39 protein-coding genes and 1 tRNA gene are annotated in these 47,379 nt (G+C 53.6%); 17 read left to right on the top strand and 23 right to left on the bottom strand.

Annotated features, from left to right (window positions below; translation table 11 throughout):
• The first annotated feature begins 692 nt into the window (after positions 1–692).
• From QZ170_RS04520 to trxB, 4 genes are all read left to right on the top strand, one after another.
• Positions 693–768 (top strand) — tRNA-His (locus QZ170_RS04520).
• Positions 769–891: 123 nt separating this feature from the next.
• A complete protein-coding gene (gene ung, locus QZ170_RS04515) occupies positions 892–1,557 on the top strand; it encodes a uracil-DNA glycosylase (protein WP_297177776.1) in 666 nt (221 codons plus the stop codon).
• 119 nt (positions 1,558–1,676) lie between these two features.
• A complete protein-coding gene (locus QZ170_RS04510; RefSeq protein WP_297177773.1) occupies positions 1,677–2,180 on the top strand; it encodes an RNA polymerase sigma factor in 504 nt (167 codons plus the stop codon).
• Between the two features lie 47 nt (positions 2,181–2,227).
• Positions 2,228–3,172 carry a thioredoxin-disulfide reductase gene (gene trxB / locus QZ170_RS04505; RefSeq protein WP_297177771.1) on the top strand — a complete coding sequence of 315 codons (945 nt, stop codon included), beginning with the start codon at positions 2,228–2,230 and terminating at the stop codon, positions 3,170–3,172.
• 146 nt (positions 3,173–3,318) lie between these two features.
• Here trxB and QZ170_RS04500 read toward each other — a convergent pair whose 3' ends face one another.
• The 9 genes from QZ170_RS04500 to rsmI form a co-directional block, all read right to left on the bottom strand.
• A complete protein-coding gene (locus QZ170_RS04500; RefSeq protein WP_297177768.1) occupies positions 3,319–3,969 on the bottom strand; it encodes an O-methyltransferase in 651 nt (216 codons plus the stop codon).
• Complete coding sequence (locus tag QZ170_RS04495) at positions 3,966–4,862, bottom strand: 4-hydroxy-3-methylbut-2-enyl diphosphate reductase (protein WP_297177765.1); 897 nt, start codon at positions 4,860–4,862, stop codon at positions 3,966–3,968. Before QZ170_RS04495 ends, QZ170_RS04500 begins: the two co-directional genes overlap by 4 nt.
• Before the next feature lie 40 nt (positions 4,863–4,902).
• On the bottom strand, positions 4,903–5,625 hold the full coding sequence (gene cmk / locus QZ170_RS04490; RefSeq protein WP_297177762.1) for a (d)CMP kinase: 723 nt from the start codon (positions 5,623–5,625) through the stop codon (positions 4,903–4,905).
• Positions 5,626–5,852: 227 nt separating this feature from the next.
• Positions 5,853–7,196, bottom strand: coding sequence for a signal recognition particle protein (gene ffh, locus QZ170_RS04485; RefSeq protein WP_297177759.1), 1,344 nt, complete (start codon positions 7,194–7,196; stop codon positions 5,853–5,855).
• Positions 7,197–7,201: 5 nt separating this feature from the next.
• Positions 7,202–7,555, bottom strand: coding sequence for an aspartate 1-decarboxylase (gene panD / locus QZ170_RS04480; RefSeq protein WP_297177756.1), 354 nt, complete (start codon positions 7,553–7,555; stop codon positions 7,202–7,204).
• A 2-nt stretch (positions 7,556–7,557) separates the two neighbouring features.
• On the bottom strand, positions 7,558–8,685 hold the full coding sequence (locus QZ170_RS04475) for a GNAT family N-acetyltransferase (protein WP_297177753.1): 1,128 nt from the start codon (positions 8,683–8,685) through the stop codon (positions 7,558–7,560).
• 138 nt (positions 8,686–8,823) lie between these two features.
• Complete coding sequence (locus tag QZ170_RS04470) at positions 8,824–9,567, bottom strand: DNA repair protein RecO C-terminal domain-containing protein (protein ID WP_297177750.1); 744 nt, start codon at positions 9,565–9,567, stop codon at positions 8,824–8,826.
• A 94-nt stretch (positions 9,568–9,661) separates the two neighbouring features.
• A complete protein-coding gene (locus QZ170_RS04465; RefSeq protein WP_297177747.1) occupies positions 9,662–10,516 on the bottom strand; it encodes a hypothetical protein in 855 nt (284 codons plus the stop codon).
• 12 nt (positions 10,517–10,528) lie between these two features.
• A complete protein-coding gene (rsmI, locus tag QZ170_RS04460) occupies positions 10,529–11,293 on the bottom strand; it encodes a 16S rRNA (cytidine(1402)-2'-O)-methyltransferase (protein ID WP_297177744.1) in 765 nt (254 codons plus the stop codon).
• An 865-nt stretch (positions 11,294–12,158) separates the two neighbouring features.
• Between rsmI and QZ170_RS04455 the strand changes: the two genes are divergently transcribed.
• The 3 genes from QZ170_RS04455 to QZ170_RS04445 are packed head-to-tail and all read left to right on the top strand — an operon-like array spanning position 12,159 to position 17,456.
• Entirely contained in the window at positions 12,159–14,417 is a 2,259-nt protein-coding gene (locus QZ170_RS04455; RefSeq protein ID WP_297177741.1) for a cation:proton antiporter, read from the top strand.
• 44 nt (positions 14,418–14,461) lie between these two features.
• Positions 14,462–16,465 (top strand): alpha amylase C-terminal domain-containing protein, encoded by a 2,004-nt coding sequence (locus tag QZ170_RS04450; protein ID WP_297177739.1) that lies wholly within the window; start codon positions 14,462–14,464, stop codon positions 16,463–16,465.
• Between the two features lie 46 nt (positions 16,466–16,511).
• Positions 16,512–17,456 carry a ribose-phosphate pyrophosphokinase gene (locus QZ170_RS04445; RefSeq protein WP_297177736.1) on the top strand — a complete coding sequence of 315 codons (945 nt, stop codon included), beginning with the start codon at positions 16,512–16,514 and terminating at the stop codon, positions 17,454–17,456.
• 247 nt (positions 17,457–17,703) lie between these two features.
• Here QZ170_RS04445 and QZ170_RS04440 read toward each other — a convergent pair whose 3' ends face one another.
• Genes QZ170_RS04440 through QZ170_RS04430 form a run of 3 tightly spaced genes read right to left on the bottom strand, consistent with a single transcriptional unit; the run spans position 17,704 to position 19,434 of the window.
• The gene (locus QZ170_RS04440; protein ID WP_297177733.1) at positions 17,704–18,018 is read right to left on the bottom strand and encodes a DUF4834 family protein; all 315 of its coding nucleotides are present in this window, start codon (positions 18,016–18,018) and stop codon (positions 17,704–17,706) included.
• A 54-nt stretch (positions 18,019–18,072) separates the two neighbouring features.
• Positions 18,073–18,762: a CDP-diacylglycerol--serine O-phosphatidyltransferase gene (gene pssA / locus QZ170_RS04435; protein WP_297177730.1), complete on the bottom strand. Its 690-nt coding sequence runs from the start codon at positions 18,760–18,762 to the stop codon at positions 18,073–18,075.
• Between the two features lie 18 nt (positions 18,763–18,780).
• On the bottom strand, positions 18,781–19,434 hold the full coding sequence (locus tag QZ170_RS04430; protein ID WP_297177728.1) for a phosphatidylserine decarboxylase family protein: 654 nt from the start codon (positions 19,432–19,434) through the stop codon (positions 18,781–18,783).
• A 1,313-nt stretch (positions 19,435–20,747) separates the two neighbouring features.
• Here QZ170_RS04430 and QZ170_RS04425 point away from each other — a divergent pair.
• Both QZ170_RS04425 and QZ170_RS04420 read left to right on the top strand, forming a co-directional pair.
• The gene (locus QZ170_RS04425) at positions 20,748–21,668 is read left to right on the top strand and encodes an ABC transporter ATP-binding protein (RefSeq protein ID WP_297177725.1); all 921 of its coding nucleotides are present in this window, start codon (positions 20,748–20,750) and stop codon (positions 21,666–21,668) included.
• Positions 21,661–22,944: an ABC transporter permease gene (locus QZ170_RS04420; RefSeq protein ID WP_297177722.1), complete on the top strand. Its 1,284-nt coding sequence runs from the start codon at positions 21,661–21,663 to the stop codon at positions 22,942–22,944. The genes QZ170_RS04425 and QZ170_RS04420 overlap by 8 nt, the downstream gene beginning before the upstream one ends.
• Positions 22,945–23,067: 123 nt before the next feature.
• Here QZ170_RS04420 and QZ170_RS04415 read toward each other — a convergent pair whose 3' ends face one another.
• Genes QZ170_RS04415 through QZ170_RS04400 form a run of 4 tightly spaced genes read right to left on the bottom strand, consistent with a single transcriptional unit; the run spans position 23,068 to position 27,942 of the window.
• A complete protein-coding gene (locus tag QZ170_RS04415; RefSeq protein WP_297177719.1) occupies positions 23,068–24,486 on the bottom strand; it encodes a Gfo/Idh/MocA family oxidoreductase in 1,419 nt (472 codons plus the stop codon).
• 55 nt (positions 24,487–24,541) lie between these two features.
• A complete protein-coding gene (locus tag QZ170_RS04410) occupies positions 24,542–26,128 on the bottom strand; it encodes a peptide chain release factor 3 (protein WP_297177716.1) in 1,587 nt (528 codons plus the stop codon).
• Complete coding sequence (locus QZ170_RS04405) at positions 26,125–26,679, bottom strand: DUF4924 family protein (protein WP_297177714.1); 555 nt, start codon at positions 26,677–26,679, stop codon at positions 26,125–26,127. The genes QZ170_RS04410 and QZ170_RS04405 overlap by 4 nt, the downstream gene beginning before the upstream one ends.
• 12 nt (positions 26,680–26,691) lie before the next feature.
• On the bottom strand, positions 26,692–27,942 hold the full coding sequence (locus QZ170_RS04400) for an ectonucleotide pyrophosphatase/phosphodiesterase (protein ID WP_297177709.1): 1,251 nt from the start codon (positions 27,940–27,942) through the stop codon (positions 26,692–26,694).
• Between the two features lie 826 nt (positions 27,943–28,768).
• On the opposite strand from QZ170_RS04400, the gene QZ170_RS04395 reads away from it, so the two are divergent.
• On the top strand, positions 28,769–30,448 hold the full coding sequence (locus QZ170_RS04395) for an AMP-binding protein (protein ID WP_297177706.1): 1,680 nt from the start codon (positions 28,769–28,771) through the stop codon (positions 30,446–30,448).
• Positions 30,449–30,532: 84 nt separating this feature from the next.
• On the opposite strand, the gene bioB is transcribed toward QZ170_RS04395, so the two are convergent.
• From bioB to QZ170_RS04375, 4 genes are read right to left on the bottom strand one after another with little or no spacing between them, the layout of a single operon-like run.
• On the bottom strand, positions 30,533–31,525 hold the full coding sequence (gene bioB, locus QZ170_RS04390; protein ID WP_297177703.1) for a biotin synthase BioB: 993 nt from the start codon (positions 31,523–31,525) through the stop codon (positions 30,533–30,535).
• A gap of 55 nt (positions 31,526–31,580) precedes the next feature.
• Positions 31,581–31,967: a hypothetical protein gene (locus QZ170_RS04385; RefSeq protein ID WP_297177700.1), complete on the bottom strand. Its 387-nt coding sequence runs from the start codon at positions 31,965–31,967 to the stop codon at positions 31,581–31,583.
• Positions 31,968–31,987: 20 nt separating this feature from the next.
• Entirely contained in the window at positions 31,988–33,547 is a 1,560-nt protein-coding gene (locus QZ170_RS04380) for a peptide MFS transporter (protein WP_297177697.1), read from the bottom strand.
• A 58-nt stretch (positions 33,548–33,605) separates the two neighbouring features.
• Positions 33,606–34,706 carry a DUF4831 family protein gene (locus QZ170_RS04375; protein ID WP_297177695.1) on the bottom strand — a complete coding sequence of 367 codons (1,101 nt, stop codon included), beginning with the start codon at positions 34,704–34,706 and terminating at the stop codon, positions 33,606–33,608.
• Between the two features lie 1,187 nt (positions 34,707–35,893).
• Here QZ170_RS04375 and pflB point away from each other — a divergent pair.
• The 7 genes from pflB (at position 35,894) to QZ170_RS04340 (ending at position 42,929) form a co-directional block, all read left to right on the top strand.
• Complete coding sequence (pflB, locus tag QZ170_RS04370; RefSeq protein ID WP_297177692.1) at positions 35,894–38,125, top strand: formate C-acetyltransferase; 2,232 nt, start codon at positions 35,894–35,896, stop codon at positions 38,123–38,125.
• 84 nt (positions 38,126–38,209) lie between these two features.
• Complete coding sequence (pflA, locus tag QZ170_RS04365; RefSeq protein WP_297177689.1) at positions 38,210–38,938, top strand: pyruvate formate-lyase-activating protein; 729 nt, start codon at positions 38,210–38,212, stop codon at positions 38,936–38,938.
• A gap of 140 nt (positions 38,939–39,078) precedes the next feature.
• Positions 39,079–39,333: a YtxH domain-containing protein gene (locus tag QZ170_RS04360; protein WP_297177686.1), complete on the top strand. Its 255-nt coding sequence runs from the start codon at positions 39,079–39,081 to the stop codon at positions 39,331–39,333.
• 129 nt (positions 39,334–39,462) lie between these two features.
• Positions 39,463–40,311 (top strand): hypothetical protein, encoded by an 849-nt coding sequence (locus tag QZ170_RS04355; RefSeq protein WP_297177683.1) that lies wholly within the window; start codon positions 39,463–39,465, stop codon positions 40,309–40,311.
• Between the two features lie 30 nt (positions 40,312–40,341).
• Positions 40,342–41,223 carry a carbohydrate kinase gene (locus tag QZ170_RS04350; RefSeq protein WP_297177681.1) on the top strand — a complete coding sequence of 294 codons (882 nt, stop codon included), beginning with the start codon at positions 40,342–40,344 and terminating at the stop codon, positions 41,221–41,223.
• Between the two features lie 338 nt (positions 41,224–41,561).
• Entirely contained in the window at positions 41,562–42,281 is a 720-nt protein-coding gene (locus QZ170_RS04345; protein WP_297177678.1) for a hemerythrin domain-containing protein, read from the top strand.
• A gap of 36 nt (positions 42,282–42,317) precedes the next feature.
• The gene (locus tag QZ170_RS04340) at positions 42,318–42,929 is read left to right on the top strand and encodes a LuxR C-terminal-related transcriptional regulator (RefSeq protein WP_297177675.1); all 612 of its coding nucleotides are present in this window, start codon (positions 42,318–42,320) and stop codon (positions 42,927–42,929) included.
• Between the two features lie 466 nt (positions 42,930–43,395).
• Here the strand turns inward: QZ170_RS04340 and QZ170_RS04335 are convergent, their stop codons facing one another.
• From QZ170_RS04335 to QZ170_RS04325, 3 genes are read right to left on the bottom strand one after another with little or no spacing between them, the layout of a single operon-like run.
• Complete coding sequence (locus tag QZ170_RS04335; RefSeq protein ID WP_297177672.1) at positions 43,396–44,913, bottom strand: oligosaccharide flippase family protein; 1,518 nt, start codon at positions 44,911–44,913, stop codon at positions 43,396–43,398.
• A gap of 12 nt (positions 44,914–44,925) precedes the next feature.
• Positions 44,926–45,969: a Holliday junction branch migration DNA helicase RuvB gene (gene ruvB / locus QZ170_RS04330; RefSeq protein WP_297177668.1), complete on the bottom strand. Its 1,044-nt coding sequence runs from the start codon at positions 45,967–45,969 to the stop codon at positions 44,926–44,928.
• Positions 45,970–45,977: 8 nt separating this feature from the next.
• Positions 45,978–47,030: an alpha/beta hydrolase gene (locus QZ170_RS04325; RefSeq protein WP_297177664.1), complete on the bottom strand. Its 1,053-nt coding sequence runs from the start codon at positions 47,028–47,030 to the stop codon at positions 45,978–45,980.
• Between the last annotated feature and the right edge of the window lie 349 nt (positions 47,031–47,379).

The following is a 47,379-nucleotide window of genomic DNA, read 5'->3' as shown; positions in this document are numbered from 1 at the left end:
TCTATCTTCGGCGTATACTCCCCCACGACCTTGCCCTCGCACTATAGTGATTTCAGGCGTCAGCCCTCCTCCTAAGAAGAGCCCAATCTATAGCCCCTCGTAGAGTAGAGAAGAGGGACTCCGAGGAGTCAAGCCTAGAGAGGCATATCTATATCAGGGAGAGCCATCTCTCAGATGAGACTCACTACGCTCTTAGTCGCTCTCTCCTTCTATAGGGCTGGAGCGAATGGATAGGACGGGTTGAGCGAACAGCTCCGAGCATGGAGTCGGGGGCGCCCCCCTAATATCAGGCATACTTAAAGGGGTGAGACGAACATACCGAGAGCGTCCCTGCGCTCCTATAAAGAACGTCTCCATCACCTATGTAAGGTGATGAGGGCGCTCTTACCGAGAGCCCAATCGGGTACCTTATAACAACCTAAGGGTGGGTATCCCAAGGCCACTATATACCCACCGCCTCCCTAGGAGGATATGTTTCAAGCAAGCCTCCTAACCCCTAGTAGCGACAAACTTTCACCACGAAAGAGCACATTTCCCTCAGGACACACTCACTCCTTACACACAGATGGTTAGCTATCCGAGGAGACTCTGAGGTGGGGGAACTTTGTGGGGACAAGCATGTAGAGATTTTGCTATATAAGAAAGTCTTTCTATCTTTGCAGTGCTTTTGACAAAGAGATCAGAGCACATATGGTGGTTGTAGCTCAGTTGGTTAGAGCACTGGATTGTGGTTCCAGGTGTCGTGGGTTCGAATCCCATCTTCCACCCAAGTTTTGTGGATAGCACGATGCTTCCCATTCAATAAAAGGTTACTAGAGGGCGTTTAATCATTGATTAGACGTCCTCTATTCGTTAGAGAGGCCGTCCACAGACTACATCACGAAGAGAAAGATGAATGTACGATTAGAGGAAAGCTGGCGGGAGGCTTTAGCCCCCGAGTTTGAAAAGCTCTACTTCGCCCTACTGACCGACCGTATCCGCACGGAGTACCAGACAGGCACCATCTACCCACCTGCTGGACAGATATTCCGGGCACTGGATCTCTGTCCGCTACCACAGGTACGGGTCGTACTCTTGGGGCAAGACCCTTATCATGGGGCGGGACAAGCAGAGGGGCTCTCCTTCTCCGTCCCAGACGGGATACCAGTGCCCCCGAGCCTGAGGAATATCAAGCAAGAGATCGCCTCTGACCTCGGCCGTCCCTCCATCATCTCTGGGGGAAACCTCCTACCCTGGGTACAGCAGGGTGTCCTCCTGCTCAACACGACCCTCACTGTACGATCGGGGCAGGCGGCCTCACATCAGGGATTAGGCTGGGAGACCTTCACCGACGAGGTGATCATGGCGGTCAACCGCCAGCGGGAGCACGTAGTCTTCCTCCTCTGGGGGACACCCGCTCGGCGTAAGGCTTCGATGATCGACCACACTCGTCATCTCATCCTCGAGGCACCCCATCCGTCTCCGCTCTCTGCCAGCCGAGGCTTCTTTGGCTGCCGGCACTTCTCCGCTTGCAATACCTACCTACAGCAGCGCGGCCTTACACCTATAGAATGGTAAGCCGGCTTACCATAGATAGCCTCTATCCCTCCATAAACAGAGAAGGAGGTAATAGCCAAGAAATAGTTTTATCTTTGTAAAAATATTAGACAAGGGAAACTTCAGAAACAACATAAGCTATGGACGTACTCCAGATACAAAAGGACCTGATCGGGATGCAGGACTATATGAAGAACTTCGCCCGCACACTCACCAAGGATGAGGCCGACGCCGAAGATCTCACGCAGGATACCACGCTCCGCGTACTCAATAACTATGATAAGTTCGTCGACAATGTGAACTTCAAGGGTTGGGTGCTAAAGATCATGCGTAACATCTTCATCAACAACTATCACAAGCTCGTCCGCACGCAGGGGATCATCGACTCCAACGTAGATGCGTACAACGTACCCCTGCTGAGCGAAGGTGGAGAGAATACTCCCGAGGGATCCATGGATATCAAGGAGATCACCCAGGCTATCGCAGGTCTACAGCCTAGCCTCAAGGAGCCCTTCTCCATGTTCGTCTCTGGCTATAAGTACAACGAGATCGCTGAAACCCTAGGCATCCCCCTCGGCACAGTCAAAAGCAGGATATTCTTCGCTCGTCAGGAGCTACAGAAGAAGCTCCACGACATGCGCTAGCCCAAGGGGGGTCACCATCACACATCATTATCGTCACACCGTCTATTATGAGTAGAGAACATCGTCGCACCCTGATCATCGGATCAGGCCCTGCTGGCTACACAGCCGCAATCTATGCCTCACGAGCCAACCTCTCCCCCCTCCTCTATGAGGGACTACAGCCTGGAGGACAACTCACACAGACCACCGAGGTCGAGAACTTCCCTGGATACCCCGAGGGTGTCACGGGTACCGCACTCATCCAAGACCTCCGCAAGCAGGCTGAGCGCTTCGGCACGGAGATCCGTAGTGGCCTCGCTACAGCCGTCGATCTGTCGAAGGCTCCGTACCTAGTCACCTTCAGCGATGGCAAGGAGGTGGAGGCTGACACCATCATTATCTCCACGGGAGCCTCGGCCAAGTACCTCGGTCTCCCAGACGAAGAGAAGTACGCCGGTATGGGGGTCTCGGCCTGTGCTACCTGTGATGGTTTCTTCTACCGTGGGAAGAAGGTCGCCGTCGTCGGAGGCGGAGACACAGCTTGCGAAGAGGCTATCTACCTAGCAGGCCTCGCCTCGCACGTCTACATGATCGTACGAAAGGACTATCTCAGAGCATCCAAGATCATGCGCCAGCGTGTGGAGGACAATCCCAAGATCACGATCCTCTATGAGCACAACACGCTCAGACTATACGGTGAGGACGGCGTCGAGGGTGCTCACCTAGTCAAGCGCAAGGGTCAGCCAGATGAGGAGCGTGTAGATCTACCGATAGACGGCTTCTTCCTCGCTATCGGACATCACCCGAATTCAGAGCTATTCGCCCCATGGGTTGATTGTGACGCAGTCGGCTACATCCAGACAGAGGGAGCTACGCCACGCACCAAGGTCCCAGGTGTCTTCGCCGCTGGGGACGTCGCGGATCCGCTCTATCGTCAGGCTATCACGGCCGCTGGATCTGGCTGTAAGGCTGCCATCGAAGCTGAGCGTTACCTCAGCGAACACGGCCTCTAGCCGTCCAATACAAACTAGCCATAACGAACAAAGGTCGCAGATGAGATCCATTCTCATTTGCGACCTTTGTCCTTTTATCGGCGGGTACTTACACCCTTTCCATCCCGAAGCCTTCTGGGGGCTAGAGTGTCTCTAGCTGAGTCCCCTCACAGCTTACGAATGATACTTAGCCCATCACGCAGGGGGAGGATAAGGTTCTCCACCCGAGGATCACGCTGCACCCAGTCATTAAAGGCTAGGATAGCCTGCGTCTGGCTGTCTGTAGGCAAAGGATCCTCAATGACCTTCCCATCCCACAGCGTATTATCAGCTAGTACTATGGCACCAGTAGGTAGGTATGGTATGAGGAGTTCGTAGTAGTCTATGTATTGTCGCTTATTGGCATCCATATAGACTAGATCGAAGCTATGCTGCTGTACGAGCCTAGGTATAAGCTCTAGAGCATCTCCTAGGTGTAGGTGTATACGACCTCTATAAGGAGCATCGGCAAGGAACTCCCGAATGAAGTCCTCCATCTCATCGTCCGACTCGATCGTATGCACCTCACCATCCCCCTCGAGAGCCTCGGCGAGACAATGGGCAGCATACCCCGTATAAGTCCCTATCTCGAGCACCTGCTGAGCTCTGAGCATTCGGCATATCATCTGTAGGAGGTTGCCCTGTAGATGCCCCGAGAGCATCCGGGCACGTAGGAGACGTACATGAGCCTCTCGGCTCAGGTGGGATCTCTGGGGGCTCTCTGGGGTGGTGTGCGCGAGGATATATTCCTCTAGGCGCTCAGGATCTATCGAGTTCATTCAGCTGAGGGCTGGGGCATCCCCAGGAGCTCACGTACCCGAGTAGCGACCTCCTCCATCTGCCACATGGGTGTAGAGGTAGCCCCACAGATCCCGATCGATCGGGGTATCGGGGTGAGCATCTCCATCTGTACATCATCGGGAGAGGAGACGAAGTAGCTACGGGCATTCCCCTTCTGACAGTAGCCGAAGAGGACTTTGCCATTGGAGCTCTTAGAGCCTGCGACGAAAAAGGTCAGTTCGTGCTGCGAAGAGAAGTCTTGGATGTGGGGCATCCGATTGGAGACCTGGCGACAGATAGAGTCTTGGTAATCAAAGCGTGCTCCTTCCTGCATACGCTCCCTAAGGGTCTGGATGAGCTCATTGAATCCCGTCAGGGATTGAGTCGTCTGCGAGAAGAGAGCCACGGGACGAGAGAAGTCTATGAGCTCTATATCCTCGGGGGCCTGGACGACGATAGCCTTACCATCCGTCTGTCCTACTAGTCCGTTGACCTCAGCATGTCCCTTCTTACCGTAGATGACGATCTGCCCTCCGAGGGGCTCTAGTTCGGAGAACTTGCGGCGCACTTTCTTCTGAAGGGCGAGCACGACAGGACAGGTAGCATCCACGAGCTCTATGTTGCGCTCGCGTGCAAGCTTGTAGATAGCAGGAGCCTCTCCATGCGCTCTGAAGAGGACGCGCTTCCCCTCCAGGGTCTTAAAGGTCTCGTAGTCGATGGTCTGCATCCCCTTGGACTCCAGTCGTTCTACCTCCTGATTGTTATGGACGATGTCACCGAGGCAGTAGAGCTCTCGACTATCCTTTGCCAGCTCCTGCTCGGCATGCTTGACGGCATTGATCACACCGAAGCAGAAGCCGGACTGCTGGTCTATTTCTATAGTTGGATACATTGGCTATAAAAAGAATGAATAGGTGAGCCAAGCGGAGGGTCTACCCTCTCTGGCTACCACGAAGATGGGCGAGGACAGCCTCAAAGGCAAAGCGTAGCATCAGATCCTGCTCGGCGATACTCACGTGAGAGTTATCTAGCACGACAGCATCCTCGGCCTGCCGTAGAGGTGCGACGGGGCGATGAGTATCGATGTAATCACGCTCCTGGAGGTTCTGGAGGACGTCCTCGAGGCTAATCTCCCCATCCCCCTTGGCACGTAGCTCGGCGAGCCTACGCTCAGCACGTACCCGAGGATCAGCGGTCACGAAGACCTTCATCTCAGCCTCTGGGAAGACAGCGGTACCGATGTCCCTCCCATCCATCACGATACCCTTTGCCCGCCCTAGAGCCTGCTGCTGACGAGTGAGGAACTCACGGACGAAGGGGAGGGCCGCGATAGGACTCACATGTGAAGCGACCTGCATGGAGCGAATATCCTGCTCTACACACACTCCGTCTAGGTGGAGGACGGGCACATCATATCCCTCCTGTGTTGCGAAGGTGAGCGAGAGGCTACTGAGCCTAGACTCTAGCTCGGCCTCTAGGATCTCCCCCGCAGCAGTGATCAGTCCCTCTCTCAGAGCAAAGAGCGTGACGCCACGATACATAGCTCCCGTATCGACGTAGATGTAACCAATATTCTTTGCCAAGGCACGAGCCATAGAGCTCTTTCCACAGGAGCTGTAGCCATCTACGGCTACGATGATCTTCTTATCTGTCATGATCGCTAGAGTATTCTGATGCGAGGATTAGGGTGGGTCGACTTAGATCCACCGATTAAACAAACAGCTAGTAACAAGTGAAGGTTGCAAGGCCCTCATCATCCACAGGGTAGGATGCTACGAAGGGAAGAGAATGTCTCCCCCAATAAGACAAGAGATAGCCCCACCTAGACCTCCAGAGGAGGGATCCAGATGGGGCTATGTGTTAGATCAAGGCTAGGCAAAGCCTAGAAACGAGACTTTCCAAAGGGCATCTTGGGCATCTTGGGCATTTTTCCACCTTTGAAGCCTTGGAGAGACTTCATCATCTTGCGTGTCTGGGTGAACTGTGTCAGGAGCTTATTTACCTCCTGAATGCTCGTACCGCTACCTAGAGCGATGCGCTTACGACGATGACCGTCTAGGATATGGGGCTTAGCACGCTCCTCAGGGGTCATGGAGTAGATAATCGCCTCGACGCTCTTGAAAGCATCGTCCTTGATGTCTATGTCCTTGATTGCCTTACCGACACCAGGGATCATCGCAGCGAGATCCTTGATGTTCCCCATCTTCTTGATCTGCTGGATCTGGGCAAGGAAGTCATTGAAGTCAAACTGATCCTTGGCGATACGCTCCTCTAGTCGACGTGCTTCACGCTCGTCATAGAGCTGCTGTGCACGCTCCACGAGTGATACGATATCACCCATACCGAGGATACGGTCAGCCATACGCTCTGGATGGAAGACGTCTAGTGCATCCATCTTCTCTCCCATCCCGACGAACTTGATGGGCTTATCTACGACGGTACGAATAGAGAGGGCAGCTCCACCACGAGTATCCCCATCGAGCTTGGTGAGGACGACCCCGTCGAAGTTGAGTCGGTCATTGAACTCCTTAGCCGTATTCACCGCATCCTGCCCTGTCATGGAGTCCACGACGAAGAGCGTCTCACTAGGGCGAATAGCATCCTTGATCGACTGGATCTCACGCATCATCTCTTCGTCTACGGCGAGTCGTCCAGCGGTGTCGATGATGACCACATCACAGCCCTTGGCCATAGCCTCTGCTACACCACGGCGGGCGATGCTGACAGGATCCTTGCTCTCTAGGTCTAGATAGACAGGCACCTGTATCTGCTCTGCTAGGACACGTAGCTGCTCGATAGCTGCGGGACGATACACGTCACCGGCTACGAGGAGGGGCTTCTTCCCTTGCTTGGTCTTCAGTAGGTGTGCGAGCTTGCCAGAGAAAGTGGTCTTACCCGATCCCTGAAGCCCCGACATGAGGATAATAGCAGGAGAGCCCTTGAGGTTAAGCTCACTGGCCTTGCTTCCCATGAGCTGGGCTAGCTCATCATGTACGATCTTGACCATCAGCTCCCCTGGGCGGACAGCCGTCAGGACGTCTTGGCCTAGAGCCTTGGCCTTGACCTCCTCGGTGAACTTCTTGGCTACATTGTAGTTTACGTCAGCCTCTAGCAGGGCACGGCGTACATCCTTTAGGGTCTCGGCTACGTTGAGCTCGGAGATCTTACCCTCACCCTTTAGGAGCTTGAATGATCGCTCGAGGCGTTCACTTAGGTTTTCGAACATATCAGTTATGGGATAAGTCTATTTGTATCTGAATCGGGGAAGACCACGGCAGGCTTGAAGCCCTGAGCCTCCTCATAGGTCATCCAGGCATAGGCCATGATGATGACGACGTCTCCAGGCTGGACAAGGCGCGCTGCAGCGCCATTGAGGCAGACGACCCCTGAGCCACGCTCACCTGCGATGACATAGGTCTCTAGGCGGGCTCCGTTGTTATTATCGACGATCTGCACCTTCTCTCCCGGGAGGATGTTGGCAGCATCGATGAGGTCTTGGTCGATGGTGATACTCCCCACATAGGAGAGGTTAGCCTCAGTGACTGTTACTCGGTGAATCTTGGATTTAAGTAGTTCGATGAGCATCTTTATATTTCTTTGATCCAGGCACGACGTGTCTTGTGGTGCTTGCGCTCGAAGTAGTTCCACTGCATCTGTACTGCAGCGTTGGTCTCCAGCTCCGGATTGCTCTCCGCATATCGGATACCATTCTTATGGAAGATAGGGATAAGGTCATCGAAGAGGAGGGCATTGACCCCCTTATTCTGGTATTCAGGGATCACACCGATGAGGTAGAGGTCTACCACAGGATTTCTCATCTTCAGTGCCTTCAGCAGATATGCCCATCCGAAGGGGAAGAGACGCCCCTTAGCCTTCTGTAGGGCACGACTGAGGTTAGGCAACGTGATCCCAAAGCCGATCACCTTATCATCCTCCTCACGCACGATCACCGTGACATAGTCGTAGCGAAGGAGCGGTATATACATACGTACATAGTAGTCGATCTGCTCTCGTGAGAGCTCCGACACGCCATAGAGCACCGAATATGCCTGGTTAAGCGTATCGAAGATACGATGAGCATAGGGGAGGATCTCCTGCTGGTTGCGGAACTTTAGGGTCTTCAGTCCATACTTCTTGCGGACGATCTCCGCGATACGGCGATGCTTCTCTGGCATCTCATCAGGGACGTAGATCTTGTATTCCTTCCAGTCATGATCCTTGACGAAGCCCATACGCTCCATCTGCTTAGGATAGTAGGCATAGTTATAAATCGTAGCCATGGTACCTAGCTGATCGAAGCCCTCGATGAGCATTCCCTCGTGATCCAGATCGGTGAGTCCCATAGGCCCCTGGAGCATCTCCTTACCCCGCTTCCTTGCCCAGTCAATGACGGCATCGAAGAGTGCATCTACGACCTCATTGTCGTTGATAAAGTCTACGAAGCCAAAGCGAGCATTATTCTGGTTCCAAGTCTCATTCGCCCGGTGATTGATAATACCGGCTATACGTCCTACGATACGCCCATCCTTATAGGCGAGGAAGTATGCAGCTTCGCAGAACTTAAATGCAGGGTTACGTGCTGGGTCTAGTGTCAGCAGCTCGTCTTCGATGAGCCCTGGCACATGATACGGATTACGACGATAGAGGCGGAGATTGAAGCGTACAAACTTCCGCATATCTGCCTTTTCCGTGATCTGTCTTATTTCGACTGCCATTTACTGTCTATTCTTGGGTCTCTACAAAGAGAGACTCGTTAATTGCTCTACAAAGATACTTTAAAAAGTCAATATGCCTGATTTAGACCTCACTGGCTCGCTCCTATGCCTACTCACATATGCTCCGACGGGTATACCCTACCCTCTTAGCAATCCCTCCTGTCCGAGCTGACGAAGGATCGGTAGGCTCCGAAGAGCGGGGAAGGCATGTAGATGCAGCCTATAGTAGTCGAGGAGATGATCTAGGATCACCCCCCGATCGACACGGCTGTAGCGATAGCAATGCATGTTTGCGTAAGTCATCCTCAGAAAGGCTGGGAGATGCAGTGCCTCCTCAGCGGAGAGTGAAGCCCCCCGAGGGGTAGAGGTGTAGACTAGATCAAGGAGACAGAAGGGCAAGCCTCTACCCTCTCCCTCCTGGGGTAGCTGGGGTGCAATCCCGAGGACATGGAGCAGGTGCAGTAGGAAGCATAGATGGAAGTTTGCCACCCCTCGCTCCAGTTCTCCCCAGAGCTCAAGCGAATGACTAATATAGTGGTAGACCTCGGGGTCAGCCTCTGGGAGGGTACAGACACGATAGAGGAACTCGGAGAGGAACATCGCCTGAGCACTCTTCACTGGATCGAGGTGCATCTGATGATGTAGGTCTATGGGGCGTACCTCCTTGATATGCAGGAGATCTTTCCGCTTATTATCCTCCAGCATGACCTCGAGCTCTGCTAGGGGCTGAAAGTGTACCCTCAGGGGACTACGTCGGTGCGTCGACTCAGGGACAAGCACCCCTACCCGGCCACGCTCTAGTGTGTAGAGGTGGTAGATAGAGTAGCGGTCGTTGTAGCGGATACGAGAGAGGACGATAGCTGAGGCCGGGGAGAAGATCATCAGGAGGCAAAAGAGAATAGATGAGTGTAGCCCATACCCTCCACCCTAAGACTAGGGGTGAGAGCATGGGCTACAGTGAGTGTTTGGGTAGGGGTTAGTCTACCTGTACGATGAGGATCTTGGAGTTGCTCCAGAAGGCCTGTGGGTTCTTGATGTAGAGCACCAGTTGCTTGTCGGCACCGGCTGTCAGCTCGTAGGAACTAGCGGGGTGCACCGTCAGGAGCTTAGCCTTACGGCTCAGCAGAGGTAGCTGCGAGAGGTCTCGTAGGTCGATCTTAGTGAAGTAGCTGAGGTTAGCGTTCTCGGTCACGACACGGCCACTCTTCAGCAGGTTCATCTCCTTGAGGTCAGAGGAGGTACCGATGCAGTAGCGTACGGTATTCATCTCCTTGTCCTGAGCTGCCAGAGCCTCGGCCTGCTGTGCGGTAGCGGCTGCTAGACGATCCACGTCGCTATTGCGTCGTGTGAGCATGGAGTCTAGGGCACCGATGGCGATGTTCTTACGCTCGAGCTCCTGGGTGAGGGCGACGACACGCTCCTTCTGAGCCTCGAGCTCCTTGCGCAGGGCAGCGACGGTATTCGCCAGACGCTTGTTTCCCTTCTCACTCGCAGCGAGCTTCTTGGTCAGCTCATCGATAGCTGCACTGCTAGCACGTAGCTTATCGTTGATCAAGAGCATATTGTCCTTGATGCGATCCTGCTCTGAGCGCTTGATATCCCCATTCATTGGATTGACATTGATCATACCTTCGACTGAGGAGATCTCCTGGAAGTTGGTCAGGACGCTTGCTACGAGGGAGTCGGTCTCGTGTAGCTCAGCCTCGTAGTTCTGATTGATTACGGCCAAGGAGTCGTACTGAGCCTTCAGCTCCTTATAGTCGCTTGAGTTCTTGCCGCAGGAGGCAAGGACTAGGAGCAAAGCTCCGCATAGGATGAGTCTCTTTGTCATAATAGTCTCTATTTATTGGTTCCATTTCTTTGACCTCTTCGTCCTCTGAGGCTCCTCTCTTGGGGGTGCATCAGGGGATGAGGGGTCTTCTGATGATAGGTCAAATGTAGTATTTCTTCCGATAACGATCACAAACTCACCCCGAGGCTCGTGCTCCGTAAAGTGCTGGAGCACCTCTAGGATGGTACCACGGACAGCCTCCTCGTAGAGCTTCGTGAGCTCACGCACGACGACCACTGGGGTCGATGGATGGAGGTGCTCTGAGAGTTGCCCTAGCGTCTTCACCAGCCTATGGGGGGACTCATAGAGGATCGTCGTGTAGCTAGAGCGAGCGATCTCTTGGAGCTTGGTCTGTCGTCCCTTCTTTACGGGGAGAAATCCCTCGAAGGTAAAACGATCTGAGGGCAAGCCTGAGGCCACTAGAGCCGGGACAAATGCAGTAGCCCCTGGCAGGCACTCGACCTCTATACCCCGATCAATACATGCTCTCGTGAGCAGGTAGCCAGGATCAGAGATCCCGGGTGTACCCGCATCAGAGACCAGAGCCACCTCCCCCTCGGCCTCGATACGATCGCAGAGGCGATCGAGTGCCGCGTGTTCGTTGAACTTGTGGTAGCTCTGCATCGGGCAACGGATCTCGTAGTGCTGTAGTAGTAGTCCTGTGGTACGGGTATCCTCAGCTAGTATCAGGGACACTCGTCGGAGGACGTGTAGTGCACGCAGGGTAATATCCTCTAGGTTACCGATCGGTGTCGGTACAAGGATGAGCTTTGCCATTGAGCCAGTTTATACCTCTGACAGGGACGCTATGGGATGGATACCGCTGTACCCTGTCCCTCTATGAAGGCAAGTCCTCCACATGTCCCTTATCAATTCATTTCATTTATTACAAAGATACAGTATTCTCCTCAGAGAAGCACAAGCCCAAAGCAGCATCATGGAGACACCTCAGAGCTAGTGGGGGGATCTCCCCCTATGTAGGGGCTTATCAATTAGAGCCCTCCACTCCATTAGAATTAGGGGAATTAGAGGAATTAGGGGAAATCTGAATGCTGGGAGTCTTCATCAATACCACTTGGAATAGTATATAGGTATTCCACGCTAGGATATAGCCCCCCCACGTGGGTCACGGACGAGATAAAGCGAATAGATATTGTCGTAGGCACAGTACTACCATTGGAAACAAGTCAGGTGCACTAGGCTCTCGGAGTTAGTCTAGTCTTCCTGGAGTAGTTTGATACTTATCACCCCTTTTGAGCTCTCAACGAGGGGTGGAGCGTATACACACGTGTACACTGTTGTATACACGTGAGTACACTTCTGTATACACGCGTGTACACTGATGGGCTCTCGATAAGAGCCTCTGGGGCGATAGGGTACCTCCACTGTGACCACTATAAATAGTAGATGAGAGAGATCCAACAGGGGAGACTATGAGGGGAGGATGAAGAGCCGTCCCTCTTCCCCCTATATATTATTGTAGGCAATACATCTTGGGATAGGTTATATGATTGGGGGAAGGCTTGACACGTGGGTATCCCCTAATTTGTAGGGAATTAGTATCTTTGAGGCTAGGAATGTGCTCATTGTGCCCTAGCTAGACTAGAGGTCACCGAGCCAAAGGAAAAGAATAGAATACTTTATGTCCAAGCAACGTGGCTCTTGGCCCTTTGTCTTTTATATCAGTATCCTGCTGATCGCAGTGGCTGCTCTCTGGGGTACGCTTCAGTCAGGGGAGCACCTAGTACCAGGGGGCTCTAATCCCCAAAGCCAAGAGACGCTCTCTCTCACTACAGCCTTCTCCGACTTTCAGTCCTCTGTCTCAGAGCATGTGCAGTCCACGATAGGGCTTCTCCTGCTCCAGATCTTGATCATCCTCGTCATAGCACGTCTGATGGGCTGGCTCTTTCGTAAGATGCATCAGCCTGCGGTCATCGGAGAGATCGTAGCGGGGATTATCTTAGGGCCATCCCTGCTTGGACGTTTCTTCCCCGACCTCTTCCATGCCATATTCCCTCCCTCTAGTCTACCCAACATCCAGCTGCTAAGTAACTTTGGGTTGATCCTCTTCATGTTCGCCATCGGGATGGAGCTCCGTCTGGGAGATATCCGTCGCCAGTTCAAGCAGAGTATCATCATCAGCCATATCGGGATCTTCATTCCCTTTGGGCTCTCCCTGCCCTTAAGCTACGGCATCTATACACAGTATGCAGCGGGATACACGAGCTTCACCCCCTTTGCGCTCTTCATCGGGATCGCGATGAGCATTACCGCCTTCCCCGTGCTCGCTCGCATTATACAGGAGAATAAGCTCTCCCGCACACACCTCGGCAAGCTCTCACTATCGACAGCAGCGGCAGGAGATATCACGGCATGGCTCATGCTAGCAGCGATCATCGCTATCTCCCAAAGTGGGAGTATCCTGAGTACGGGGTACAACCTCGTCTTCCTAGTTGCCTACCTGCTGATCATGTTTGGGGTCATACGCCCTCTATTCCGCACGGCAGGGAAGGTATATAACAACACCGAGGTCATCACACACGGCTTGGTCGGGGTGATCTTCATCCTCCTCCTACTCTCTTCATATGTGACGGAGCTCCTGAGCATGCATGCTCTCTTCGGTGCATTCATCTTCGGGCTAGTAATGCCAGAGGATCTCTCCTTCCGAAAAATCATCACGGACAAGGTGGAGGATGTATCACTCCTCCTATTCCTCCCGCTCTTCTTCGTCTCTAGCGGGCTACAGACAGAGCTGGGGCTAATCAGTGGTGTGGGGATGTGGGGGCTCTTAGGGCTCTTCACCCTAGTCGCTGTCGTTGGGAAGGTTGGGGGGACCTATATCTCCGCTCGTGCCTGTGGGGAGACCTCTCTCAATAGTATCTACCTCGGGGCCTTCATGAACACCCGAGGTCTCATGGAGCTCGTCGTACTGGGTATCGGGTATGAGATGAAGATCCTCCCACCAGCGATCTATGCAGTACTCGTACTGATGACAGTAATCACCACCGTGATGACTATGCCGATGGTACACCTGATCAATTGGATCAAGCGGCTCCTAGAGCGTAGAGAGGAGCGGCTAGAGACCATCAACAAGCAGATAGGAGTCAAGGTACTCCTATCCTTTGGGCGCCCCTCTACAGGGGCAACGCTCCTTCGCCTGACTAATCAGCTCCTCTGCCGGGGTGACGCTCACCTCAATGTCACTGCCCTGCACATCACGACCGATGAGGATATCAACTCTATCGACGCAGATAAGTACTTCGAGGACAACTTCCGCCCCATCCTCACCGAAGCTACTAAGCTCGCACTTCCCCTAGAGACAGACCATCAGGTATCACGTGACGTAGAGGGGACTATCCTCACCAAGCTCGTCGAGGAGAAGTATACGCTACTCATCGTCGGGGCTGGTATCCGTCTCTCCTCTGATGAAGATGATCGGGAGGCGACGACCATGCGCGAGCAGATGAGCCGGCGTATGGGCTCCTTCTCGGTACGTACGACCGAGGCACTCCTCTCTATCCACGGGATGCTACGTGATAAGATGACGGTCTTCATCGAGAAAGCCCCCTGCTCGGTAGGTGTACTGCTAAGCAGAGCCTTCGATACGCCGAGGACCATCGTTCTCTTCCTCTCCAGCGAGGATGATATCCGGATGATCCCCTACGCTCGCACCATTACTACGAATAATCGTGGGACTCTACAGATCATCGCTACTCCAGGGCTGGATACCAAGAAGGCCATCCTACACAAGGGTGAGCAAATCATCTCCGGCAGCGTCACTGAGCTCCCTGTGGGATGTGACTTGGTGATACTGGGCTACGAGCTCTGGAGTGACACCTATGATCACAACAAGGATCTCCTAGTCACCCTCCCCTCTACCCTCATACTGAATCTCAAGTAACATATACGTACTAACCGCCCCAAGGGCACTACACAAACCATCTTATGACGAAGCTAGCAACGAACGACCCCTGGCTGAAGCCCTACGAAGAGCGCATCCACAGAAGAATGGAGTTCACACGAGCACGCGAACGCTCTCTGACCCAGGGTGGAGATGTACCCCTCGAGCAGTTTGCTGACGGATACCTATACTATGGCCTACACCGAGATGAGCGAGGCGCATGGGTTCTACGAGAGTTCCTCCCTGGAGCACAGAGCGTCTATCTCATAGGCTCATTTAATAACTGGCAGACGATGTCTGTATGGAAGCTCAAGCGAGTCGATGACTATGGTAACTGGGAGATTAAGGTCGCAAGCAATGCGCTCCATCATGGGGATTTCTATCGTCTCTTTGTCCACTGGGGACATGGGAGTGGCGAGCGTGTACCAGCATGGGCGACTCGAGTAGTACAAGATAGCCAGACAGGGATATTCAGTGCTCAGGTCTGGGAACCAGAGCAGGCATATACCTTCAGACACACACGTCCCACTGGAGGGGATGAGCCTCTGATGATCTATGAGTGTCATATCGGGATGTCCTCCGAGGAGGGGCGAGTCAGTAGCTACCGAGAGTTTCAGGAACAGGTACTTCCTCGCATCGTAGATCTAGGCTATAACGCGATCCAGATCATGGCCGTGCAGGAGCACCCCTACTACGGATCCTTTGGCTATCATGTCTCGAGCTTCTTTGCCCCAAGTAGTCGCTTTGGTACACCAGACGAACTCAAGGAGCTCATCGATACAGCCCACGGATACGGGCTACGTGTCATTATGGATCTCGTGCACAGCCATGCTGTAAAGAATGAGGTGGAGGGATTGGCTAAATATGATGGCTCTCGTACCCTCTTCTTCCACGAAGGTCCACGAGGAGACCACCCAGCGTGGGGCTCACTTTGCTTTGACTATGGGCGTAACAACGTCATGCACTTCCTACTCTCCAACTGTAAGTATTGGCTCGAGGTATTCCAGTTCGACGGCTTCCGCTTCGACGGAGTCTCCTCTATGCTCTACTACAACCACGGCCTTGGGGAATCTTTCACCTCCTATGCTGACTACTTCAATGGGCATCAGGACGCAGATGCGATGGCCTACCTCACCTTGGCCAATAAGCTCATCCACAAGGTCTACCCTGGGGCGATTACAATAGCAGAGGAGGTGAGTGGTATGCCTGGGCTAGCCTCATGTATTGAGGGTGGAGGCTTTGGCTTCGACTACCGATTGGCAATGAACATCCCAGACTTCTGGACACAGCTCATCAAGGAGCACCCAGATGAGGCTTGGAGCCCAGGAGCCATCTGGTATGAGCTCACGAACCGTCGTGAGGATGAGCGGACGATCAGCTATGCCGAGAGCCACGACCAAGCCCTCGTTGGGGATAAGACCATCATATTCCGCCTGGCAGATGCCGAGATGTACTGGCATATGAGCCGGTCTAGCCGTACGCTATCCATCGACAGAGCCGTCGCCCTACACAAGATGATCCGCCTCATCACAGCAGGGACGATGAATGGAGGATACCTAACCTTCATGGGCAACGAGTTTGGCCATCCCGAATGGATTGACTTCCCTCGTGAGGGGAACGGCTGGTCGTACCACTATGCACGCCGTCAGTGGAGCCTAGCAGATAACCCAGATCTCCTCTACCACGACCTAAGGAACTTCGATCGTGCTATGGTACACCTCATCGAGCAGACCAAGGACTTCAATTCCCTACCCCTCACACAGTACTGGGCACATGAGGAGGATCAAGTACTCTGCTTCGGACGGGGAGATTTACTCTTCTTCTTCAACTTCCATCCCACGGCTGCTTATACGGACTATGCTATCCCCGTCCCTGAGGGGAGCTATACGATAGCACTTGATACGGACGCCAAGGACTTTGGAGGGTACGGGCTCATCGATGACCAGCAGGTCTATGAGACACTGCTACGAGGAGAGGGAGATACCACCACGAGCGAAATATTCGTTTATCTCCCCCCTCGCATAGCCCTTGTGCTAAGACGCCAATAGACGTAGGCACTACATAAGAGAGCTTCTCACAAACTTCATACATCTCATGAGTATTGATACAAACAATGTGGCGATCTTTGCCGGTTCGGCATCCCTAGAGCTTGCCTCTAAGATCGCCGAAGGCCTAGGTATCAGCCTAGGAGACATGGAAGTCGAGCACTTCGCCGATGGCGAGTTCTCCGTCTACTACAAGGATAGCATCCGTGGTAAGGACGTCTTCCTCATACAGTCCACCTATCCCTCCTCGGACAATATGATGGAGCTCCTGCTGATGATCGATGCTGCTAAGCGTGCCTCGGCTCACTATATCGCTGCCGTCATCCCCTACTTCGGATGGGCACGCCAGGATCGCAAGGATAAGCCACGTGTCTCCATCGGGGCAAAGCTCATGGCAGACCTCCTAGGTACTGCTGGGGTCACCCGACTGATCACGATGGACCTACACGCTGACCAGATCCAGGGCTTCTTCAACGTCCCCGTAGACCACCTCTACGCCTCCACGGTCTTCATCGACTACCTACGTAGCACCTCCGACCTTGATCGGACTGTCGTGGCAACACCTGACGTCGGCGGAGCCAAGCGGGCAAACTCCTATGCGAAGTTCCTCGGTGTACCTATGGTCATCTGCCACAAGAGCCGTGCTAAGGCCAACGAGGTCGCTGAGATGACGATCATCGGGGACGTGAGGGACAAGGATGTAATCCTCGTAGACGACATAGTCGATACCGCTGGGACGATCTGCAAGGCCGCTGACCTGATGATGCGTAATGGTGCCCGGAGTGTCCGCGCTATCGCTAGCCATGCCGTACTGAGCGATCCTGCGACGGAGCGTATCGAAGCCTCTTCACTTACTGAGATGATCTTCACGGACTCTATCCCTCTACGCAAGCACTCTGATAAGATACATATCGTGTCTGTAGCTGGGGTCTTCGCCGAGGCGATAAAGCGTGTCATCAATCACGAGTCCATCAGTATCCTTTACTCGCTCTAGGGTCATATCTAAGTGGAGCCTAGCTCCTATGTGAGACCAGGCTCCCTCTAGCGTACTTCCCTCCCCTAGATCACAGAGTAGACCGTACCCTCCCTCGCTGGAGGCGTACGGTCTACTCTTTTGTGTCCTTGGGCATAATTCTATATTAGCTTTATCCAGCCTCTGGGATAGGAGAAAATAAGCAGAGACCCCATCCGAAGATGAGGTCTCTGCTTATTACTTGATGACTTGCTAGGGGAGGGCTCTCCTACTCCTTAGGGAGCTCCTCGAAGTCTACATATTCATCCGATGAGGAGCGATCAAACTTCCTCGCCTCGATCGTATCCAGCTCTTGCTTTTGCCGGGGCTCAGAGCCTGCACCCTCGGTATCACGTCCATTAGTAGCGGTACGCTGTCGTTGTCCATAGTCTCTCTGGGATGAGCTGTAGCCTCGTGCGGAGGTAGCCTCATCCATACGTCGCTGTGCACGTCTGAGGATGTGGCTTAGGAGCCAGACCTGGATACGAGCTCTGAAGAACCAGAGTACCCAGAGTATGAGTAGGAAGATGATAAGTCCGTCCATTGTCGTCTCGTTATTGATAATACATGCTTATCCCTAAGCAAAGAGTATGCCAAACTACTCTTCCTTCGCAGGAAGAAGCGAGAGGAAGACATAGGCAATGATCGTGAGACTACAACCAAACCATCCTCGAGTCAGGATAGCGACGATAGCAATGATCACGAGGAGGATCTGCCGCCAGAGTGCCTTTAGAGGAGCCTTCTTCAGCTTGAAGGAGAACATCGGCAGATCACTCACCATCAGAGCAGAGAATAGGACAGCTAGCACCAGATAGGTAATGAGTGTCAGCTGGGGGCCAATCGTATACTGGATACTCTCTAGTGCAAAGGATGCTCCGATCCAAAAGAGCGCATTGGAGGGCACCGGGAGTCCTAGGAAAGACATCGTCTGACGCTCGTCGTGATTGAACTTCGCTAGGCGTAGGGCTGCGAAGGCTGGTAAGATAAAGACCCCATAGGCGAGCATACTTCCGCCCGAGAGCGTGCTCAGTCCTTGATAGACGAGCAGTGCGGGGGCAACCCCAAAGCTCACGACATCAGCTAGTGAATCCAGATCCTTCCCGATCGGACTCGTCACACCTAAAGCCCGTGCCATGAGTCCATCGAAGAAGTCGAAGACGGCAGCCAGTACGATACACCAAGCTGCACACTCTAGGTTTCGCTCCTGGAGTGTATAGACGATAGCTAAGACCCCCGAGAGGAGGTTAGCACAGGTGATTGTGTTGGGGATATGCTTCTTGATACTCATCTCTATTATCTCGTATCGTTAGCGAGGGAGCGTAGCAATGTCCGTGATGTTCCCCTTGACACGCTGGCCGACCTTGACGTGCACCTCGCTACCGAGGGGTAGATATAGGTCTACACGAGAGCCAAACTTGATGAAACCAAGGTTCTCATTGATCTTGACTCGCTGTCCCACCTCCGGATAGGTGACGATGCGACGTGCGATAGCCCCTGCTACTTGACGCACGAGGACTGTATCTCCAGCCTCGTTGCGGATGACTACAGCGGAGCGCTCGTTGTCCGTACTGCTCTTAGGCAGATGTGCTGATAGGAAGCGCCCTGGGGTGTGGGAGACATGCTCGACGACACCATTGCAGGGGATCCAGTTCACGTGCATATCGAAGACGTTCATGAAGACCGATACCTGTAGGCAACGTGTCCCGAGGATCTGTGTCTCATCGACCTCTTCGATGACGACGACACGCCCATCGGCAGGGCAGACGACTTCCCGTGAGCCATCTGAGTGCTTGCGGGGCTCATAACGAAAGAAGTTCACCACTCCAGCGAAGAAAGCCACAGAGAGTAGTGCAGGGATAAGGGTAAACGCCCCCGCATAGAGGGCGATGAGAGCGTTAATGCCGATTAGGCCTATCGCGAACCCGATAAGAGGGCCATGTCCCTCCTTGTGTAGCTGCATATCGTATTAATAATATTATTGTTTGGGCAGTGTACGCATATCCACAAAAGTAACAAAAAATACGCACTTTCCCTGATTGTGTGCAGTCTCGTAGCCTCTTATACGCTACACCTACACATACAAATACTATAGAATAGGAGGGTATCCTTGAGTATATCTATTCTCAGACTACAAGATAGACCCTACCCACACTCCCTTCTCTAGCATTTGGAGCGAAGGGCTGTATAGGTACCCCTCCTTCTCTAAAGAGTCGTCTCCCTATCCACGAGTAGCTAAATAGGGGGGATGGAGAGAAAGTCGGTGTCTCCCCCAGAGGAAGGTGGCGAGCTCATCAAGATAGAAGCATTACCACTTTCCCCCACCTATCTAGGGGGTACTCTCTGAGTCGACAAACACTAGAAATAGGGGAATAAAACATATGATCTACGCATATTCATCTTCAGCGAGCAACTTACAGAGAAGCGCTTCAGATAACACGCCAGGGCCGACGCATAATCTCGCTCGCACACTCCTGCCTTTGGATCTTCGGGGGTATTATTTCATAACCCAGGGAGCCTTAGCCCATCACTAAAGATCCTCGGCATTATCCCCAAGAAACAGACATACAAGCGAGCCCTATAGAGGGTATACTTAGAGCGAGGTAGTATACACGCGTGTATACTGTTGTGTACACGTGGGTATACAGTTGTGTACACACGTGTATACTCATCCATCCTAGATAGGAGGTACTCGCTGGGCATATCTAGCCTAGGACATAGATACTTCTATCTTCGGAGTATACTCCCCCACGACCTTGCCCTCGCACTATAGTGATTGCATACGTCAGCCCTGGATAACACGCTCTATATCAAACGTACCGAGCACTCAAAAACGAACATACTAAGAAGGCTCATACGCTCTCGGTAAGAACGTCCTCATCACCTTACATAGGTGATGAGGACGTTCATTATAGGAGCGTGGGCGCGCTCTCGGTATACTCATCTTTGCCTCTTCGGAAGGCGAGCTACGAGAGGGGTGAAATACACTCGGGGATCTGGAGGATGCCCTCCTTTATCCCCCTATCAAACCCATCAACGGCTGCGCAAGCAATATGCGACAAAGGAGAGTATCACCCGAAGAGAAATGGAACTAGTGTACCCCCTCATCAGAGGCACTCTGAGTCAGCAGGCGCAATAGAGCACTCTGTCGAGCTCTCTTAGATAAGAGGCTCTGTCTTCGACCTCAGATGTATCGAGTACATCATCCTCAAGTAGTGAAGGATAAGGAGTAGCTTTTGACTACCTTTGCGAGACAATTTAACTAGTACACTTAGTATGCCTTATCTGGAAGTAAAGGAGGTGAGCAAGCACTACGCTACACACACTGCTCTGGATCGAGTCTCACTCCAAGTGGAGGAGGGACAGATCTTCGGCCTACTCGGGCCTAATGGTGCAGGGAAGAGCTCGCTCATCCGTATCATCAACCGCATCACAGCGCCTGACAGCGGTCAGGTACTCCTAGAGGGAAAGCCCATCCGAGAGAGTGACCTGCGTCACATCGGTTACCTTCCCGAGGAGCGAGGACTATATCCCAAGATGAAGGTCGGGGAGCAGGCGATCTACCTCTCCCGCCTCAAAGGACTGACCAAACAGGAGGCCGAGGGGCGTGTCCGCAAGTGGTTCGAGCACCTAGACATCCTCCCCTGGTGGGAGAAGAAGGTGGAGGAGCTATCGAAGGGGATGCAGCAGAAGGTGCAGTTCATCTGTACCGTCATCCATGAGCCCAAGCTCCTGATCTTCGACGAGCCCTTCAGTGGCTTTGATCCCGTGAATGCAGAGACGCTCAAGCAGGAAATCCTTCGCCTAAGGGACAACGGGACGACGCTTATCCTATCAACGCACAACATGCAGAGCGTCGAGGAGCTATGTGACAGCATCACCCTCATCGACCACGCTCGAGTCGTCCTCGCAGGACGCACAGAGGAGGTACGTCGGGCGCACAGCAAGGGGACAGCCCTCATCCGCTACGATGGACAGCTGACCCCCGAGGAGCTCACACGGCTAGCCCCGATCGAACATGAGCAAAACGAATGGGGCGGGACCATCCGCCTGCCTCTATCAGAGGGCGAAGACCTACGACATCCCCTCTCTCTACTCCCTCAGACACTCAGGATCCGCCATGCTGAACACGAGTATCCCTCAATGCATGAGATCTTCCTACAAACTGTACAATCGACCTCACAGGAACATGAATAATCTAAGACTCGTCATCGAGCGAGAGTTCTACTCTCGCGTACGCAAGCGTTCATTCTGGGTCATGACGATACTCTTCCCCTTCCTCATGCTAGCTATAGGAGCCGTTCCCATCCTCCTCTCTCAGGACGGGAGCGATAGCCAACGAGTAGCAGTGATCGATCATACGGGGAAGTACATCAAGCTCTTCCAGGATAGCCAAGCCTACTCCTTCGTCCCTGCAGACCGCCCCATAAGTGAATACAAGGGGGAGAACCATCCTGAGGAGATCACAGCCATACTTGAGATCCGCCAAGACCTACTTGAGGATCCTAGCGCCATAAGTCTCTTTTCCTTCAAGCAACTCCCCCGAGGCCTAGAGACCTACATCAACACCACCCTCTCCAGCTACCTCACGGATCAGAAGATCGCCTCCTTCCAGATACCAGAGCTCAAGGAGGCCATCCAGCAGAGCAAGGTCACGATCTCCGTGACGACCTACAAGTGGAACGAGGAGGGTGACGCCACGACGGCCTCTAGCTCTATGGCCTCGGCGCTTGGTATGGGGCTGACATTCCTCAGCTACATCTTCATCATGACCTACGGAGGTATGGTGCTCCAGGGAGTCCAGGAGGAGAAGAAGAGCCGGATACTAGAGATCATGGTATCCTCGGTGCGACCTATGGATATGATGATGGGCAAGATCATAGGTATTGGTCTAGCTGGTGTCGTGCAGATCATTGTCTGGGTCGTACTACTCACCTTAGGAACTATCGGCCTACAGTCCTTCCTCGGAGTGAATACGCCTGAGGCCACAGGAGCTATGTCCCCAGGTGGAGCCACAGAGCTCATCCAAGGACTACAGGCTCTTAGCGGGATCAACTTCACGATGATCATCGTCTGCTTCATCCTCTTCTTTATCGGAGGGTATCTCTTCTATGCCTCTATCCTAGCGGCTCTGAGTGCGACGGTCTCCTCGGATGAGGACAGCTCACAGCTGATGCTCCCTATGGTGCTCATCATGGTCTTCTCGATCTATGCAGGACTAGCTAGTGCAGACAACCCCGACGGTAGCCTTGCCTTCTGGTGCTCGATCCTACCCATTACCTCACCAATTGTGATGATGGTGCGCTTACCCTTCGAGGTACCCATCTGGCAGGTCACACTGAGCCTCGTCTTACTCTATCTCTCCTTCGTCGGCACAAGCTACTTCGGGGGTAAGATCTATCGAGTCGGTATCTTGATGTATGGCAAGAAACCTTCCGTAAAGGAGCTCCTTCGCTGGATACGCTATAAGTAAGGAGTCCTATCACGCTCCCCTCCCCCCACAGACACGAGAGACACGGGAGAGGATAGTAGAGAAAGCGAGCAGGCGACGCCCCTATGAGGGAGCGTCGCCTGCTCGCTTTGTTATGACTAAGGGTTACTTAGCGAAGTGTAGCTGTAGCCCCATGATGCGATCCCATGCGCCACGAGTGAAGTCAGGCATAGCGACGGGTGCAGAGTTATTCTGTAGAGACAGGCTGGTAAGCTCTCCGATAGAAGACCACTCAGCGAGGTCATAGACGTCCATATCGAGGGGGAGCCCCTTATGCAGGCAGTAGATCAGACGGTAGTCCATGATGAAGTCCATCCCTCCGTGGCCACCGACCGTCTTGGCCTTCTCTGCGATCTCCTTCTGGATAGGATGCTGGTACTTCTCCATGAGATACTTCTTCGTCTCATCACTGACGAAGTCGTGGCTCTTGAGGTCCTCATGGTTGGGGACAGCAGCCTTTGCTTCCTCTGTGGGACGTAGGCAGTAGCCTTCAGAGGGGTACTTGTTGGCAAAGCCATCGGTACCGATGACCTGATAGAGGCGGTTGTAGGGGCGATAGGAGGTGACGTTGTGCTCGAGGTAGATGGTCTTCCCCTTGGCCGTCTTGATGAGGGTCTGGGTCATCTCGCCGTTCTTGACGACAGGGTTCTTAATCCCCATTTCCTTCTCCATGAAGCGAGGCAGTGACGTAGCTGGGACATCCATAGCCGTCAGGTACTGCATACGGTCACCACGATGGATGTTGAGTACCCAACATGCTGGACCGAGGCCGTGCGTAGCATAGATGTCACCACGGAAGTCCTCGTTGGCCTTCAGACGCCAGTTGCCCTCATAGTACTTCCAGAAGGGCTCGAGGTTGTGAATATAGGCTCCCTTCGTGCTGAGGACTTCGCCGAAGAGTCCCTGCTGAGCCATATTCAGTGTAGTGAGCTCAAAGAAGTCATAGACACAGTTCTCCAGCATCATGCAGTGACGCTGAGTGCGCTCCGCGGTATTGACGACATCCCAAGCCTCCTTGAGGGTCATCACAGCAGGTACTTCACAGGCTACGTGCTTACCCTTGTTCATCGCATAGATCATCATCTCGGCATGGTGTCTCCAGTCGGTAGCGATATAGACGAGGTCAATATCGTCACGATCGCAGAGTGCCTTCCAGGCATCCTCCTTACCGCTATAGCTCGCAGCCTCGGGGAGGCCAGCCTTGGAGAGGATCTTCTGAGCCTTCTCCACACGCTCTGGGTGGAGGTCACAGAGGGCCTTGATCTCTACCCCATCGAGGTGGGTGAATCGCTCCACAGCACCAGGGCCACGCATCCCGAGACCGATGAAGCCTACACGGACGACTGGTATCGGAGCATGTCGTAGACCGAGGACGTCCTTCTGTCCCGCAGGACGCTTGGGGACATTCGTCTGGATGACATAGCTCTGGGGCGTTCTCTTGGCTACCTTCTTGCTCTGTGCATGTAGAGATCCGAAGGCAAAGGTTGCCACAAGGGCAATGGACAATAACTTGATTGTCTTCATGAGTAAATTGGTTAGTGAATATTACGGATAGTTCGTTGTTCTACGATGATTAGGATTAGTCACCGAACTCGGAGGTGAAGTGGAAGCGGATCTTCGGGAAGTCCTGCTGTGCCATCATCAGCACATAGCCCGAGTCAGCCAGATAGACGTCTCGTCCTGCTATATCCTTAGCCATGTACTGAGCCTTGCGTCGCTTGAAGTTCTCTAGCTCCGCAGGGTCATCCGATTCGATCCAGCAAGCCTTATGTAGGTTGACTGGCTCCCAGCGACAAGCCGCTCCGTACTCATGCAATAGGCGATACTGGATGACCTCAAACTGTAGCTGACCGACAGTACCTATGATCTTGCGCCCATTGAACTGATTGACGAAGAGCTGTGCGACTCCCTCTCCCATGAGCTGGTCGATACCCTTGGCGAGCTGCTTGGTCTTCATCGGGTCTTCGTTCTCGATGTACTTAAAGAGCTCGGGAGAGAAGCTGGGTAGGCCCCGGAAATGTAGATCCTCCCCTGCTGTGAGGGTATCCCCGATACGGAAGTTACCTGTATCAGGTAGCCCAATAATATCTCCAGCGAAGGCCTCGTCTACCGTCTCCTTCTTCTGAGCCATGAAGGCTGTCGGGCTACTAAACTTAAGCGTCTTGCCGAGCCTAATATGCCGGTAAGCGGCATTACGCTCAAATCTCCCAGAGCATATCTTGACGAAGGCGATACAGCTGCGGTGGTTGGGATCCATATTCGCATGGATCTTGAAGACGAAGCCCGTAAAGGCAGGCTCGTAGGGTGAGACCTCTCGCTCCTCGGCCTGTACAGGGCGAGGAGATGGCGCTATCTCCACGAAGCAGTCTAGGAGCTCCTGTACCCCGAAGTTATTCAGAGCCGAGCCAAAGAAGACAGGGGCAAGGTCTCCCCCTAGGTATTCATTCTGGTCAAAGGCTGGGTAGACTCCGTCTACGAGCTCGAGGTCTAGTCGGAGCTTCTCCGCCTGCTCGGGGGAGACATGCTCCTCGAGCTCAGGAGAGTATACATCCGTGAGGGTAATCGTCTCGGTGATACGCTGCTTGTCTGGAGTAAAGAGGTTCAGAGCTCCCTCGTAAATATTATACACCCCGCGGAAGCGTTGTCCCATGTCTATGGGCCAGGAGAGCGGGCGGACACGTACTTGTAGCTCGGCCTCTATCTCGTCCAGGAGATCAAAGGGATCACGTCCCTCACGGTCCATCTTGTTGATGAAGACCATGACAGGCGTCTTGCGCATACGACAGACCTCCATAAGACGGCGTGTCTGAGCCTCTACCCCCTTAGCTCCGTCGATCACGATGATGACACTATCGACCGCAGTGAGTGTACGGAAGGTATCCTCAGCGAAGTCTTGGTGCCCTGGGGTGTCTAGGATGTTGATCTTATAGCCATGGTACTCGAAGCCCATAACGGAGGTCGCCACGGAGATACCGCGCTGCTTCTCGATCTCCATCCAGTCACTGGTCGCCGTCTTCTTGATCTTATTACTCTTGACTGCACCAGCCACATGTATGGCACCCCCGAAGAGGAGGAGCTTCTCGGTCAAGGTTGTCTTCCCTGCGTCAGGGTGGCTGATGATGGCGAAGGTACGCCGCTGGTCTATTTCTGCTTTATATTCGTTCATTTAGTCTCTCGTTGGGGAGCAGTCTCTGCTTCGTGCTCGAGGTGGTACCTATGTGCTAGCATCGCTAGCAAGGCACTGATTTGCTTCATTGATTTCTGAGTCTCGGGGCTCACCTCCTTCCCCTGGAGGGAGAGGGTGATGTAGCCATATAGGGCATTGAGGTAGGTCTCGATATCCCCAGCTCCCTCACCCCCCTTAGCTCGTAGCTGAATCAGGGCTGGGAGGATCTGGAACTGTAGACCTGCGTAGATATAGTCATCCGGGTTGCTAGCGAACCTCCGATGGAGCTCCTCTAGCTCCATCAGGATGACACGATGGACATCTAGGTGTCCCTCCGTCTGCTTCCCCTCTATACGCATCATATCGATGAGCTCCTCATACCAAGAGCGAATCGTGGCTAGCTCCTCCTCGTTACCTTGATACCGGGGGAGGATCAAGCGTTCTACCCCCTCGGTAGAGACTCCAGCCGCACGGATGAGATCCTCCACCTGCCACATATAGAGGAGGTACTCGACGATATTCTCTCGACGCTTCTTCTGGGCAACGTACATGATAGGGGCTACCTACTTCTTGAGGAGTGACTGTGCTAGGCGCTCATCCGCATCATGGTGCTGGGGCTGTAACCCGAGGATCTTGCAGACGAGGGGATAGAGGGTAATATTGGGGATGGGGTCACTTTGCCTATGTCCAGCACGAAAGTCTGGACCGACGGCCTTGAAGATAGCCCACATCTCGGGGTGCTTATTGTCGAAACCATGTCCTGCTGCTAGGAAGTCCCGAGGGATCCCTCCTGGGCGGAAGAAGATCTGTGTCCCTAGGTCAGCCATCACGACGAGCTCCCCGATACGAGGGCTACTGCCGAAGTGGAGGCGTTCGGGGAGCTCACCCTTGCGATAGACAGTGATGTGAGGCACTTTCTTCAGGATCTGATAGGCCGTCTCTGTGTAGCTCGGCTTCGGGTACAGATGGGTGAAAGGGCCTGTCGCCACATGTTCAAAGCTATCTAAGGGGAGATAATCAGCTAGATTTACTGTCTTGGTCTTGTCGTAAGAAGCCATCCCGTGATCGGAGACCAGAATGAAGTCTACCTGCTTGTGTATGTCGAGGGCTGCCAGACGATCCCTAAAGTAGCCTATGACCGAGTCCATGCGCTCCACCATACGGAGAGTCTTAGGAGACTCGGGGCTCTCATGATGCCCTGTATGGTCGGGCTCCTCGATATACCACATGATGAGATTGGGGCGGTCAGCCTTGGGGAGCTGTAGCCAAGAGAGCACAGAATCTGCACGATCTGTATAGGGTACTTTATCGTTGAACTTCTTCCAGCGGTCTGGATGGAAGCCACCTATAGCGGTCTCGCTACCTACCCAAAAGAAACTAGCAGACTTCATCCCATGGCGACGAGCTACGTTCCATAGCGGCTCCCCCTTGTAGAAGGCTGGATCCTCGACAGCTGAGCGATCACCTAGGCGATAGTGTGCTCCACGCTCATCCCAGAACTCATTCCCCACGAGCCCATGATTATTCGGATAGAGTCCCGTGGCCATCGTATAGTGATTGGGGAAGGTAAGGCTTGGGTAGCTAGGACGAAAGCGTCCCGAGAGACCCTCAGCATCCATCTTATCTAGGTTCGGAGTGTGTGCTCGTTGCTGGTAGTCGGCTCGGAAGCCATCTAGGGATAGGATGACGACATAGCGATCATGTCGGGGAGTAGAGGCTGCACCAGATCTCTTAGCCCTACCCATCGTACCACAACCAAAGCTCAGCGCAGTGAGCATGAGTACGCTACATAGGGTAGATATACTTGATTTCATTATTAGGATACGTCTTTTATGAGCTCTTTCTTCTAGTACCAAGCACGGCCTACCCACGGGAGAGAGAGCGACTCGGACTGGCACAAAGATAGCAAAAAAGCCCTGCACCGGCCGTCCCTTGGCAGGGCTCTCCTCGGGCTAGCATAGGAAATCCCCAGAGGTCAGGAGCGACGTGGCCGAGGAGTACACCCTAGGGAAGGTAGTATCTGTACCCTAGATATATACGTAGCGAGCGTACACCTACTACCTAGCAGGGGTAGGTATACACGCGTGTACACACTAGTATACACGCATGTACACTACAGTGTACCCACGTGTACACTACTACGCTCTAGGTATGTCTTCTATAGAGCGCTCTAGTACGTATATCTCTTGGGGGTGCATATACGACCTCTTGGGGGGCTAATGCCTCACGACTTACACGATACAGTTATGGCGCCTGCTCACACGTGAAATAGTCGCCCCAGAGTCCTAGGGTAGAGCAGGCTAAAATGATACCAGGGATCGCCCTCCGAAGCGCTTATACACCTAGGCACAGAGGCCCAGCAGTCCGCAAAGCGGAGGGGCGAAGGCACCCACCCCAAAATATCGGGGGAGACCTCTCCTTCTCTAGGCAATATAGTCCTCCACCACTCGCCCCGAGGGGCTTAGCTCCTAAACATCCGCTACCCCACCCGCCAACTAGGGTGTAGCACTACATATAAAGGAGGGAGAGGCTCAGGGAAAATGCAGGCGGGAATAGGGAGAAAGCACTATCTTTGCGCAGATTTCAATTTGTGTGCAACCTCAAGGGAGGACGCACCGTGCCTAACGACATATAACGATCATGATAGATAAGAACCTCATCGCCCTACTAGAGGACAGCTTCAAGGAGCATTGGACCCTGCCCGCCGTCTCCAACTACGAGGGACGCGACTATACCTACGGACAGATGTGCGAGGCCATCGAGACCTGGCATCTATTCTTTGCCACTCAAGGGCTCCAGCATGGGGACAAAGTTGCCCTCATGGGCAAGGACTCGGCCGAGTGGAGTATCTTCTTCCTCGCTGTCATCACCTACGGATGTGTGATCGTACCGATCCTACAGGACTTCCCACCGCAGGATGCCATGCAGATCATCAGCCACTCCGAGGCTAGGCTTCTCGGGACGACCCCCAACCTCTGGAGCAGTATGACCCCAGAGGGGATCCCTGCCGTCTCGGTCGTCCTAGACTTCCAGGATCGGACAGTGCTCCATGCCGAGGCAAGGGAAGAGGTACAAGGACAGCTCCAGAAGGCAGAGCAAGACTTCGCTCTACGTTATCCCGAGGGGATGCGCCCTGAGGATGTCCACTACTATCATATCCCCAATAGTGAGCTCGTCGTGCTGAACTACACCTCAGGGACGACGGGCTTCAGCAAGGGGGTGATGCTCTCAGGGAACAACTTCGCTGGGAACCTCGTCTTCTGTATGCCGCGCAATATCATTCGCCCCAGGGAGCGTCTCCTGTGCTTCCTACCGATGGCGCACGTCTACAGCTGTATGATCAACCTCTTCCTCGCTCTAGCCAGCGGTACGCACGTAGTGATCCTAGGCAAGGTACCTTCGCCGAAGATCCTCGGTGTAGCCTTCAAGAAGGTTCGCCCCCAGGTCATCATCTCCGTCCCTCTAGTGCTGGAGAAGATCTACCAAAATACCCTACAGCCCATCCTCAAGAGTCCCAAAGTACGCCTCATGCTCGCTCTACCGATCCTACGTGACATCGTCTATCGTAGGGTCAAGGCACAGCTCACAGAGGGTCTCGGAGGAGCCTTCCGTCAGGTCATCGTCGGCGGAGCTGCCCTAAGCCCAGAGGTAGGCGCTTTCCTCAAGCGGATAGGCTTCCCCATCACGGTCGGCTACGGGATGACGGAGTGTGCTCCTCTCATCTCCTACATCGAGGCCGAGCACTGGCGTCTGCGCTCCTGTGGCCGTGTCCTACATCCCTATATGAAGGCTCGCATTGCACCTCTCGAGGATGAGCACCACACAGCCAGCCAGGGTACAGACCAGATCGGGGAGATCCAGGTACGTGGGGAGAATGTCTGCATGGGCTACTACAAGAACCCCGAGCAGACTGCAGCCCTATTCACCGAAGACGGCTGGATGCGCACCGGAGACCTAGGCACGATGGACAGTGACCATTACCTCTACATACGTGGCCGCTCCAAGGCGATGCTCCTCGGCTCCAACGGGCAGAATATCTATCCCGAGGAGATCGAGGCTAAGATCAGCCTACTCCCCTATGTACAGGAGAGCCTCGTCCTGATGCGCCACGGCAAGCTGGAGGCGGTGATCGTCCCCAACCAACAGCTCATCGAGGAGGCAGGGATGACCCTCGAGGAGGGATGGCACCTGATACAAGGGCTTAGGTCGAAGCTCAATGAGCAGCTCGGTAGCTACGAGAAGATCCAGCACTTCGAGCTCCGCACCACCCCCTTCGAGAAGACTCCGAAGCAGAGCATCCGACGCTATCTATATAAGTAGCGCCACACACCATAGATACAGCGGGCGACGGTTCCTCTAGGGGGAGCCGTCGCCCGCTGTCTTGTCTAGGGGTCGTCTAGGCCTCTAGTAGTCGTACTGTACCTCCCAGTCTACGGTACGGTTCTCCTTGCCACACTCGGCGATCATAGCCATATCTTCGCGCGCCTGCCTACCAATGGTCGTCAAGAGATCCCCCGTAATCGCCGAGTTGATACCGACATAGATCGCCCTACGCTGCGTCTCGGGGCTGAGCTGAGCTCGCCCCCCAGAGAAGCGAAGGAAGGCTCGAGGGTTCACCAGCCTAAAGACAGCGATCGCCGATAGGATCTCATCCTCCGTGAGCGGTGTGGCATGCCCCAGCGGAGTACCCTCGATCGGCTGTAGGATATTGATCGGGATACTCTCCGAACCCAGACGCTTGAGGTAGAACGCTAGCTCCACTCTCTGCTGTAGGCTCTCTCCCATCCCGATGATCCCTCCGCAGCAGATACGCATACCCACCTGTCGGGCTGCCTGGAGTGTCGCCTCCTTGTCCTGCTGGGTATGGGTCGTACAGAGCTCGGCGAAGTAACTAGGGGCAGTCTCCATATTGCAGTGATAGGTAGTGACTCCACTATCGAAGAGCTTCTGTAGCTGCCCTTGGTTGAGAAGCCCGAGGGAGGCACAGCACTTCAGCGAAGGCTCAGCCCTCTTGATCGCGCGATAGCTGATAGAGATAAGGTCTATCTCTCGGTCGGTCTGCCTGCGCCCACTGGCCACGAGGGAGAAGCGTCCGATACCCTGCTTGTGGTTATAGCGAGCCTGAGCCACACACTCGCTCGGGGAGACGAGGGCATAGCGCTCTGCCGAGGTCGCATAGTGACCACTCTGGGCGCACCACTTGCAGTCCTCGGGACAGTTGCCACTCTTAGCATTGATGATCGAGCAGGTGTCGAAGGCATTACCTAGGAAGTGCTCCGTGACCTCATGGGCCGCTTCGTAGAGCTCTGCACGATCGCCTCGGATGAGGAGCTCTAGGGCTTCGTCCTCTGTGAGGTCACCACCAGCGAGTATCCGAGCTTTGATTTCTTGGATCATGGATATGTGAAGATGTCGATATGAGATGAGTATGAATAATATATACGAGGAAGCCTCACGAAGCCATCGGTAGACACCGAGGCTTCGTGAGGCTTCTTTGCTTGTATTCCTCCCTGAGGGGGAGGTGATATGCAGGAGCTACTAGAGCTATGTAGGCAGTAGAGCAGAGTAGGAGCAGATGCTCTCTCAGCTCGGCCTGTAGCCCATCCTCCTCGTAGGGTTCACCTTGGGCAGAGGGGACATTTAATCCCTCTCGTGTATCACCACTACGATGAGCTAGGAGCCCAATGCACTTGCCAGCGAGACGCTCTGTGACGCTCGTGGCGAGGTGTCCTATAGTGACGTTGTGGCTTAGGCTATGGAAGACGGCTGCCCGACTTCGTGTCCAGCGACGAAAGCGAAGTCGGGAGACCGTCCTTACATGTTGTCCTTGACCCAACATCTGCTATAGGGGAGGTGATCTTACTTAGCTACACGCTCTAGCCACTTGACCATCGCGAGCATCGTAATCATAGAGGCTGCGCAAGCCCCAACGAAGACGAGCCAGCAGGCCCAGAGGGGAACATTCAGGTAGAGGATACCACCGATGAAGAGGAGGGAGTTCCCCACAGCTGTAGCAGCGAGCCAGCAGCCCTGCATTACACCCTGCAGATGAGGAGGTGCGACCTTCGAGACGAAGGAGAGACCGAGAGGAGAGATGAAGAGCTCAGCCACCGTCAGGATGAAGTACATACCCACCATAACAAAGGGGGTGATACGCATAGCCTCCTTGGCTGACTCATCCATTGTTGCTAGGGCTTCCTTACCGGGCAGAGCCATAGAGCAAGCCATCAGGAAGATATAGGCCGAAGCAGCGATACCCATACCGATAGCGATCTTGCGGGGAGCTGAGGGCTCCTTGCCCTTGGCATTGAGTCTTCCGAAGACGAACATGACAATCGGGGTGAGTAGCACTACGAAGATGGGGTTCACAGCCTGGAAGATCTCAGCACCCTTGATCTGCGTGAAGCCTAGGTCGATATTAATCACACTGAGGTCTACGTAGTCGCGGGCGAAGTACGTCAGTGAGTATCCATTCTGGTGGAAGGACATCCAGAAGAAGATGACGACAGCAAAGACAGCGAAGAGCGCATAGATACGCTGCTTGATCTCGGCAGCCCCCATCTTGACCTCTTCCTTAGAGATCTGCTTATCACCATCCTGTACCACAGTCTTGGTCCCAGGGTTAGGGAAGCGAGACTTATTCACGACGAAGATCACAAGTGATACAAGGATTATCACGATAGCTGCAGCAAAGGCATAGTGGAAGCCCCGGCTGAAGACATCCAGATAGCGATTGACGAACTCTCCAAGGTCAGAGTAAGACTGGCCTGCTAGGCTAACCTTGCTGGAGAGCGCCTGGAGATTGTCGAGTGCCTGCTGTGGCATAGCTGCACCTTCCTTGAGGTACCGGTGACATAGTGCAGGTAGGTCAGCACTGTAGTCGAAGCCATTGGTCTTGAGCCACCAGTTGCGTATCCCTACAGCCATGAAGGGAGCAAAGATTCCCCCGACATTGATGAACATATAGAAGATCTGGAAGCCCGCATCACGTACCTTGGAGTAGATAGGGTCGTCGTACATCTGACCGACGAGTGCCTGAAGGTTCCCCTTGAAGAGACCGTTACCGAAGGCGATAACTGCTAGCCCAAGGCAAGAGAGGGAGAGGTAGAGCCCGAGGTTGGGCACAGGGGTCGGGGTCGGGATAGCTATGATCAGGTAGCCGATAGCCATGACGACGAGCCCCATGAGGATCGTCCCCTTGTAGTTCTTGGTTCGGTCAGCGATGATCCCCCCTACTAGGGCAAGTAGGTAAATGGAGGCATAGAAGGCCGAGTAGATGTACCCTGTGACGTCCTCTGGCAGGCCAAACTTAGCCGAGATGAAGAGCGTCAAGATCGCCATCATGATGTAGAAGCCGAAGCGCTCTCCCATGTTGGCCAGAGAGGCTGCGAGCAATCCCTTAGGATGATTTTTGAACATAGAGTTGGTAAGTTGTTAGGAAGGTGAGTATTGTTGGTGAGTTATTCCTCTGTGAGGGTTATTCCTGATGGATGCTCAGGATCGCCCCTGTCCGTGTGTCTAGGTAGACGGCTGTCGGCTGGCTCGGTGCAAGGTTAAACATCTTCGGGGCCAGAGCCTGCTGCGTACCCAGCTGTGTGAGGGGGAGCTTATCCGAGGCCAGCTTACGCCCCTCATAGGTGAGGGTCAGTAGCGCCTCCCCTGGGAGGTTGTAGACGACGCTACCCTCGAGTAGCTTGTCCTTTTTGCGTTGCTCCTTCTCTCCGAGGGGCTCGGCACGCTCTGTTGCCTGCAGGGAGAGCAGGACTGGTGCACCGCTCAGATCATCTCGTCCCACGAGCCCACCGAGCTCAGAGAAACGGGCAATGACGACATCACGTGCATCCTCTCCCGTGGGGTCGTATACAAAGCTGTAGGTCGTCACACGCTCAGTCGTGTCCCCGAGGAAGAGGCGCTGTGTCCTGCGCTCCTCCGCACGTAGGCGATCCAGTACGAGACGCATGGACTCGCCATCCTTCGGCATATTGTCCACCGAGCCCGTGAGGATATTCATCGCACTCTCTCGTACCTCGTAGAGGTAGTTGGCAGCGATCTCGGCCTGCTTAGACTTCGTACCGGCCTGGGCATATTCGCGGGGCAGAGAGGGCAGAGCTCGGTCAGCGACCTTCTGCTCTAAGACTTGGACGGGGGGGAGGTAATGGGATGAACTCTCCTCGGTCGATCCCATACTGCCATTGATCGAATAGAGGATCCCACGATCAGTCAGCATGACAAAGGGGGCAGTACTCTTCTTATCAAAGGCTATGAGGTACAGCTTCGTCGTGTCGGGCTCACCTAAGATACGTAGTGTCGAGCCTGTGATCTCATAGGTCCTCGTTGGCTCTGCGGTGGCCTTTTGGCTCAAATACTTATCTGCATAGCTAGATAGCACACCTGGGGTATAGGTACGCTCACGTACCACGATGCTGATCTGTACCTTAGTCTGGGGGAGTCTATAGACGATACCATAGTCGGTCTCCTTAGTCACATCATAGCGTTTGACCTTTGTCTGAGCATAGAGCCCAGCCTGCGCGAGGCAGAGGCAGCCGAGGGCGAGCAGGGAGCGTTCTAGTCGAATCATGAATACCTATATATGTTATGTAGAGCTTAGTCTCTCAGGACAAAACTACTAAAAACTATACGGATGGTCAAGCCCTTATCATCCTATCCCCCTTGATCGTGTATCATTTGTCCGCGCTAGACTCACCTGTAGAAGAGATACGTATGATACCTGCAGGCTGGGTACCCAGAGCCATACAAGGGGGGCTCCTCTCATTCTCTCGCACACACATTATATTGTATATAGGGCATAGAATGGGGGATCTAAGCCACACCCTCTGCCTCTATTTGGCAGGGCTGACGCATGAAATCTCCATCGTGCGAGGGCAAGGTCGTCAAGGAGTATACGCCGAAGATAGAAGTATCCGTGTCCTAGGTGTAGAGATCCTCAGCGTATACCTCCTGCCTAGTAGGGATGAGTATACACGTGTGTACACATCTGTATACCCACGTGTACACTACTGTATACACGCGTGTACACTACCTCGCTCTAAGTATGTCCCCAGAAGACCCCGCTTGTATGTCTATTCCTTGGGGATAATACGTAGGATCTCTAGTGATGGGCTAAGGCTCCCTAGGATATAAAATGATACCCCCGAAGAACCAAAGGCAGGAGTTGCGAGCCAGATCATGCGTAGGCCCTGCACTTGCCCTCAAGAGTGAGCGTAGCCCTACACGCACTCCACTAGGAGAGCCCCCTCTCCCAATAGCCCCTATATAGGGCATTTCGAGGGGGTGAAAGAGGAGATACTGAGAAGGGAAGATAGGTCTCGGTATGCTGGTCCTCATCACCTATGTAAGGTGACAGGTGCGAACATACCGAGAAGGGGAGAGCGCTCTCGGTATGCTCGTCATCGTCACCTATGTAAGGTGATTGGTACGGATATACCGAGTCTGATTCCAGCCACATTATCTACCTCCTAGTAGGGGGCTCGAGATGCGCACTACGACCATCATCCAAGTCACTCAGCAGTCATCACAGAATGTGCGTCAGGTAGGCTATGGTGAGACTGGAGGTAGAGAAGATAATGAGAAGACCAGAGAGCATCTAAGGCACAAATGACAAGCGGAGTTTGCAATATGAATATTTATTGTACCTTTGCGATGTGAACGTTTCTCCAAGCGGGAGGGCACGTACACAACAAACTACATCAATCATCAAGAACTGCAGAAGACAAGCTGCACTAACCAATCCAAAAGCATTCAGTCATGCAAGAGCAACCAAAGTTCAAGGCTGGAGTGTGGGTAGACGAACTTAACGTACGCGACTTCGTTGCCCAGAATGTCACTCCTTACGACGGGGATTCTTCCTTCCTATGTGGTCCCACAGAGAAGACCCGCCGCGTGTGGGAGCATTGCCTTCAGGCTCTCAAGGAAGAGCGTGATAACAACGGAGTCCGCTCCATAGACACCAGCACGGTATCTGGCATCACCGCCTTTGCCCCTGGCTATATAGACAAGGAGAACGAAGTCGTCTTCGGCCTACAGACCGATCAGGTACTCCGCCGTGCGATGAAGCCCTTCGGCGGCTACAAGGTCGTCGAGAAGGCTGTACATGAGAACGGCCTAGAGGTCGACCCTCGTGTTACCGACATCTTCACTCACTACCGCAAGACACACAATGACGGAGTCTTCGACGTCTACACCGAGGAGATCCGCTCCTTCCGCTCCAATAGCTTCCTCACAGGTCTCCCTGACAACTACGCTCGTGGCCGTATCATCGGTGACTATCGTCGTCTCGCCCTCTATGGTGCAGACCGACTAATTGCGTGGAAGAAGGAAGACCTACATGCTATACACGGCCCCATGACCGAGGCTACCATTCGCCTACGTGAGGAGGTAGCCGAGCAGATCAAGGCGCTGAAGAAGATCGTAGAGATGGCTGCAGGCTATGGCTTCGATGTCCGTCGTCCAGCCTATAATGCACATGAAGCCGTACAGTGGGTGTACTTCGCCTACCTAGCAGCGATTAAGGATCAGGATGGTGCGGCGATGTCTCTTGGTAACGTCTCTAGCTTCCTAGATATCTACCTCCAGTACGACCTAGACCATGGGACACTCACCGAGGAGCTCGCTCAGGAGCTCATCGACCAGTTCGTCATCAAGCTACGTATGGTACGCCACCTACGTATGGCCTCCTACAACGAGATCTTCGCAGGTGACCCAACCTGGGTTACAGAGTCCATCGGAGGACGCCTATTCGACGGCCGTCACAAGGTCACCAAGACCAGCTTCCGCTTCCTACAGACACTCTACAACCTAGGCCCCAGCCCAGAGCCTAACCTCACGGTACTCTGGAGTCCATCACTCCCCGAGGGATTTAAGGAGTTCGCTGCTCAGGTATCGATCGACACCTCCTCGATCCAGTATGAGAATGACGACCTGATGCGTGGCACACGTCACTCTGATGACTATGGGATCGCCTGCTGCGTCTCCTACCAGGAGATCGGGAAGCACATCCAATTCTTCGGTGCCCGTACCAATCTAGCCAAGGCTCTGCTACTGGCTATCAATGGCGGTCGCTGTGAGATCAGTGGTACGCTGATGGTCGAGGGTATCCCCGAACTCAAGGGAGAGGTACTACACTTCGACGAAATCTGGGCCAACTACCTCAAGGTGCTCAAGACGATCGCTCGTGTATATAATGAGTCGATGAATATCATCCACTACATGCACGACAAGTACTACTATGAGGCCGCACAGATGGCATTCATCGACACCAACCCCAAGATCAACCTCGCCTACGGGGTAGCTGGGCTCTCCATCGCTGCCGACTCGCTCTCTGCGATCAAGTATGCCAAGGTCACTCCGATCCGCAACGCACAGGGGCTAACAGAGGACTTCAAGGTCGAGGGTGACTTCCCCTGCTATGGCAACGACGATGATCGCGCCGACAGTATCGCATACGATATCACCCACATATTCTCAGGCATGCTCAAGGAGCTCCCTGTATACAAGGATGCAGAGCCTACCCTATCCGTCCTAACGATCACCTCCAACGTCATGTACGGCAAGAAGACAGGTGCTACCCCCGATGGTCGCCATGCCGGTGTCGCCTTCGCCCCTGGAGCTAACCCCATGCACGGGCGTGACAATCACGGGGCGATCGCTTCCCTCAGCTCTGTAGCCAAGCTTGACTATACAGATGCAGCAGACGGGATCAGCAACACCTTTAGCATCATCCCCCACTCCCTTGGGTCAAACAAGCAGGAGCAGGTCGAGAACCTCATCTCGATGATGGATGGGTACTTCTCCAAGGGGGCACACCACCTCAACGTGAATGTGCTCAATAGAGAGATGCTCGAGGACGCTATGGAGCACCCCGAGAACTACCCTCAGCTCACCATCCGCGTCTCGGGCTATGCGGTGAACTTCGTCAAGCTCAGCCGTGAGCATCAGCTCGAGGTCATCTCTCGCTCCTTCCACAAGCGCATGCGCTAAGGGCTCACACCACACTATATCTATCTGACAAGTAGCGGGCGAAGGATCTACCGACCCTTCGCCCGGTCTACTCATTACTCAGCTATGCTTCGTGTTCATTCCTTTGAGTCCATGGGTACCTTCGACGGCCCAGGCCTTCGTCTCGTGGTCTTCCTTCAGGGCTGCAACTTCCAGTGTCTCTACTGTGCCAACCCCGACACCATCCCCATAGGGAAGGGAGGAAAGCTCATCGAGGAGAGTGAGGTACTCCGCAGAGCCATCAGCGAACGTCCCTTCTTCGGCAAGCGAGGTGGGGTTACCTTCAGCGGTGGCGAGCCCACGGTACAAGCGGAGGCTCTTATCCCCCTCTGCCGTGCGCTCAAGGAGGAAGGGATACACATCTGCCTAGACTCTCAGGGGAGCATCCGTAATAGACATGTAGACGAGCTCCTATCCATCGTAGATATGGTGCTACTCGACTGCAAGCACATGCTCCCCAAGGAGCACCAGCGCCTCACGACACAGAGCAATGCCAACACCCTGCTCACAGCCGAGCAGCTAAGAGCCATGGGCAAGCCCGTACGCCTACGCTATGTCTTCGTCCCTGGCTACAGTGATCAGCCCGAGGCTCTACATGCACTAGGACAGCACTTCGGGGGCTTCGAGAATATAGAGCGACTAGAACTCCTTCCCTACCACACCTATGGCAAGCACAAGTATGAGACTCTGGGTAAGCCCTACCTCCTAGAGGATGTACATGAGCCCACCCCTGAGGAGATCGCCTCAGCACAGGCCATCCTAGAGCATTACTTTCCCGTCGTCTGGACACAGTAGGTGGCGAGGCTGTTCCACAGTGAGGCGAGCTCTATCACGACGCCCTAGATGACTTTTGGACTATGAGAGCTCTAGGAGCAAAAATATAGCTACCTTTATACTGTTATTTCGCATTACTCATCTAAATAGCATCAACAATCATGGCTAACTGTTCAAAGGGGAACTTCCTCCTCGGGCTACTCCTCGGAGCCGCTGCAGGAGCTGCTGCAGCTTACTTCTCTGACCGTCGTCACCGCGAGGTCTTCGCCGACAATGTATCTAGCACCGTAGAGCGTGCTCGTGACAGTATCGTCGAGGGCTACTACGAGGCTAAGGAACGCTATAACCGCTACCGCAATAGACTCACCGACGAGGCGAACGATCTCCTTGAGGAGATAGAGAGCGCTAACGACTAGCGCAATATCCCGCCCCCAAGGGATATGCAAGGAGAGGAACACACGTAGGCATCAGCTCTTGGACAAGGAGTGGGTGCGTGTGTTCCTTCTCTTGCTTTGATGGATGACACGGACGAATATACTAGAATAATGAGACAGCAATCTACCGACAACCACACTCCTCAGGATCTGCTGAGGCACCTAACGATCCTCTCTCGCCGAAGCATTGACTATTCCGTCCTCTCCCTCGGCACAATGGTGGGACGAGGGCTCTCCGCTGTCGTCACCTGGTGCATCCTAGGCTTCCTGCTATTCAACCTCCTACTCTTCCTCAACATCGCACTAGGCTTTGCCCTAGCTAACTGGAGCGAGAGTTCGCCAGCTATTGGGTTCCTATACCTTGCATGCGGGTATGCCGTACTGAGCCTACTCTTCCTGTGTATACGTGCCTTAGTAGCACGCTCCATACGTGCCTACGTCGCACGACGTACGCTGAGAGCTACGCTCCAGCTTAACCACAAGATCGCTGGTATCCCATACGTCAATCGGGTACCCTACCAGACCTTCGCCAAAGAACCCGACAGAGAGCGACCCTATACGACTCTCCAGTATGCACACAACGAGACCATGCTTGACATAGACCGAGCAGCAGGTGTAGTCCTACGTGATACCATCTATATCAAGAACCACTACCCCGAGATACTCTCCCAGCGACTAAGACAGGAGACGCTTGGCTACATATCCGACATCCCCATCCTAGGAAGAGCCCTCCAGTATATTAGCCCTAAGCATCAGTCCCCGCGTACTAGACGTCATCGCTATCAGAGCAATCATACCTCATCCACGCCCTCCCCGACTGAGGGCTATCAGAGATACCTCCCCTATGTACGTATGGCATGGGACTTCATCCGCCCTACCCTGACGGCAATTATACTAGGGAAGCTACAGAGTGGCTTACTCGGCCTCTTCCTCAAGAAGAGTCCGAAGAGGAGGAGATAACGATATCAGACTACGAACTATAATAGAGATATGAAGAAGACAATCGTCGGGATCGGAGAGATCCTCTGGGACATCTTCCCAGACCGTAAGGCGCTCGGAGGAGCACCTGCCAACTTCGCCTACCACTGTATGCAACTAGGACATGAAGCCTATGCTGTCAGCGCTATTGGCAAAGACCCACTAGGAGAGGAGGTCAAGAGAGAACTCGCCAACAAAGGACTACAACATATCCTCCAGGAGGTGAGCTTCCCAACGGGCAAGGTACTCGTTACCCTAGCAGAGACAGGCAGTGGGAGCTACGACATACAAGAGAATGTCGCATGGGATCACATCACGTTCACACAGGAGCTAGAGCAACTCGCCCGCCGCACAGATGCCGTCTGCTTCGGGTCACTTGCCCAGAGGTCAGAGGAGACCGCTAGCACCATACACCGCTTCCTAGCTGCTATGCCGGCCGAGAGCATCAAGGTCTTTGACATCAACCTCAGACTCAACTACTACACTGAGGCACTCATACGTGACTCCCTAGAGCATGCCACTATGCTCAAGCTCAATGATGAGGAGGTATCTACCGTAGCACAGCTATTGAAGCTCGAGGGATCCATAGAGGCTGTCTGCCACCAAGTCCTTGAGCTCTTTGCCCTAGACTCCGTCATCTTGACTCGCGGTGCCTATGGGTGTAATATCTATACAGCAGGGGGAAGTAACTACCATCCATCTAAGGAGGTGACCGTCATCGACACCGTAGGGGCAGGCGACTCCTTTACGGCGGCCTACGTCTCAGCACTACTGGCAGGTAGATCACGTCCCGATGCTATTCGCTTCTCTACTCAGGTCGCAGCCTTCGTCTGTACACAGCGAGGAGCTATGCCAGCCCTCCCCCAAGAGTACAGAATGTGGCTAGAGGAGTAAGTAGGATATGGTAGGGATGAGTAGGGAAGCTATCCTGCAGTGTGTAGCGCTGTAGGATGTAGAAATAAGCATGGCCACCTCTCCCGAGGTAGCCATGTCTTCGATTTATCACTTAAACGGTTTACTATTTACAAGAGCTGTGCTAACAAAAGCTGTATCACTCTCACATTGCAAAGGTAGACCAATGATAGAGCATCGACAATACCTACATATCATGATTATTTAGCATTTACCTACCTAATATGGTGGATTGTGTAAGGAGGTATTAAGCTCTACCTTTGTAACGAGGATCTCATAAAGGTCTCCTACAAACTCATTCAATCATCCTATCTCGGCAAATGAACTCGTATAGACATCTCCTGGGACAAGCCTTCTCCGCTCCTGTTACTGCTCGCTCCAAGATGAGCGACCTCATCACTGGGAGCGCCCCAGCCCTACTCATCATCACACGCTTCGGGATCCCCTTGGGCTTCGGAGATAAGAGTATCGGCCTACTCTGCAAGGAACATGGGGTGGATACACACACGCTACTTCTCCTAGTCAATAGCTCGATCCTCGAGGGGTACGAGCCGACCTCGGAGCAGATCGCCTCAATACACTTGGATAGCTTGATTACCTACCTGCTGAACTCACATGCCTACTTCCTCGACTTCCGCCTACCCTTGATCCGTCAGAGGCTTCTATCTGCTATCTCCAACTGTCCACAGGAGCTTGCCTACGTGATCCGCCGCTTCTTCGACGAATACGTAGAGGAGGTACACAAACATATGAACTATGAGGATCGTACCGTCTTCCCCTACGCACGTCGCCTAGCCTCTGGAGAGCGAGACGGCCATTATAATATAGGTATCTTCAGTAAGCGCCACGATCAGATCGAGCTCAAGATCACAGAGCTCAAGAACCTCCTGATCAAGTACTATACGGCGCCTAGTGGCTACGAGCTCACAGCTGTCCTACACGACATCTTCAGCGTAGAGATAGACCTAGCAGCCCACAACTACATCGAGGACTCCATCTTCACTCCCTACATACAGTACCTAGAGAGCAAGACCAAATAACCTCTGGCTCGCCACCATATCCTATCGCTCACTTATATGGTCACCCCGATAAAGATCGCTGTCGCTGAGCCCACCTCTATCGTGCGCTCCGGCCTAGAGACACAGCTCCGTAAGCTACTCCACTACAAGGCTCAGATCATCAACCTACTGGACGATAACAGGAAGGAGTGGCAGGACGTCGCCAGCGTAATCTCCGCTGACATCTTCATCATCAATCCCCTACTCACAGGGTCGAACCCGCGGCTATACCTACCGAACCTCCCCTACGAGACCAAGCTCCTAGCCCTTTGCTATAGTCCCTATGACTCGATGTTCCTCAAGGAGTTTGATGGGGTCATTAGCCTATCTGATACAGCCCTGCAGATCTCCGAAACGATCGATCAGCTCCTACAAAACGAGAGCTCTGCCTCAAGCACGACGACCGACTCGCAGAGCCTCACTCCACGGGAGCGGGAGATCATCATCTGTGTCGTCAAGGGGATGACCAATAAGGAGATCGCTGGACAGCTCTACCTCTCCACTCACACCGTCATCACCCACCGGCGCAACATCTCCAAGAAACTACAGATACATAGTCCTAGCGGCCTGACCATCTATGCAATCATGAACAAGCTCGTAGAACTCGAGGATATCAAGCAGGATCTGTAGCTACCCCTCATCAGCCTCATCACAGAGCCCCCACACTCTCCTACGCTAGGATGGGTGTGGGGGCTTCTCCTTGTCTAAGGTATGCGGTGTGTAAGTTTGTCCTTAGCTTTAGCTTCGTCACTTCCTTTGCATCAGCAAAAGAGGTCTGTCAATCGATAAAATAAATGAAGCCCGACCAATGTACACATCTCGTGTACGGGTCAGGCTTCTACCGTTTAAGAGCTTGTCAAGCATCTCCTACTGCTCCGATCTTAGGCTATCCTAAGCCTCACTGCTGTAGAGACAGAGACAAGAAATAGTAGTCTCTCCTCACCTCTCCGAGTGGGAGGGCAATGGAGGTATTGTTTCGTACTGCAAAGATAAGAAAAAAGTACACACTAATACCTAGTAGTGGGTATATTCTTTGGTAATTCTAAGGAAGTACCCCCTAGTATGTACTAGGAAGTACCTAGATCACCCCTTCCCCCTAGCGATGTAGTATTCGTCCAAGCTTCATCCTTAGCTGGTCTATACTCTCTCTTGGGACTTCACGGCGTAGGATCACAAGGGAAAAGGCCACTAAGACCATCGTATTCGACGCCATCTGCAGTAGAGGCGATCCCTCTAGCACACATCCTATCCCCCACTCTAGCCCGTAGCAGAGGCTCGTCAGCAGGATATAGCCTCCGAGCTTTCTTAGCTCGTAGTCTACGGGATAATACTTCTGTCCGAGGAAGTAAGAGAAGAGCATCACCCCGCCATTGGCGATTACTGAAGCCCAAGCACATGCCATGAAGCCATATCTAGGGGCTAGGACTACGATGATCAGCACCGTCAGTGCACAGCCTAGCACAGAGAGTATCCCGCCCCAATAGGTACGATCTGTGACCTTGTACCAGAGGGAGAGGTTAAAGTACACACCGAACATCAGCTGCCCCGCCATGATCCACGGTACGACACTCAGACCCGGATAGTAGGCTGGACGAATGAGGAGCTTCAGCACATCCATATAGCTCACCACTGCGAGGAATATGAAGAGTGTGAAGAGTACATAGTACGTCATCGCTGACGAGTAAGCCCTACGTGCTGAGGCATCATCCTTCTTCTTCTCTGCGAAGATAAAGGGATCGTAGGCATATCGGAAAGCCTGCGTAAAGAGCACCATCACCACGGCGAGCTTGTAGCAAGCTCCATAGATCCCGAGCTGTGTATGAGCATAGCGTGCGTCATCGAAGAGCATCGGGAAAAGGATCTTGTCCGCTTGATTATTGAAGTTACCTGCCAGACCTAGGAGCAGTATCGGGAAGGCATAGCTCAGCATCTCCCTTAGTAGCCCCATATCCAGCCTTCCCCTAGCATGGCGTAGTGTAGGCAGTAAGAGTACGAACTGGATTACGTTCCCGATGAGGTTTATTCCAAAGATATAGTCAAGAGCCTGCTCCCTCGGACGAAAGTCTCCAAGGAACGAGGGAAAGACCTGCCCCAACCAGGGCAACACATAGAAGGCAAAGAGCGTCAGCGCAATAGTCACAAGCACAAAGCTCATACGTACAGCGAAGAACCTCCATGGTCTCTGCTCATACCTCAGATATCCTAGTGGAATGGCCATGAAGGCATCACTAGCGACGATAATCAGCAGATAGACGATGAGCCTACTCTGGCCTGCTACGTGTAGTGCCTCAGTCAGCGGGCTAAGCACGGCTAAACCAATGAGCACAAAGAGGAGTGAGCTACCCCCCAGCGCATAGAGCGTCGTCGTGTAGACATCCTCGGGTCGCTCGTGCTTATTTGCAAAGCGGAAGAAGGTCGTCTCCATCCCATAGGTCAGCAGGATCATTAGGATCGCCGTCCAAGCATAGAGGTTCGTCATCACCCCAAACTCCTCGGGCACCATCACCTTCACGTAGACGAAGGTCAGCAGCCAGTTGAGGAACCGCCCGAACATACTACTTAGTCCATAGATCGCCGTATCCTTGATCAAGGACTGCAGTGTGCTACTACTCATATCTCGACGTCTCTAGTAGCTATCATCATCGAAGAATCCACCTGCTGGACGCACTCGTGGCACACGCCCTAGGTGACTATAGGCTAGCTCCGTAGCCTCTCGGCCTCGGGGGGTACGCTTCAGGAAGCCCTCCTTGATCAGATAGGGTTCATAGACCTCCTCTACGGTACCTGCATCCTCTCCTAGCGCAGTGGCTATAGTCGTGAGCCCGACAGGGCCACCCGAGAATTTATCGATAATCACCCCGAGGAGCTTATTATCGATATAGTCCAGACCATATCGGTCTATATTCAGAGCCTCTAGTGCGAAGCAAGCGATCTCTCGGTCGATACGTCCATTACCCTTGACCTGCGCAAAGTCTCGTACACGTCTCAGCAGGGCATTGGCAATACGGGGTGTCCCTCGGCTACGAGAGGCAATCTCTGCGGCAGCCGAACTATCGCAGGGCACCTCGAGGATGCTCGCCGAGCGATGTACGATCCCCGCAAGGGTCTCCACATCATAGTACTCGAGATGGAGGTTAATCCCGAAGCGAGCCCTCAGTGGTGCGGTCAGGAGACCACTACGGGTCGTAGCACCGATGAGGGTGAAGGGATTAAGGTCGATCTGTATTGAGCGAGCCGAAGGACCCTTGTCTAGCATGATGTCGATCCGATAGTCTTCCATCGCAGAGTAGAGATACTCCTCTACAATGGGACTAAGGCGATGGATCTCATCGATGAAGAGGACATCATTAGGCTCCAGCGAGGTGAGTAGCCCCGCTAGATCCCCGGGCTTGTCGAGCACGGGGCCAGAGGTAATCTTGATCCCCACCCCGAGCTCTGCTGCTACGATATGCGAGAGGGTCGTCTTCCCTAGTCCCGGAGGGCCATAGAGGAGGACGTGATCTAGGGCATCCGAGCGCATCTTCGCCGCCTCGACGAAGATCTTGAGGTTACCGACAGCCTTATCTTGCCCAGAGAAGCTATCGAAGGATATCGGGCGGAGAGCTCGGTCTACCTCCTGCTCCTCCTCGGCATACCGTGCCTGCTTACGTATATCGAAGGTCTCTGCCATGTATTCGTCTAGTGTGTGGAGGGAGCAGTTGAGCACTGATCGAGGAACTCGAAGAGTACCCGATAGGCCATATCATAGGCCTGAGGGTCGCTGGATAGGAAGAGGTCGTGCTGCCCCTTGTGTATACTCTGTCCATGCACGTTCGGGCCTAGTAGCACCCCATAACGCCACATGTCGGAGACATCCAGCACGAGGTCTGCCTCGTTGTACTCTGGGCGCCAAGTCTTCTCAGGACGGATGCTCCTATCTGAGGTCATCAGTAGGATGGGGAGACGCAGATCTAGCCCCTTCTGCAGTCGCTTCTGTCCCTCCCGTATAGCTCTCATCCAGGAGAGTTTGATCGGGTGCCCGTGACTCTTCTTCCAGTTCGGATTGTAGTCCCATCGCCCATGATGAGCCTTCAGTAGCGTCTGCGCATACATCTCTGGCTCCTTGGACACCCCGGACACCACCTTGTTGGGCATCAGGGAGGCCGAGCTACTCAGTAGGGGGACGATAAAGCGTTCCTGAGTGGGGGAAAAGTTGAAGTCAAAGAAAGGACTATTCAAGATCAGTCCACGCACCCCATCCTTGTTGCCCGTATCGTGGAGATAGAGTGAGGTGATAAGCCCTCCCGTGGAATGCGCTAGGATATAAATCTCCGAGTGTCCCTCTGTGGAGCGTATGAAGTGAAGGGCTGCAGAGAGCTCCTCCTGGTACTCGGTCATATCCCTTGCCTCGAAGGCATCCTGTCCCTCCCTGAGAGAGCGACCATACTTCCTCAGATCAAGGGCGTAGAAGGAGTAGCCGTGGTGTACGATACTATCTCCAAGCTCCTTTTGGAAGAAATAGTCGTTGTATCCATGCACATACAGCACCGCACGATGTCTAGTCCCCGTAGCGATACGATGGACGAGGGTCGCTACGACGGTTCCTGAATAGTCGGGCTTCAGCTCCAGCGTCCGTTGCTCATATCCCTTCAGGCTATCGGCCCTCCACTGGGCGAAGGACTCCCCTCCCACTAGAGGGAGTAATAGGAGGATGAGTATCCTCCCTAGGCTATGTCTTAGGTCTAGTCTCATACTAACAATGCATTATTGGCTCTGCTTCTGAGGGCTTCTTTGGGATTAAGCTATTGGTTAGTCCCCCCAAGTCCCTAATGCAAAGATAACCTAAATCACCCTAAGCCCCCACGTCAACCACTGCGAAGACCAGGGCCGACACATGATCTCGCTCGTACACTCCTGCCTTTGGATCTTCGGGGGTATTATTTCATATCCCAGGGAGCCTTAGCCCATCACTAAAGATCCTAGGTATTATCCCCAAGAAACAGACACACAAGGGAGCCCTACAAAGGATATACTTAGAGCGAGGTAGTGTACACGCGTGTATACTGTTGTGTACACGTGGGTATACAGTTGTGTACACGCG

It is taken from the genome of uncultured Porphyromonas sp., from assembly GCF_905372525.1.
GTDB lineage: Bacteria > Bacteroidota > Bacteroidia > Bacteroidales > Porphyromonadaceae > Porphyromonas.
This window is presented reverse-complemented; position numbering and strand designations above follow the sequence as displayed.

Bases quoted from the DNA above. Each gene is read 5' to 3' on its own strand.
- ung (WP_297177776.1), top strand. From the start codon at position 892: ATGAATGTACGATTAGAGGAAAGCTGGCGGGAGGCTTTAGCCCCCGAG.
- QZ170_RS04510 (WP_297177773.1), top strand. From the start codon at position 1,677: ATGGACGTACTCCAGATACAAAAGGACCTGATCGGGATGCAGGACTAT.
- trxB (WP_297177771.1), top strand. From the start codon at position 2,228: ATGAGTAGAGAACATCGTCGCACCCTGATCATCGGATCAGGCCCTGCT.
- QZ170_RS04500 (WP_297177768.1), bottom strand. From the start codon at position 3,969: ATGAACTCGATAGATCCTGAGCGCCTAGAGGAATATATCCTCGCGCAC.
- QZ170_RS04495 (WP_297177765.1), bottom strand. From the start codon at position 4,862: ATGTATCCAACTATAGAAATAGACCAGCAGTCCGGCTTCTGCTTCGGT.
- cmk (WP_297177762.1), bottom strand. From the start codon at position 5,625: ATGACAGATAAGAAGATCATCGTAGCCGTAGATGGCTACAGCTCCTGT.
- ffh (WP_297177759.1), bottom strand. From the start codon at position 7,196: ATGTTCGAAAACCTAAGTGAACGCCTCGAGCGATCATTCAAGCTCCTA.
- panD (WP_297177756.1), bottom strand. From the start codon at position 7,555: ATGCTCATCGAACTACTTAAATCCAAGATTCACCGAGTAACAGTCACT.
- QZ170_RS04475 (WP_297177753.1), bottom strand. From the start codon at position 8,685: ATGGCAGTCGAAATAAGACAGATCACGGAAAAGGCAGATATGCGGAAG.
- QZ170_RS04470 (WP_297177750.1), bottom strand. From the start codon at position 9,567: ATGATCTTCTCCCCGGCCTCAGCTATCGTCCTCTCTCGTATCCGCTAC.
- QZ170_RS04465 (WP_297177747.1), bottom strand. From the start codon at position 10,516: ATGACAAAGAGACTCATCCTATGCGGAGCTTTGCTCCTAGTCCTTGCC.
- rsmI (WP_297177744.1), bottom strand. From the start codon at position 11,293: ATGGCAAAGCTCATCCTTGTACCGACACCGATCGGTAACCTAGAGGAT.
- QZ170_RS04455 (WP_297177741.1), top strand. From the start codon at position 12,159: ATGTCCAAGCAACGTGGCTCTTGGCCCTTTGTCTTTTATATCAGTATC.
- QZ170_RS04450 (WP_297177739.1), top strand. From the start codon at position 14,462: ATGACGAAGCTAGCAACGAACGACCCCTGGCTGAAGCCCTACGAAGAG.
- QZ170_RS04445 (WP_297177736.1), top strand. From the start codon at position 16,512: ATGAGTATTGATACAAACAATGTGGCGATCTTTGCCGGTTCGGCATCC.
- QZ170_RS04440 (WP_297177733.1), bottom strand. From the start codon at position 18,018: ATGGACGGACTTATCATCTTCCTACTCATACTCTGGGTACTCTGGTTC.
- pssA (WP_297177730.1), bottom strand. From the start codon at position 18,762: ATGAGTATCAAGAAGCATATCCCCAACACAATCACCTGTGCTAACCTC.
- QZ170_RS04430 (WP_297177728.1), bottom strand. From the start codon at position 19,434: ATGCAGCTACACAAGGAGGGACATGGCCCTCTTATCGGGTTCGCGATA.
- QZ170_RS04425 (WP_297177725.1), top strand. From the start codon at position 20,748: ATGCCTTATCTGGAAGTAAAGGAGGTGAGCAAGCACTACGCTACACAC.
- QZ170_RS04420 (WP_297177722.1), top strand. From the start codon at position 21,661: ATGAATAATCTAAGACTCGTCATCGAGCGAGAGTTCTACTCTCGCGTA.
- QZ170_RS04415 (WP_297177719.1), bottom strand. From the start codon at position 24,486: ATGAAGACAATCAAGTTATTGTCCATTGCCCTTGTGGCAACCTTTGCC.
- QZ170_RS04410 (WP_297177716.1), bottom strand. From the start codon at position 26,128: ATGAACGAATATAAAGCAGAAATAGACCAGCGGCGTACCTTCGCCATC.
- QZ170_RS04405 (WP_297177714.1), bottom strand. From the start codon at position 26,679: ATGTACGTTGCCCAGAAGAAGCGTCGAGAGAATATCGTCGAGTACCTC.
- QZ170_RS04400 (WP_297177709.1), bottom strand. From the start codon at position 27,942: ATGAAATCAAGTATATCTACCCTATGTAGCGTACTCATGCTCACTGCG.
- QZ170_RS04395 (WP_297177706.1), top strand. From the start codon at position 28,769: ATGATAGATAAGAACCTCATCGCCCTACTAGAGGACAGCTTCAAGGAG.
- bioB (WP_297177703.1), bottom strand. From the start codon at position 31,525: ATGATCCAAGAAATCAAAGCTCGGATACTCGCTGGTGGTGACCTCACA.
- QZ170_RS04385 (WP_297177700.1), bottom strand. From the start codon at position 31,967: ATGTTGGGTCAAGGACAACATGTAAGGACGGTCTCCCGACTTCGCTTT.
- QZ170_RS04380 (WP_297177697.1), bottom strand. From the start codon at position 33,547: ATGTTCAAAAATCATCCTAAGGGATTGCTCGCAGCCTCTCTGGCCAAC.
- QZ170_RS04375 (WP_297177695.1), bottom strand. From the start codon at position 34,706: ATGATTCGACTAGAACGCTCCCTGCTCGCCCTCGGCTGCCTCTGCCTC.
- pflB (WP_297177692.1), top strand. From the start codon at position 35,894: ATGCAAGAGCAACCAAAGTTCAAGGCTGGAGTGTGGGTAGACGAACTT.
- pflA (WP_297177689.1), top strand. From the start codon at position 38,210: ATGCTTCGTGTTCATTCCTTTGAGTCCATGGGTACCTTCGACGGCCCA.
- QZ170_RS04360 (WP_297177686.1), top strand. From the start codon at position 39,079: ATGGCTAACTGTTCAAAGGGGAACTTCCTCCTCGGGCTACTCCTCGGA.
- QZ170_RS04355 (WP_297177683.1), top strand. From the start codon at position 39,463: ATGAGACAGCAATCTACCGACAACCACACTCCTCAGGATCTGCTGAGG.
- QZ170_RS04350 (WP_297177681.1), top strand. From the start codon at position 40,342: ATGAAGAAGACAATCGTCGGGATCGGAGAGATCCTCTGGGACATCTTC.
- QZ170_RS04345 (WP_297177678.1), top strand. From the start codon at position 41,562: ATGAACTCGTATAGACATCTCCTGGGACAAGCCTTCTCCGCTCCTGTT.
- QZ170_RS04340 (WP_297177675.1), top strand. From the start codon at position 42,318: ATGGTCACCCCGATAAAGATCGCTGTCGCTGAGCCCACCTCTATCGTG.
- QZ170_RS04335 (WP_297177672.1), bottom strand. From the start codon at position 44,913: ATGAGTAGTAGCACACTGCAGTCCTTGATCAAGGATACGGCGATCTAT.
- ruvB (WP_297177668.1), bottom strand. From the start codon at position 45,969: ATGGCAGAGACCTTCGATATACGTAAGCAGGCACGGTATGCCGAGGAG.
- QZ170_RS04325 (WP_297177664.1), bottom strand. From the start codon at position 47,030: ATGAGACTAGACCTAAGACATAGCCTAGGGAGGATACTCATCCTCCTA.